The sequence below is a fragment of the Clostridium sp. MCC353 genome, assembly GCF_018785315.1.
In the GTDB taxonomy this organism is placed as follows: Bacteria; Bacillota; Clostridia; order Lachnospirales; family Lachnospiraceae; genus CHH4-2.
The window spans coordinates 1-47,316 of record NZ_WQPN01000156.1 but is presented as its reverse complement, the minus strand read 5'-3'; the positions used below and the strand labels follow the sequence as shown (position 1 = coordinate 47,316).

Here is a 47,316-nt window from a genome sequence, read left to right as displayed (position 1 = left end):
TTTCTCTGGCTAAAGTAATTAAAAGCAAATTTAACATAAAGGGTGACATAAAGGGTGAAGGCATTTTCGAAAATGGCTTCGCCCTTTAATGTAAATCCCCACACCATTTAACATCAACCCTCAAGGCATTTTCGAAAATGCCTTGACCTTTTACTGTTATTCCCCACGTCAGTTACTTGAAATGTCTATACCATAATCTGCTCTAAATACCAAACACCGTCTCAATCAAACGCTTCTCTGCCTTTTCTCCTTCCCTTCTCCAAATCTTTATTTAACCGTTATCAGACCAGTACACAGCCGTGAATCCAGGGAATGGGGATGGACGGGGGCGGAGGCCTGCTTGGAGGTGTGACGCCGGGCAAAGCGGAATCCGTTGGCGATGAAAGCCGTCTGGAAACCGTTAGTAAAACTTAGGCTCCAGGGACGGAAAAAGACGGGCAGAAACTGAAACCCAAATCAGTTTCTGAGATGCCCACTGAACGGTAAAGTCCCATAAAGAGTTTACCGTGAATGGGCATCGCACCGTCTTTTTCCGTCCCTGGAGCCTTAGTTTCACTTACGGTTGGAAGCAGGTTTTCATCGCCAACGGATTCCGCTTTGCCCGGCGCCACACCTCCAAGCAGGCCTCCGCCCCCGTCCGTCCCCATTCCCTGGATTCATGGCGTAACCTTCACCAATCAACTAAATAAAGATCTCACCCATCTTTCTTCCGAAACGCCATCGGCGTTTCCCCGTAATACTTCTTAAAATACCGTATAAAACTCTGCACATTATTATATCCCAACTGTTCCGCAATTTCCTTAACTTTAAGCGCAGGCGTCTGAAGAACCAGATCCTTTGCCTTCTGCATCCTGATATATGTAATATATTCCAGAACCGTATACCCGGTCTCCTCTTTAAAGATGATGCTCAGATAGCCGGATGAGAGAAATACCGCGCCGGCTACATCGTCCAGAGACAAGTCCTTCCAGTAGTTGGCTATAATAAAGGATACTGCTTTTTCCACATTAGGTGAAAACGGCTTCTCCCGGCGCTCAAAATTGGCGATACAGGCCTGCAGCATTTTTTCCGACATCCGCTCCAGATCCAATATGCTTTCTGCACTGAACACCGACTGGAAAATGTCTTTTTCATTGTATTCCTTTGGCAGTTTCCCTCCCAGTTCCAGCACATTTTTAATCAGATTATTGCAGATTTGAAAATATACGAACCTGGTGTACTGAATATCCGTGGCATTATTGCTCAAATCTTTGGTCAGCGCATGAAGGGTTTCCACAGCCTCTTCCATACTGCCTTCCGTCACATATTTGGTCAGCCGGTTCTCAATTTCCCTGTTGTAATACTCGTTCTTATACTCAGCTACGGGGGCGGCTTCGTAAATCAGCGTATTTTTACCTTTAAAGAAGGTTTTATCAAGCGTCCGCAAAGTCTCCGAATAAACCAGATTCATATTTTCCCGGTTTTTAAAACTACGGCTGACACAGCAGGTGATCCTGATCTGGTCTTCATTTTCCAGCGTCATTTTCACTTCATCAATTTTATGCAGAAATTCATCGTAATCAAATGATGTGTTAAAAATCCCCACACAGCGGTCTGCGGTCAGTCCCGCAAAAAATCCGTCAATTTCCGCTTCATTCTGAATCAGTTCCCGGAAACGGTTGATAATCGTGCCTCTGGCCTCTTTATTCTCGCACTCCGTAATAACCAGTTCATTCCACTCAAAGTTCATATTCTGGTGGAGAATCAGTTTCAGATGTTCAAATCTCTCCTCATCGAAAATCTCCATCACCAGTTTGGCTATGGAATCACGGACCACAGAAGGAAGGGCATATTCCTTTTCCGTCTGAAGTTCATTGACCACATTTTCGATCAGGCTGTATTCATTTGTAACCTTTTCCGGCTGCCCTTTCGCCGCAATTCCCTGAAGCTTATGACCCAGCTGCTTTAACGGCTTATAGACGTACAGTGAGAACAGGTAAATGATGACTGTGGCGGCGGCAATCATCAGCACACTGGCTATGATGATGATCTTTTTAACCGCTCCCGCCTCCTTTACAAGATAGGTGTAATCCTGAACGGCTGCCAGGGAAATGTCCGATACCTCCGAACGGTTTTTATAGAGCACCAGGTTCTGACCGTCCATATTGATCTTCTCCGCGCTCTGAACCTGATCCTGTAACCGTGTTTTAATCTCCGGGTCAATGTCAGCGACCCCATCCACCGAAAGCACGTCCCCGTCTCTGGTCATAAGATAGCTCTTGACCATCTCCGTCTCGCTTCCGATCAGCAGGTTATTGGTAAAAGTGTCTTCATTGATGGTCAATATGATATAAACGTCCTTTTCCCCTCTTACCGGTTCAAAAACCTTGACAAACTCCAACTGCCTCTCATTGCCGTCTTCATTTATGATAAATGAATTCTGCTTCCGGTAATCCGGCAGCGGCCCCAAATCATCCAGCCCCATTTTCGTCTTTTCCGTAACAGCAATCCCTCTTTTGGCATCGATCAGGCAGATCCCTTCAATCAGGCTGTTATTGGAACAAATATTCTGAAAATGACGTATGATCCTCAACAGCGCCGTCGGCCGTTCATAGTAGTATTCATTTGTCATCAGAAATTTAAATACATTTTCATCTCCGATCATCACATTAACCGCTTCGTCAAGCTGCCTGACCCGCTCGTCCAGAGCGCTGCTCTTTTCCTCAATCATGTCCTCGTTAAATACGATCATATTTTTCAGGATCAGCCTGGAGCTGAACGCACTGCAGATTATGGCGATCATACAGATAAATACCACGGTAATGACTATATTCACCAGGTAAAGTTTATAAAAAATAATACTTTTCGGCGGCATTTTCTTTTTATTCATTCGCTTTCCCCCAATACAGAATAACTATATCAAAATGAAAAGCAAAATGCAATCTTACCGCCTTCCGGCTCAATTTCCACTTTCAGAGCTTCCACTCCGGGAACCAGATTATAGATTCTCTCCGTTTCATAGGGCAGCGCCAAAGTCCCTTTGATAACCTCCACTTTAACGTCGGCCTTCTCTTTCCGTATCAGAATGCATTTTTCTTCTTTTATAACCGTTTCACGGCGCTCAGACACCAGCGGAAGTACCCACTTGGCCCCTGATCCCACTGTGGCGCTGACCCGGATATAATCTTTCCCGAACAAGTATTCCACCTCATAGGCCCCGTCGTCTCCCGGGAGCCGGTTTTGTCCAATATCGGTAAACCGCCCTTTTGCGCGCACAATTGTCTCCTGATCCGCTTCCTGGTCCGTCCCCCGGTTCACTCCCCACTCCGCAGCCTCACACTCCAGCCTGCACCCATAATCATACATACTGCTGTATACCTTATCTCCAACCGCCAATTCCAGCCGGGGCGTCAGGCATTCATGATGCAAAAACCGGGGAAGCTGCATGTTATTGGCTTCCTTCATATTGTAATCACACATGCTCCCGCATAAAACCGGCCCGGCCTTTTCCTGCCACAGCAGGGATAACGTCCCTCCGCTGGCATGGCCTCCCGGCAGTTTTAAGTACTCCCAGTCATAACCCGTCACCGTTGCCGTATAACCATCTTTTGTCACCAGATAAGTGTCCGTCTCTTCCACATAAATGGTCTCTTTTAATTCCATTCTGGGCAGTTTCCCATCCACCAGCCGGTCTTCCAGCTCCCGGTCCAGAATCCCCGCCAGCACCTTGGCATGGCTGAATGCGTGATGGACGCAGGGCGGTTCTCCTGTTTCCCATACATGAGGGCCGCCGTATAAAAATCCGTTATGAGTGCATTTTTCAAGCTGCTTCAAGCTCTTATAGGCGGCAATTCCAAATTCCGGCTCCTCATCCGCCCCTAATAGATATCCCAGGGCGCAGCCGTCGGAAGTCCTGCTGCCCCAATAGGTCCATTTGAAGTTACGTGTGCCGAAACTGTTATCAATTCCGCCGTCTTCCAGGAAGAAAAGCAGGTGGCTCTTCAGCGCCTTTCTCACCGTCTTTTTCAGTTCCTCATCGCCAACCAGGTATGCGTACTGAATAAAGGAAGGCAGAGATTCTTCCACATTATACCCGATATCCACAGGCCGGCATCCTTTGGCGCTGTAACCGTCCACCGGCCGCCCTTCCCCTATCAGAATGCCATTTTCCGTAATCTGTCCGACTGCCAGAGCGGCAAGCTCCCTGGCCCTCTTTATATATCTGTCTTCCCCCAAAAATGTCCCGCACAAATACATTGCCAGGCTGTTGGTAATCCGGTAATTCACATTGCAGACTTCAAATGTCTTGAATCCGCACAGGAATTCCGCCGCCTTCCCAATTCTCGCCTTCCATTTTTGGTAAGTTTCCTGATCCAGAATATGCCCGTGGTATTCCAGCGCTTCAATCAATTGGATCACGCTGAAAACCGTCGTCCCTTTCCACTCTGAATTGGTATCATTGACATAAGAGCCGTCTTCTCTGGATACCGTCTGCTCCGCCCAGTCAAAAAGCAGCTTGGCCCCTTCCAAATATCTGTCGTCCTGATCCACATCAGCCAAATACAGAAATGGGTAAACCGCATCAAAACACCTTCCATGGATTCCCGCGCAGGCCGGGCAGAGTATCCCGCCTTTTAAAGCGGGGTTATCCACAGACCTGACCTGTAATTCCAGCAGTTTTCCACACCATTGCCTCAACAAATCCCCACATATGCTCATAAGTGTCCCTTATTCCTCCGCTTCTGAATACTCCCGCACACAGTTCCCATAGCTGATCCGGAAAATGGACCCGGCCCGCTCATATTCCGGCCTCCTGTTCCACTCCATTTCCCCTTCTTCCCGGGTTTTTGTGCCCAAAACGGCACAGGCCAGCCATGTTTCACCAACCCCGATCTTTCCCTTTAATGTGGGAATCACGGTTCTGGAATACATGATGTTGGTATTTGGATGAGCCGCTGTCATAATCCCGGCCCTGTCCCCTTCCAGGTTGACAATTCCAGTACAGCCCCAAGGGAAAAATGCCTCCGCACAGTCAGCGTCGGCCTCCATCCCCATTTTGGTCTCCCAAACCGTGTTATTTTCCACAAGAATTCCACAGCCTTCCCCATGAGTGCCGCAGTCTTCCCCATAAAAACTACAGTCTTTCTCATAAAAATCACAGTTTACCGCATAAGCCCCTTCGCCTCCGGTCAGCTCTCTCCCGCTCTCAATCCGGTGCACCCTTACATGCCAGGAACCGCAGGGAATCAGCCATGTGTGGATGGTCACATCCCCCCACGGTTTCCACACGCTGTAAATTCCCGATTCATCCACCCGGACTTCCTCACAACTTCGCCGCATCCGGTACATATTATCGTCATTTTCACACAGAGCCAGCATGGAATCAAACGCCCCCTGGTCAAGCCCATACTCCGCTCCCGGAACGCTGAACCCGAATACGTTGGAATAGGCGAACTTCTCATATTTCGCAGCCATAAAGCTGGGCTCGAACCTGGCGTACTGGCCGGAAGCCAATGCCTGGATATGGCGTCCTCCTTCCCCTCTCATCAGAACCATAAACGGATGTTTCTGGACTGAAACGGAATCTAACTCCGGAAGTTTTTCTTCCTCTGCCGTCCAGAAGGGATGCTCCTCCGGAAGGGCCAGCACTAAAAATGCCTTCATCGCCCATGCAGGCGATCCCGGCGCATTGTAAAATTCCGCCATTTTCAGGTTGGGGTAACGGTATCCGATGGTCAAAAGCCCGTCCTGGTCAAATATAGGCTGCTTCATCCACCATCTCAAATTCCTCAATATAATTCCCTTTACAACGCCCCAGGGATAAACCTCCACCTCAGCGTACGCAAGAGCGCTCCAGAATGCAGACATGGCAAACCGGTAGGTCAGGCTCCGCCCGTAAGGAAGGGCGTCCCCTTCCGCGGAAAACCAGCAGATGAAGTCCTTCGCAAACTCCGAAGCCCGCTTTTTATACCGCTCCGCCCGGACCGGGTCTTCATGCCCCATCAGCTTCGCGTAAATCAATCCATAAAAATGCATGGCAAAAGCGATATAATAATCCCTCTGAAGGGTGGGGCCGTCCGAATACCATCCGTCCCCAAGATAGCTCTTCTCGATTTCATCCAAAGCCGTTTCCATGATGTCCCGGCTGTATGATGCCCCGGCTTTTTTCAGCCCCAGGTTAACGATCACATGGAAAAACAGCCAGTTATTCGTCGCCAGAGGCGCGTCGTTAATTTTCAAAAGCCAGGTTTCCAGATTCTTTTTCTCCCGGCTGTCCAGAGGTTCCCAAACCAATTGGGAAACCATAGCCAAAGCCAGGCCCAGAGTGGTCATCTCCACGATTTTCTGATCTTTGCCGTCCAAATCTCCCCAGTATTCCGGCGAATCCGGGTCCGTACCGTTTTTAATCCCCTCCAAATAGTCCTTCCAAAGCCCCGTTTCATAACCTCCGGCACTTAATGGGACAAGCCCGAACAGAGGTCTTAAAAATCCCTCTATCCAGGCTGTCTTATGAGGATATTTGGCCGCGCTCTCCCCGGCGTTCAGCCAGGCCTTCTGCGGGCTTAATTTTTTAACGGCACAGGATATCATATTCTCCGCCAAATCCTGCAGGTCCTGCCTGGATTTTAACGGGTTTTCTCTCATCTCCTGCATATCCTTCTCCATTCTGATTCAAGTTTACGTTAACCGTTCAGACGGCTTTCAGACCATTTTTCCGGCCAGGAAAATGAGCCGTCCCGTAACAGTTCAGACAGGTCTGAACTGTTACGCATCCAGCCCATTAAAGTCGCCTGCGGCGAGGGGCTGGATGCCTGCAACCGCTATGTTTTCGTACGGTCCGCGCAGTAAATGCGCAGACCTATCTGAACTGTTACGCCGTCCCAACAGACGCACAGTTTCTATTTATTTCTCCCTGTTTACATATACAGGTGACACAAACGCCCACTGGCGGTTCTTCTGAGCCACTTCCAGATGATAGTAATCACAGTCATTTTCCGGCGTATTGTCCTCTAATTCCAGATCAAAGGTATATTTTGTCTCCGGCAGGGCTTTGAAGATCTTAAATGCCTGGGAGTGATAATATTCCATATGAGCGGTATAACCGTAATTCATCAGTTCCCCGATTGTGGCGGTATATGTTTTGTCATTGAGTTTGAAGGTCACTTTCGTGTCCAAGCTGCCCTGAACCTTAATAACAATGGATGAAGTGGACGGATGAAGGGTGGATTTATTTCCCACCGTATCGCATCTCCAAACCAGCTCATTTTCACTCTTTAATTCTGAATAGGTCTCGATGTCGTTGATGTCGTTTTCATCATATGTTTCATCTTTTGAAGGCGCCAGAACGCTTCTGCCCCTGAAATAAGTATTATAATCTTTGATGGTTCCGTTCTCCACCTGAACGTTTCCGTTCCAGCGGTACAGGCTGGTATTGCCCCATCCCATTTCCACGCGGATCTTATAACATCCTTCCTGGTTCACTTCCTGGAAGGTCTCGCCGTTGATGATCTGAACCGGTTTATAATTCTTATAGAGGATGATCTTATCCAGAGTACCCTCTGTTTCCACATGGGCGCGGATCTTCCTGTTGTTGGCTGTGATCTCACTTCCCATCCAGGAATCATTTACCTTGAAGTCACAGAGGATTCTGTCGCCTGTAACCGCATATGTCCGTCTGGCTTTCAGCGCCGCCCAGATGCTCTCTCTCGTCTTCTCTTCTGCAACTACGGCAGCCAGTCCGTCCCCGTAAGATCCCGGGAATCCCGCATGATGGTCCGTGGAACCCACGAATCCGAATTTATGTCCCTGGCGCAGGCCCTCGTCCACCATATCCCTGGTATCTCTCGGCCCCATGTTGTGATAATATGGATAATCCGCATCCTCATTCATGGAACAGCCGTGTTTGGAATAAACTTCCACAACCGGTGAAATGGTATTGTCGAACTTCTTCCAGTCAATTCCGCGGTAATCCGGCGTATATCCGATATGATGGGGAATCGCAATGGCGTCCTTGCCGCAGTCCTCCACCAATTCCCTCGGTGAATTCCTGTAGATCAGCGGGAGTTCATCGTCGATGGAAAGCAGATGATGGTCGCCGTACTCTCTGGAATGAAGCTCATACCCCTGGATTGCCACAAAATCAGCCCCGTTGGCTTTTGCCACTTCTTTTCTGATCTCTTCCCAATGATCCTGTAATTTCTTAAATCCCTCTAAATGGAAATTAACCACAAATTCCGTTCCCGGCGCTTTTTCATACATATCCGGCCACATGGCGTGGCCTGTAAATGCGGCAAAATCCAGTTGGCTTTTCGCCCTCTTTATAGCGTTGGACAAACTTCCAAAACCATATGTAATTCCACAGTGATTGTGCAGATCTCCCCAATAAGTATTCATAATGTTGTCTCTCCTTCTGCTGCCCTGCAGCCTGTTATTATTATTGTTAACCGCCGTTTTGGCGCTGCTACCGATTTAGAAAATGTCTGTCTTATGGTTTAGTTTGATCAGAGCTTCCGTAAAGAAATAATCCCCGTAAATGATCGGCACATTCACATGTTTATTCTTCGCATAATTCACTGTGCCCTTCTGGATGATCCCCTGGGTTTCCTCTGAAAAATCAGCGTAATTCTCATAAAGCCCCTTTAAAATTGCCACAGCCTGGTCATGATAGAATTCCTTCTCCGCCCCGTCTTCCATCAGACTGCTCAGTTCCAGCAGCCCGCTGGCCGTACAGGCGGAAGCCGATGAATCCAGCACGAAACGGTCTTTGGCGTCCGTCCTGAAATCCCAGTAGGGAACCTTATCCGCCGGGAGGTGGGAAAGGAAATAACCGGCTACATTTTTAGATGCTGTCATGTATTCCTCTTTTCCGGTTTCCCGGTAAGCCAGTGCCATTCCATAAATTGCCCAGGCCTGGCCTCTGGCCCAAGCGGAATCCGGGTCTTTTCCCTGTCCGCCCAGATTTTCAATCTTTTCCCCTGTATATGGATCAAAACTCACGATGTGGGCGGTTGTGTTGTCCGGCCTGATAAAGCTCTTTAACACCGTGTCCGCATGGGCTCTGGCGATGTGGTAAAATCTGGGGTCCTTCATCTCCTTGGAAGCCCAAAACAACAAGGGGATATTCATCATGCAGTCGATGATGGCCCATCCCTGGGAATCCGGGTTCACCTCATCGGTCCATGCCCTGATAAAATGTCCCGCCAGGTTAAAACGTCCCGCCAGATGGCTGGCCGCCTTCAGTCCCCTCGCCCTGGATGCAGGGTTTCCGGTCAGTTTATAATCGATGACCGCCGACGGCAGCCACATAAATCCCACGTCATGATGGAGGGTCACAAAGCCGTCCAGCACCTCGTCCAGCCGGTCTTCCAGCTTTCTTGCCAGCTCCAGCGCCCTTTCATCTTTTTTCTCCTGATACAAGAGCCATAACAGCCCCGGCCAGAATCCGGAAGTCCAGAACGCCGCGCCCTGGTCATTGTAAACTCCGTCATAGGCCACGTGGGGAAAATGCTCTCCGATCCCGTCTATATTCCTTCCAATCTTTAAAAGGCATTTCTCAAGTGCTTCCTCAGTCCAGCTCATCCCTTATTTTCCTCCCATACAAAGTAGTCTTTGTGCTCTTCATTAAAGTTCCTGCATGCCTCATACATCTCATTCAGCGCGTCCTGGTATTCTGCCTTTCCGGCCACATTTTCCATCTCATGCGGATCATTTTCCAGATCGTACAATTCATGCTCATGCTGGCTGTCATATACGTATTTATACCGTTTTGAAACAGCCGCTCTTCTTATTGTACCATAGCCCGGATTGCCTGAATACTGGGAAAAAACAATTCTGTTTTCATCCGCTTTTTCTCCACGGATCACGGGAATCAAAGAAATGCCGTCGCCTGTTTTATCTTCAATTCCGGCCAATTGGCAGAGCGTAGGTTTAATATCCAGATGAGAGATCACCCCACCCCAGCTTCCCGTTTTTTCACCCGGAACCTTTATTACAAATGGAACCTTCACCGCCTCTTCGTACATTTCCATCTTCTGGTACATGCTGTGCTGCCCCAGGTTGTCTCCGTGGTCTGAAGTGAAGATGATGCAGGTATTATCATACCTTCCCCGGGCCTTTAATTCTTTAATTACAGCTCCGAATATCTCATCCGCCATGGTGGTGAGCCCCAGATGGGCCGCCCACACCTTTCTCCATTCTTCCATGGACACGCCCTCTGCAAGCTGGGCCGGAACCCCTTTTCTTCTCAGCTCCGGCTCTCCCTGGGCGGCAATGCCGATGTTGTCCGGCAGCACGATCTGATCCGGGTCATACATGGACGCATAAGGTTCGGGAACCCTGAGGGGCGGATGGGGAGCCCAAAGATAGGTGAACAGGGCAAACGGCCCTTCCGGCAGTTCTCTTATGAACTGAAGAGCCTGATCCTTGAAATAGAAGTCCTTAAACTGTTCAATTGGCTTATCCCACAGGCTGGCTTTATGGCCGCTGTAACGTTTTGACACATATTCGCCTTCAATCTCTTCTTCCACCTGGGTCAGCTCGCTTTTATCCCTGGCCGTCACGATTCCCTGATCCTTCGCCCATGCCTCATAATCTTCCTGATTCACAAAAAAGTCCAGTCCCTGTTCCCTCATGGGCGGCTGCACCTTAATATGGTCAACTCCCACATGTCCAATGCGGTATCCGGCCTCTTTCAACAGCCTGTGAATGGGTTTTAAATCCCCTGCCGTCTCTCCCTTCCAGTCGTTATATACCACGCCGTTTGCCGTAGGATAGACCCCGGTAGCCAAAGCGGTCCTGGCAGGCACACACAGAGGGCAGGCGTCATAAGCCCGTTCAAACCGGAACCCCTCTTTTACAAGCCGGTTCAAATTAGGCGTTACCTCCCGGCCGCACTGGATCATATTGATCATATCCGCCCGCTGGTGGTCTGTCATAAAAAGCAGTATGTCTGGTCTGTTTTCCATTTCGGTAATCTCCTCTCAATCATATCTCTGTATACTCAAAAATTCCGTATGCCAAAATGACATACAGAATTTTTAAATTCACATGTTATCCCTTGACAGATCCCATCATTACACCCTGTGTAAAATGTTTCTGAAGGAACGGGTAAACACATATAATCGGTAAAACCGTAATTACAATGGTAGCCATCTTAAAGTTTTCAGGGTTCATGAACACCTCGCCGCCGCTGTTTAAATCATTTGCTACCATATCGATGATATTTCTCAGCACAACCTGAAGAGGCCATTTGGAATCCGTATTGATGTAAATCGTCGCATGAAGGAATTCATTCCAATGCTGCACGGCATAGAACAGTGAAATGGTTGCCAGCGAAGCCTTGGAAAGAGGCAGCACGATTTTTACAAGGGTTGTCGCATCCCCGCATCCATCGATTTTGGCCGCTTCAATCAAGCTGTCCGGAATGCTTTTGAAAAACTTGCTCAGGATCAAAAGGTTGTATACATTAACCGCCATGGATGTGATCAGAGACCATAAGCTGTTCAAAAGTCCGAATTGTTTGATTACAAGGTAAGTAGGTATCATACCGCCGTTAAACAGCATAGGGAAGATTACGAACGCGGACAAATACTTTCTGCCCGGAAGTTTTTCCCTGGAAAGCGGATATGCCAGCATGATGGTGAGCAGCATATTCACGCAGGTTCCTACCACGGTTAAAAATACGGAGTTAAAAAATCCGGAAAACAATATTTTCTTGGAAAATGCATATATGTAAGATCCAACGGTGAATCCGGCCGGCCAGAGATAAAGGCTGTTTAAGCTGGATTTTGACGGGTCGCTGAAGGAATACATTACAACATACCAGAACGGATACAGCATGATAATTCCTATTATAACGAATAACAGGTAATTCAGCACGGTAGCCACATGTACCTTTTTGCGTCTGCGCATCATACGATTCCCTCCTCCCCGAACATTTTACTGATCTTATTGGCACTGGTGACCAGAATCAGAGCGATTACCGATTTAAACGTATCCACCGTGGCCGCAAAACTGTAAGACCCTCGTCCCAGACCTTCCCGGTAAACATAGGTATCAAAGATATCAATGCTTTCCATGGTGATCGGGTTCTGCAATACTAAAATCTGCTCAAATCCGGCGCTCATGACTTTACCGATTCTGAGAATCAGCATTACGATGATGATGGACGAAATTGCCGGAATGGTGATGTGCAGCATCTGCTGGAACTTGTTGGCTCCGTCCATTCTGGCCGCTTCATACAGGTTTAAATCCACCTGGGTCAGGGCCGCCAGGAATACGATGGTGCTCCATCCCGCTTCTTTCCACACATCGGAAAAGATAACTACCCAGAAGATGGTGCTTTTCTTAGCCATGATGTTGACCGGTTCCATTCCCAGCACACGGAACACCTGTCCCGCCAGTCCGAAGACCGGCGAGAAAAGGTTCAGCATGATTCCTCCAATTACTACCCAGGATAAAAAGTGGGGCAGATAGAGAAGGGTCTGGGTTACTTTTTTAAACTTTACCGCTTTAATTTCATTTAAAAGGATTGCCAGTAAAATTGGAATAGGGAATCCAATCACGATCTTAGTCAAACTGATGACCAGTGTATTTTTCATAACATTCCAGAAATCGGAGGAATGTATCAGCGCTTTAAAATTCGCTAGTCCCACCCAGTCACTGGCCCAAATACCTTTAAAAATGTTGTAATCTTTAAAAGCAATTACCAGGCCAAACATGGGCAGATACCGGAATAAGATGAAATATAACAACCCGGGGATCATTAACAAATAAAGTACTTTATGTTCTTTTACGGCCTTCCATGTTTTACTTCGGGATGTTTTTGTAGCTGATGTTTTTACCGCCGCATTTGATCCTGCTGCCATGTCAACCTCTCCTTAACTTTTATTTATTTTGCCTGATAAACTTCATCCAGGGCTTTTGTCAGTTCCACTCCGCCTCTGGAGTTCCACTCTTCCACGAAATCTTCAAATCCGCCGTCAATCGGTGTTTCACCTACGATCATTTCGATATATCTGGTGTTTGTGATTTCTCTCAGTTTTGGATAAATTTCATTTAATTCATCGATGAAAATTCCGTCAACCGGGTTTGCATAGCAGATGGTATGGGAATAATCAAACGCGTCAAACAGTTCCGGTGAAGAATGATCGAATAATACAGTGTTGCCGATGAAGAATTTATTTAAATCCAGGTCATTTGTCTCTTTGTCATCGATCAGTCTGACTAACTTGTCGCCTTCCCATTTGTAGTGCTCGCCTTCCACGCCATACTGTGCGAAGCGGTTTCCTTCTTCTGACATCAGGTAATCAATCAGTCTTAAACATGCGTCAATGTTCTTGGAATCCTTAGATACAAATGTTCTTAACCAGCCTCTTTCACTTGCCATACGGATGCCTACAGGGTTGTCGCTTCCGCCTTTCAGCACAGGACCGTATACATGTTCTCCGTTAGGATTGCTCTGGATAAACGGCTCATAGTAGTTTGACCAGTTGTTCTTATCAAAAATATGTATTTTAGTAACGCCTGCTCCGTAGATACCGGATTTCACTTTCTGCTGCCATCTCTTAGGATCATCTGTTACGAACTCAGGATCGATTAATCCGTCTTTGTACATTTTGTTTAAGAACACCAATGCGTCTTTCATAGCCGGATCAACAGAACCATTTACAATATGTCCGTCTTTTACCATCCAGTAGTTAGGAAGAGCTCCGTAAGCGCCGAAAATGTGGTCAAACCATGTGGTATCCACGTTCTGGTATCCGCCGAATGCGAAGGTATCGTCTACGCCGTTTCCGTCCGGATCCTGTTTTGCAACCGCTTTTGCCACTTCATAGTACTCGTCTAATGTGGTAGGAACTTCTAAACCGAATTTATCCAGCCAGTCTTTTCTGTAAGCGATGATGGATAATGGATTCGGGTTCTTGATACCGATGGAATAGATGTTTCCATCTGTATATCTCATGGTATCCCATGTAGCTTCGTCACGGCCGTTCTTAATATTAGGATAGTTGTCCCAGTACTCATTTAAAGGAAGAAGAATGCCGGAAGACAATAACTGGCTCTCCATGGTCTCTGTTTCACACTGAATGATGTCAGGGCGGTCACCGGAAGCCAGAAGGATATTTAATTTGTTATCCAGATCTTTGGTAGGAACCTGGATGAGCTCTAATTCTGTGTTGGTCGCTTCTTCAATCATCTTCTTTGCGTAAGAACCGTCCACAATGTTCTTATTCGTTAAGAAGAGTTTCAAATGAACAGGCGCTTCTTTCTCGCCGGAAGCCTGAGCCTCTGTGGAAGCAGCATCACCTCCTGCTGCCGCTGTTGTAGCTGCCGCACTGCTGCCTGCTGCCGATGAAGCAGTCCCCTCTGCTTTCTTGCTGCCGCAGCCTGCTAATGAACCGGCTAACAGACATACCGACATAACCCCTGCAGCCATTCTCAAAAGTTTTTGCTTTCTCATAAAATGAATCCTCCTTTGTGCACATTTTAAATTTTCCTGTGCTTTTTCTATGTATCTATGATATAATTTCATTATGAAAAATTCAACCCAAGATTTTTAATATTATTATCTTTTATTCATATGTTACAATTTCAATATGGGTTTTTTAATATAATATGGCTTTTTTAATATGTTTAAATTGGGATTTTATTGTATAATATGTATACTATTTTTATTCAAAACCAGAAAAGGAGCACAACAATGAACAAATTATTTGGAACTGTGGACATCGGCGGCACAAAAATCATGGCAGGCATTACAGACGAAACCGGATGCATTAAAAGCTATGAAAAGTTCCCTACATTAGAATTACAGGTATCCGATACCATGGATAAAATCATAGAATGCCTGAAAAGACAATGCGGGGACCTCTCCATCCCCCTCTCTCAGCTTTCCGGCATCGGCGTCGTATGCGCCGGGCCGGTGGACGCCGCAGGGGGCACGGTAGAAAATCCCTATACCCTGCCCGGCTGGGATCATTACCCTCTGGTTCAGGTTTTACAAGAGCGCTCCGGCCTTCCCGTGAAGCTGGAAAATGACGTAAACGGTGCTTTGCTTGGAGAAGTGGTTATAAAAGGGCTTACAGAAAAACGGGTGCTGATGATCGCGTTCGGCACAGGCATCGGCGCCGCATTCCAGGCCCAGGGCCGTCTTTACAGGGCCGGTCTGGGATTCCACCCGGAATTAGGCCACATAATCATCTCCGGGGAAGGAGAAACCTGCTACTGCGGCCATAAGGGCTGTTTTGAAAGCCTGTGGTCCGGCACCGCCCTTCACAAACGGGCTAAACAGCGGGGATTCGGCGACTTCAACGACCTGTTTGCCCAGTGGAAATCCGGGAATCTGAAGGCGGCCGCCTTTATTGAGAAGATCCAGACAGAACTTCAAACCGCCGTATGGAACCTGGGAATCATCTTCAAACCCGAAGCGGTGATTCTGGGCGGAGGGATCATGTCGACTTATTTTCCTTTTGCAAGTAATACCTTACAGGAAGATATGAGAGATAATGGTGACTTCGTTCCTCCCTATGAAATCCTGCAGGCTGACCCGGAACGCAACCCGGCTTTGATTGGGGCTATGAGGCTGTTTTTTTAAAGTAAATGGGCTGTCTAAAGTAAAGGGTGAAGGCATTTTCAAAAATGCCTTCACCCTTTACTTTAATCTAAGCTTTTCATAACCCATCTGCATTCGTCCTTAAAAAACACCAGTTTCACATCCCGCCTGATCCCCCTGTAACAAACCGTACAATCATACTCCACAGATGCAATTCCGTTATACCGCTTCTCTTCTATATAGTTCACGTGAATCTCATCAATCTTTTCAATCCTTCCCTCATCCTCAAACTTGATCATCATCGGCATAGACCGTCCCGTACTGGTAAACCAGCACTTACAGGCAATGTCTATCTGACGTCCTTTCATGGGGCCGTCGTCCGCTTCTTTGGTATTCACACCTATTCCAAATGCCATAATCCACGCCTCCCCTAAGCCGTTCCGCGGAAAGACCTGGGTATCCCGCCTTCCATGTGATCGATTCCTCCAGTTAGAAAAACCGACCTCTTTACCGAATCCATGCCAAATCTTCCCCGTATCCTGTCTATGGTCTCATCCAGTTTTTCTAATTTCTCGTACTCCACATCGTCAAATATGGAAATCTGGCGGAATCCATCCGCACTCTGGAGACGTCCCGTATGAATACCCAGATGCCTTATGGTCCGCCCGTCCCATAATTCATCAAACAGCCGGCAGGCCGCCCCGTGGATTTCCTGGGTGATATTTGTTGCTGTTTTAAGTATCATCTGATGGGATTCATAGTGAAAATCACAGTCCTTAATTCCCACCGCAATCACTTCCGCTTTCACTCCGGCTTCCCGCAAACGGCTCCCCACGGTTTCCGCCAAAGCCAGCAGCACCAATTTGGCGATCCCTCCATCGGAAACATCAAATGCAATGGTCGTTGAATTCCCATACCCTTTATTGGGCGGCGGTTCCGTCTCCACCACGGACAAATCAATCCCATTGGCAAATGCCCAAATCACTTCCCCATGCTTTTTCAAATGCTGCCGCAGCAAATGGGGATCTGTTTTAGCCAGATCCCCGATTGTCTTGATCCCCATAGAAAGCAGCTTTTTGGTTGTAGCTCTTCCAACAAAAAATAACTCCGACACCGCGAGAGGCCACATCTTCTGTTCTATCTCACCCGAAAATAATGTATGAACCCGGTCCGGTTTTTTAAAATCCGAGGCCATTTTGGCTAAAATCTTATTATCCGACACTCCGATATTGACCGTAAATCCCAATTCTCTTTTAATCTCTTCCCGCAGCATCTTTGCAGCGTTCACCGCATCCCCCCATAAACCTTCCATCCCCGTCATATCCACAAATGCTTCATCAATGCTGTACTGTTCCACATCCGGTGAATATCTGGACAGGATCTCCACAAACGCTTTCGACGATTTTTCATACAAACAGTAATTGGGCGGGACTAAAACAAGATCCCTGCACTTCTGTTTTGCTTCCCAGATTGCTTCTCCCGTTTTAATTCCGTACTTCTTGGCGGGTATGGATTTCGCCAGGATGATTCCCCGGCGCAGTGCCAGGTCACCGCCTACAGCCGAAGGAATCTCCCTGAGATCCAGACCGCTCCCTTCATGCCACAGCCGGTAAACCGCTTCCCATGATAAATAGGCGGAATTAACATCAATATGAAATATTCTGCGCTCCATCCGTTACCAACTCCTTTCCACTTAACTTTAACAGAACATACGTTCTGATTCAAGTGGATGTTATTGGTAAATTCTGATGCCGCGCCGCCAGCCGGCCATCCATCCTTTATATCTTCTTTACCTATTCCTTGTATTCCCCTGTCTCCGTCTCATAGGTCCAGTCATTAATGCCGCCGAAATCATAGACATTTTCATACCCCATAGCCACCAGTTTATCCGATGCATCCTTACTTCTGACACCCGACCTGCAATGAATCAATAAAACTGCTTCTTTGTCGGGAAGGGCTTCCGGCTGTTCATCCTTTATGGATTCATTAGGAATTAAAATGGCTCCCGGAATATGTTTAACGGAATATTCATCCGCCCTGCGCACATCCACCACAATTACGTCCTCCTCATCCATCATCTTTTTCGCTTCCTCTGCGGTAATCTTATGATATGCCCCTTTTTCAGCGCCTTCTTGGGATAAACTGCTTTCATTTGAAGTTTCATTTTTCTTATATCCCAATCCGCACCCGGCCAGAGAAATTACAGTGGCAATTCCTATGCATAACAACAATATTCCTTTACTCATAAATGTACACTCCTTAACTGAATTTATTTTTGTTACAGTTTATACTGTAACTTTACAATATACAGTTCTATTTGTCAACAATTATTTCTGTCTGCATTAAATTTTTTTCTGTCTGCATCAAAAAAACTGCAGTGTCTGCTGTTCATATTCCGCACGTTTTTCTAACAGCGTTGGTTTCTGCCTGAGAATCTCCTCAGTCTTTTCATCTTCCAGTACCCAGTCTTCCAGCTCATCCGGCTCCAGAATCAAGGGCATTCTGTCATGAACTTCCTTCATGGATTCGTTGGCCTCTGTCGTGATAATCACGAACCGGTCCCCATCGTCTGTCCGGTTATAGAATCCCGCCAGAAAAAGAACAGGACTGTCATTCCTGTAGAATGTGATCTTCTCTTTATTCTTATTCCATTCATAAAACCAGGTACAGGGCACTATGATCCGGCGGCGGCGCACACCTTCCTTAAACATTCTCTTTTCCAATACGGTTTCGCTTCTGGCGTTAAATATCACGCCTTTATTCTGAATACCCGGCAGGCCCCATTTCTGCCATTCCATTTCGAAATCGGTTCCGTTTCCTTTCAGTACAGGAGCCAGGTCCGTGGGATGAATATCCCTCCCCATTTTCTCCCTCTGGAGGCGGTCATCGATCTGGCGGACTAACTTTTTTATCTCCCGCGCTGTCTCATCATCAATATAATATCTTCCGCACATAAAACAACCTCTTTTCTTCCCTTTGACTGATATAGTATTATCTTTTCCAAGCCGTTGATTCTCATACCGGTAAAAAGACACTTGGGCGTTCAAGTGTCTTTTTACATTCTGATCTCTAGTCCGGAGCTCCCACACATCCCCTGTCTGTCAACTTATTTGGATCACAGATAACGCTGATATCAGGCTCAACATAATTTTTATAATCACTGTCTTCATTCTCTGATTTTAAAAATACTGCAAATGGAGCCGGGTAAACTCTGCAACTCCCTTCACTATTATCTATATAGACACCAATCTCTTTCGTGAAAAAGGCCACTAGGTCCTGATGTTTTCGGTAACGGCATAGGCTTCCCTCCTGTGTTGTAATGATGGAAATTTCTTGTAATAATTTGATTATATCATGCGTTAACCCTGGTATGCAAAGAGAATACTTTCATTCTATTTAGATATATTATTGAAATTCGTGTTATAACAAGCCCCATTGCGGTCCATAAAGTACCAGTTTCCTTCCCAAACCGTCCCGTATCTCTCCATTTTTCCATCCGGATTCATATAATACCAAAGACCGTCAACCTCATTCCATTGGCCCCTCAGCTTCTTTCCATTAGTTCCAACATAATACCAGTCCTCACCTTCCTGTATCCACTGATTCGTCAGAACCGTATTATCCCCATTAATATAATACTCTTCATACCAATTACTAACCAGAGATTCCTGAGGCCCTGTATAAACTAAGTCTCCGCCTTCTGCCTTAAAATTACTCGATATCTCATCCTTATCATCGGAAATATGCCCTTTTTCATCAAAATAATACCATAAACCGTCTTTTTTAGACCATTCGCTTTGAGCCATCGCGCCGTTATCAGTTAAAAGATAACGGTTTCCATCCTGTTCAAACCAGGTATTGCTGAGCATAATCCCATCAGCCCTGAGCCAGTACAAGCGGTTCCGGTATGGAACCCATTGGCTGGTGGCCATATGGCCTTTGGGATCATAATAATACCAGTGCTTGTCATTGAGAACCCAAAACGTAATATAATGACCGGCTGAATCGGTACGGCTGGACATGGATGGCCGGGAAGAACCTTGATCACTTTCCGGCTGTTTTGTTTCCTGCCCGACAGGAGGTTCCGAAGGCGCCGGCGCCGGAAGTCCCGGTTCCGGACAGCCTGGTTCCGGATACTCCGGATCTGGATCAACCGGCTTTTCTTCTCCATCCGGATCAGCTATATCCGGTTCTTTTCGAACCGCTTTATAATATGCATATAAAACACAATCGTCTGCAATCCGATACCCCGTCTTCTCCGTTACCCTGTAATCCTCCGAAATAACGGCATCTCCATAAAGGCTGTCAGAATCTTGCGCCACAGTATACCATCCGCAGAAAACGAAATCTTCCGGAATAACGGATGGTTCGGGCAGCGTACCAAACAAAGTTCCATATACCACCTTCTTATCCGCCGTATCCCCTTTTCCAATTCCGTAATCATACGTAATTGTATAAGTGTTTGGAATCCAGTCAGCGTAATAAGCGGCATCCCGATCCCCAAACCTTGCATCCGGGTCGGCCGGCTGGCCTTTGCCTTCTTTTTCCGTATACCATCCCTCCAAGGTATAGCCGGGACGGTCAATCTGCGGCAGTTCTCCAACCGGATCATAGTAATGGAATACTTTAACAACGTTCTTTTCCGGATCAAAACAGGAATCATAGGTTACAGTGTAATCCGTTTGAGTGTAATTCGCATAAAGAGTTAAATCCTGCGGCAGCATAAGGCTGTCTTTCCCCATCTCACTTCCCTGTCCCTCAGGCCCGGTATAAAAACCTTCAAAAACCAATCCGGGTAAGTTACCGAAACTATCAAAACTTTTGGAAAGCCGGCCGTTTTCCCCATAGGAAAGCGCAGTTCCGGCACAGTTATCCTGAAATTCAACCAGAATTTCTTCGGTGCGGTCCTTATACTCCGGCGCTCCGTTAGAACTATACCCGCCGGCCCGGCTTATTAATGTCACTTTATATTCATTTGGCGACCATGATGCATAAAGGTCTGTCTGGCCGGTTTCACTGTAGGGCATTAAGCTGTCTTTGGTATAGGTATCACCGTCATGATCTGCGGTAGTATTCCATCCACGGAAGGCATACCCCGGCCTGTCTGGTTCTGGAAGGTCTCCGATTGGTTCGTTATAGTATCCGTTTACACTGCTGCTTTCATTTACCGATCCGTTAGGGTCTAAATGAAGCTTCATAGGTTTTCCCTTCCAATTGGCATATAGTTTAACTGCTGCATTATCATCGGCGGCTAATTTACTGATCTGTGTGCCTGGAGCAAAGGCTTGGCCGGTCCCGTCCGTGTTGGTGGACCAGGTGGTTAAGTTATACTTATAAGCATCCGGTTCAACGGTTTGATACACTTCCTGGGCCTTTCCTTCCGATTCGGTATAGGTAATCTCACTATATTTGTGCTGGGATTGACTGACCGGCGTTTCATCCTTTAGGGAATAGGTCACAGAGTATTCATTCTCTTCCCAATACGCATAACACCAGGTTGTTTTTGCCGGCATTTTGCTTTCAGCAGTAATTTGACTACCTTTACCGCCCTTTTCCGTATACCAGCCTTTAAAAGTATATCCTTCCCGGGTCGGAGCCGGCAACGGGCCCATAGAATCGTAATAGTGCTTCATTTGGGTGGATCCGCCGCCTCCCCTATAATCTTCATCAAAAACCAGGCTATATTCGTTTGCTCTAAAATAGGGATAGAGAGTTCTATTTTCTGCCCATATCTTACTGGCGCTGCTTACTTTTGTCCCCTTCCCCTCTGGTTGTGTATACACCCCCAAAAAGGTCAGGCCAGGCAAATTTTTATAGCTTTCAAAATGTGCGGTAATATCATCATAATGGAGGTATATGGTTACCGGATTACCGAAATTATCATCATGATACTCATAGTAGTAGGTTTTCGTTGGTTTTATATGTTCCGGCACGCCATTGTTTAAAATACCGCTTATAGGCTCATCCACAAATGTGAGCGTATACTGGTTGGGTTCCCAAACCTCATATAATGTTTTATCATTATAGAAATCGATTTGATCACCATTTTGATATGTATTCCCAATTTCCGGCCAACTGTCCGACCAATATAAAAGTGTATATCCGGTGCGTTTTCGTTCAGGCAGAACCATAGGTTCATAATAGCGGCCATAGCAGGTCATATCAGGATTTAAGGAATAAATATAGTACAAATGCATAGCAACTCTTTTTCCTGTCATTATTGGGATCATTTCAACAACTTCGTCCGGTTCTTTCGTTAAATTTCTCACCTCATCATAAGGATCGTAACTCGTATTTGTCTTGGGACAGTTCCAGGTAAGACTCCATCCATCGTTTTTTTCTTCATACCATTTTACAATATCCTTTTTTTGAAGATAATAGGATGCGCCATAAGTGTGTTCCTCTTCTACATATTCCGTTAACTCCGGATTGATATAAAAACGCACTTTATAGGTAATAGGGACTGCCTGAACCACTTCACCGCAGACATCACAATAAGTCTGCCAGTATCCGTTCACACTGGCGGTTTTGCTGGATTCAGACCAGGTGTGTTCTGTCTTGGGAAGTGTTCTCGTCTCATATCCAAGGCAGTCGTATGGAGATGTTCCATAGTACTTACAATATCGTTCTTCATATCCTGTTTTGGCACAGGTAGGCGCTGATCCCAATGTCCACTCATTAAACTCATGGCCAATCGGGTCAAATATCGTCTCACCAGTTTCAATTGCACCACAGATCTGACAGTTCCTTCGTTTATATGCCATAAACTCCTGGCCAAAGGTGTGGGACGTAGTGCTGCAAGGGGCCGAGGCCCAATACCATTCTGTCCATGTATGATCTGCCGTTTTTTCATCCCATATGGTTTGAAGGCACCGTGTACATGTTCCCTGCAGGGTTATACCAGCTGGACAGGATCCACGCTTATATTCCCAAGATTCCACACTATGCCCCAGGGCCGGAATATCAGCGATATCGTCATACGCACCGCATACAGTACAGGTGCGAACGTTTTGGCCTACCGTGGTACAGGTCGGTTCCTCTTTTATCGTCCATTCACCATAATTATGAACAATGTGATTGGGCTCTAAGGAATTTGATTGATTGTCTTCATATCTGATAGTAACAGGCACAGCATTCTTCTTTACGATGCCATAGGCGCTGCACGGATACCAGAAATAATCCTCATCCCCCCAACTCCCGTAAGTACGCCATTGAACCGTTCCGTCCCGGTCCGTATAGGTATAGCAGATCCTATCCTCATCACCGCTTGAAACCAGGGTATACCAGCCCGGAACTTCCCCCGGAATGGCATAGTGGAAGAAGCCGGTTTCCTCCAATGCGTTGGAACCGGAAGCAATTATGCTCTTTTCCTCTTTTTCCAATGCATCGGAAGGGACTGCTTTGGAACATTCTTTTCCCGGCGGCGGCAGTGACGCATTGGACGGACTTGCATGTTCCATACCGGCAGATGGAACCGTTTGGGCCAGAATTGATAATGCATTGCTTTGGCTGGAGATAAATACTGCCAATAATAGTGCTTTAGACATGGTTCTGAACATTTTCATAATGAGCCTCTTTTCGTTCTGACTTGTTTTTAGGTAAAGATAAACACGCCTCCCGGCAGATCAATGATTAAAGTACGAATTAGTAATGGTTCAGACGGCTGAAAAATAAGATTAATTTGATAAAAACAGATCAATAAAGAAAATCCCCATAGGAAATGGATATGCGCAAAATGTGCATAGAAAATAAACATAGAATGCGATATTAAAATAAAACTTTGGAATGTGATTCTGAACGTACCTGAAATACCCTGAACTGCAAGAAAACCTGATATCTTTGATAAGCATGATAGATGCAGATATTCTGCATACTGCTTTAGTAAATAGATTATACCACTAATTTTATTCGTTGTCACCCGTAAAATTACGAAAAGTAAAAAATCTTTTATCTATTTTCCGCATATTCCTGTCCGCTTCCTACTATATATTAATTTAAGTTAATCCATTAAAGGAGTTTCTCATGTTATCTATTAACAGCTTTTCAGATTCCACCCCCTATCCTCCTGTAAAAGTAGAATGCCCTAATTTACGCTATGCCAACGAAATGCTGAGCAATACCGGCTCCTGCAATTCGGAAATGTCCGCGGTGAGCCTGTATTTTTACAACAGCGTAATACTAATGGAAAACAGGAAAGATTTTGCTGATATTTTTCACGAGATCAGCATTGTGGAGATGCACCATCTCGACATTTTTTCCCAGTTGGCCTTTATGCTGGGCGCAGACCCCCGACTCTGGACCTATCAAGGCAGGGGAGCCAGGTATTGGTCTCCGGCATGCAATCACTATCCCCGCCCATTGGCTGCTCTTCTGCAAAATGCCCTGCTGGGAGAACAGAATACTATTGCAAAATACCGGTGGCAGGCCAGCCTGATTCAGGATCGCTGTATTACGAATTTGTTAAACCGCATTATCCTGGACGAACAAGTTCATGTCAGCATCTTTCAGGCCATGCTGGCGGAAATAAGCTGCGGCTGATTAACTGCCGGATTGTTTTTTAAAAATATGGTTAATTCCCCTCCCAATATGATAAAATAACTATAAATCATCTTATCAAAAGGAGGCCGCCGCCCGTGTCAAATGAAACCCACGCTTATATCGCCATCGATTTAAAATCATTTTACGCCTCCGTAGAATGCAGGGAACGGTATCTCAATCCCCTGACCACAAACCTGGTGGTTGCAGACCCGGACCGCACGGAAAAGACCATCTGCCTCGCTGTATCCCCGGCCCTTAAAGCCTATGGGATTCCCGGCCGCCCCAGACTGTTTGAGGTGGTACAGAAGATCAATGAAGTCAATGCCAATCGGAAACGGATGGCGCCAGGACACACATTCACCGGTTCCTCCTGCGATGCGGATGAGCTGAAATCGTCTCCTGAGCTGTCTGTTTCCTATATCACAGCCCCGCCCCGGATGGCCTTTTATATGGAATACAGCACCAGGATTTATAATATCTATCTGAAATACATTTCCCCGGAAGACATTCACGTCTACTCCATAGACGAAGTGATGATCGACGCATCCGCTTATCTGAGCGCCTGCCGGCTCACGGCCCGTCAGCTGGCCACAAAGATGATACAGGATATTTTTCAGGCTACCGGAATAACGGCCACAGCCGGAATCGGCACCAACCTGTATCTGTGCAAGATCGCCATGGACATCATGGCAAAGCGGATTGAGCCGGATGAACAGGGAATGCTGATCGCCGAACTGAACGAGATGTCCTACCGGAGGCTACTCTGGAACCACCGCCCTTTGACTGATTTTTGGCGAATCGGTAAAGGATATGCCCGGAAACTGGAAGCAAACGGTTTATACACCATGGGTGATATAGCCCGGTGCTCCATCGGAAAACCCAATGATTATCACAATGAAGAACTGCTTTATAAACTGTTCGGCGTCAATGCCGAGCTGTTGATTGACCATGCCTGGGGATGGGAGCCATGTACCATGGCAGACATCAAATCATACAAGCCTGCGGCAAACTGCATTGGCTCCGGCCAGGTGCTTCAATGTCCTTATGACTATAAAAAGGCGAGGCTGATTGTCCAGGAAATGACGGATGTTCTGGTTCTCGATCTGGTGGAAAAAGGGCTTTTGACAGACCAGATGGTTCTCACCGTGGGATACGACATAGACAATCTCACAGATCCCGCCATCAGAAAATTATATAAGGGCGAAATCACCACAGACCACTACGGGCGCAAAATCCCCAAGCACGCCCACGGCACCGCCAACATCGGACGGCGGACCTCTTCCACCATGCTGATCATGGACGCAGTGATGAATTTATATGACAGCATTGTGGACAAGAATCTGCTGGTCAGAAGAGTTTATATCACAGCCAATCACGTTTCCGGCGAACCTGTCTCCTCCAAGACCCAGTCTTTTGAACAGCTCGATCTTTTTACAGACTACGAGGCTTTAGAAAAGAAGAAAAAAGAAGAGGAAGAGAAACTGAAACGGGAAAAACAGATGCAGGAGGCAATGCTGGCCATCAAAAAAAAGTTCGGCAAAAATGCCATCCTAAAAGGAATGAACCTGGAAGAAGGGGCCATGGCCAAAGAGCGCAACCAGCAGATCGGCGGACACAAGTCCTAAAGTGCGGTTAAAAATCACTTTCCCCAAAAAGGAGCAAATGATGAACGATAAAAACAACGATATCCACCATTATGATGATATCATCCATCTCCCCCACCATGTTTCCTCTGTCCATCCCCCCATGCCCGTTTCCGACCGGGCCGCCCAATTCGCTCCTTTCGCCGCTTTAACCGGCCATGGAGAGGCCATTAAGGAAACCGCCCGGCTGACGGACAAACGGGTGGAGCTGGACGAAAACGCCAAGGCCATATTGGATGAAAAACTGAGAATGGTACAGGAAATGCTGTCTCAGCAGCCGGAGATAACCGTCACCTATTTCCAGCCCGATGAAAAAAAGGCCGGAGGCAGATATGTGTCCGCCTCCGGCAATGTGAAAAAAATAGATCTGTACCATCATCTGATCGTCATGACAGACGGTTTGAGAATTCCTCTCGACGAGGTTTATGAAATAGAGGGAGACATATTCGGATCTGCGGATTATGTCTGATGCAGCCGTTCAGGCAGGTCTGAACGGTTCCTGTCTGATGCCATTTACTCTGAGGTAATGGTCAGGTCCGATTCATCCTCTTCCTCTTTTTCCTCTCCCTCAAACGTTATCTGAGAGGTTTTCTCCATAAACGATTCATCCAGATTCATAGGCGTGGTCCGGTCCATGGTATCCAGCGCAATTTCCGGCTCCCTTCTCAGCCAGTCCAGGTACAGGAATGCCTGCACCATATTCATGTTTAATTTAGTAACTAATTCCTGATAGGTGATATTGGAAATGGTGATATCCGGTTCCACGCCTTCGTTGAAGCATTCATAAAAGGCCTTTTTTAAGTCCGGATCGATTTTCCTTAATTTTCCGATGGAATGCATGGCCTCCCATTCGTTTAATCCCTTTCCAAGCAGATACTCCCTTAAATCAGAATATTTGATGGGTTCTCTTTGTCTCATTCCTCTCCTCCTAACTTCCTGAGCGCTGCGTTTGCCATTGCGAATGCATACCACTCTAACGGCTGCTTCCGGTAGCCTTCCGGATCTACTTCAAATTTGATATAATTGCCTGGCTTCTGGTTTATAATCCAGATACAGGTTCTCTTATCCTCCTCGGAGTACGTAATATCATTCTCATCTTCCGCATCATATATCCGTTCCAACAGTTCGGACATCTTTTTATGCTGATACGCATGTGATAATTCATGGACCACCGTATCCAGAGCGTCGAATAAAATCTCGTCGTCCGTTATTTTAAGATAATCCTCATTAATACTCAGCTTATTATTTGCAAAACAATAGCTCCCCTGATATTTACATCCCGTGTCCTGGGTATTATAAAATTCAATCTCTATATCCCCGATCCCAATGTCCCGCGCGATCTGCCGGGCGATGGCCTCCATCTTATCTTTTCTCTCTTCAAATGTCATATTTCTCAATTCCGTGCCTATATCTCCGGTAAAATTCTGCCGGATTGTTTCCGCCATCCGGTCAATCAATGCGGAGTCATTTGGAAGGAGCACATTGCCCTCAGGATCGAGACGGCTTCTTACCCGCCTTTTTTCTTTGACAAAATCTATCAGCATATCAAGTCCCGAAGCAATGATGCTGACCGCTAAAATACCTCCTAAAACCACTAAATCCATGCTCCACCTCCAAAATTAAGTTTACTGCTTCCGCATAACAGCAGATATTTGATTAATTTTATCCCCAATTACCTGATACATCCGGCTGTCATACCTGCTGCCCCCATGAAGCCTCTGCACCGCTGCCTCGCTGGTATCTACCGGCTGTTCCCGCTCCATATCAAAAGCTTCAAATGGAATCAGCACATTCTTTTTATTAGAAACAGGCGCAAAATTATTAGCGTGAAGCCCTATATAACACTCGGCAATGTCCTTTAAATTTGTTTCTCCATAGGTCCTGGCCTCATCGATGGCCTGTCTCAGCATCCGTCCATATTCTTCTTTGTTATATATCTTTTGTATGATCTTTTTACGCTTAAAGTTCTGTTCCAGAACCTCATAGCATCCGGCCGCATCATTCTCCTCATAGTCCGCCAAGTCCGCACCGTATTCTGACAATAACAGCTTCCGCAAAGTCTCCTGGTTAATTCCGTGAATGTCCGAACCGGTTAAAAATTTCCCTCTTCCGTCTTCTACACAGTAGTCCATCACAGACTTCCAAAACCGGCTGTCCAGCGACGCCGTATCGAAAAGCTTTACAAAATTTCCATGTTCATCCACAACGGAATTGATGTTTTCCAAGTCCGCTTTAAAAATATCAATGCATTCCTTTTCCGTAGGCATGAATACATAATATTTCCGGTCAAACCGGCCGCTTCTTAAAAATTCCGGCGGAAGGCTCTGTATGTTATTGGCTGTCGCAAAGATAAAACATGGGGCGGGGGGATCTTCATTCTTTCTCTTTCTCTCCCCCTGCTCCTGCATCCAGGTCAGAAACATGGCAAAACAACGCATAACCTCGGACGAAGCGCTGTCCCCGGAACTCTTATTTCCGATTCCCGAAAATGCCTTTTCAATCTCATCGATCCACAGCACGCAGGGAGCCATGGCTTCTGCCATCCTGAACGCTTTTCGCATCTGCTCCGCCGACTGTCCCAGATAGGATTTGGTGATATTTCCCATATCCAGGCGGACTAACGGAATATTCATGGTTCTGGATATCTTTTTAGCCATCATGCTCTTTCCCGATCCGGGAACTCCGCATACCAGAATCCCTTTAGGGAAATCCACATTTTTCCGGGTTTTAAATTCAATACGGTGGCGCAGCACAAAATGGCATTTTTCCTCCAAATACTTCATCAGCTGGTCCATGCCGCCAATATTTAAATCCTGCTCCACCCGTTCATATTCCAGCACCCCTTCTTTGCTTAACATCTGGCGCTTTTCATTGTTAATGATGGAAAAGGCCACATTTTCAGGAAGTTCTTCCTCCATTCGTCCCATCGTATACCGGTTATTGGTCAGATATCCCGCTTCATATATGGTCTTGTTCAGGATTTCTTCGATCTGCCGGGCGTCAAATCCTTTTAAACGGTCTACCAGCTCATCCCTGTAGTTCGGTTCCAGAACCTCGCCCTTTTCTTTGGCAAACTGCTCCACAATCTCTTTGATTTCCCATACATAAAGGGGATCTGGATTAATGACGGCAACAAAGTCTTCCAGCCCTTTCGGAATCAGAAGGGAAGAAGCGGCCAGAATCAGCACGGAACGGCGGATCGGACTGCCTTTTGGCGCATTTATGTATTGGTTGACGTATCTTTGCAGATTCGCTTCCGTCTTTACGATGCTGCCTTCTGAACCTGCCGCAACAGCTGCCAGATTATAATTCTTTACAGCCATAATTACAGGGATTTTTTTTCCGTAATTATCCAGATACCCCATTGGATTAATCACTTCTCCGGCATTGAATATCTTCACATTCTTCTTGAAGGTGATTGACTTTTTCTTTAACCTTCCGTCCTCATCCATTTCGATCTCTTTTGATACCGTGTCATTGGCCACTCTCAGATACATGGGGATTTCTTCATCCGGTATGGGTTCGATTTCAGAATTCCCCTCCCCCCTCCAGGTTCTAAGTTCCACCATGGACTGGTCTGTTATGATCTGGTTTACCAGATCCATATCATCGGTCTGCAGATACAGGATCGGCTTATTGGACAGGTAAGCCGACACACACTGCCGGATTACCTTGTCTATTTGTCTTGGATTTTTCTTCAAACTCTATCCCTCCTTTATTCGGCGAAGTATGCGCCTAAATCGTCCAGCATGGTCTGTACCGCCGGTTCCATCAGCTTTCTCAATTGGTCTTTAACACTGCTTTTTTGGAGAAGTTTTTCAATCATGGACTCTAAATATTTGGTACAGTATTTTTTTGTTACAGGATGGCGGTTCTCAGATACAATGCGGTCAACGCGATGGGCCCGTTCCTTTGAATCCATCATTTTATCGATTGTTTTGATAACCCCGTAGGTGCCCCCAAGGAAAGACAGAGCGCCTTCTATAAATTTCTCAAATGCATCATTAAAAGTAAAATAGATCACTCCGTCACAGATATTCTTTAATTGTTCATAATCGATGGTAAATTTATAGTCTTCAGGGATGGTGCGCCGGTAAATTTGTTCAAAAGCTTCGTTGACAATCTGTATAATATCTTCTTTTTTTGAGTAAACCCCTTCTGCAATGGCAATTTTCACCTTTTCTTTGTAATCATCTTTGGCCTGCAGAGCAGTCAGCTTCTGGCGGCTTGTATCCGCTATTTCCCTTGGTTTATGTTTTCCGTCCAGCTCTTTCCATTGTACAAATGCCGGCCAGATTGCCTCTTCATAAATGGTATCATTCAGCAGTTCCACAGCCCTTTTTGAATATATCTGTATAAATTCCGGGCTCTGGATTTTTTCCATAATCTTATCCATCACTTCCGGAAAAGCCAGAGTTGCCCTCACATCCATCTCCCCTGCATAAGCCATCCCCCGCGCCACACAGGTTGAAGGATTCATATCCAGCAAAATCCGGACACCAGGAAACACTTCCTTGCACAGCTTTGATACAAACCCCATTTTAGAAGCCCCGCCCGTCAATATGATGGTTTTATAAGGACGGCTGCCAATGGTATTCTTAACGTCCCTGAAAAGCTGTCTGCAGTCTTCGTACCAGCTCCCGGTCCACAATCCGTCTTTTGTGTTCAGATTCATCTTCCGGTGGATCACACCGCTTTTTTCATCCTCCATAAATGATCTGTCTACGGTTATATTTCTGGCTTTTCCGCTTTTTGTGACATACCGCACTGATTTTTTCAGCTTGCCTTCCGAATCAAAATATTCTTCTTTTACAGCCCGCAGTTCCAGACGCAGTTTTTGCAGATCTTTCGGCGCATTGTCCTCCGCATGGACTGACCTGTCCTTTTTTCCTGCCTCATAGGCTTTGAGAGCGTCCTTTCGGATCTCAATATCCGTTTTTCCTATATAGGCAGGCAGCATTCTCATCATTTTACACAGATTTTCTATCTCTTCTTCATTAGAAGATGTGTCTTCAAAGCAGCCTTTTTCACACATCAGATCTTCAATCAGGCCCCCGCCCAGATTGACGCTGTCTTCTTCTGATTCCACCTGCCTGGTTCTTAAATCCTTCAGCAGATAAGTCCAGTCTAACGTGCTGGAACCCAGATCGATAACGATAAGACCGTTATCCAGCAGGTTAAAGTTCTCCTTTTTATCCAGAATCGCCTTAAAGAGCGCAGCCCGGCTTTCCGGCATGATGACCACCTTATAGGGGCTCACTTCCTTTATAATGTCCGCGTACGCCAGATCCTGGTTTTTCCACTGGATACTGGAAGGGATTCCAATGAATAAAAGCACGGAATCCGGGTCCATATTCAATCCTTCATTATAGATCCTCACATTTTTCAAAACTTCTTTTACAAATGCCTGCAGCAAAGCCTTCTTGGTATAACCGGAACCTTCTTCCATTTCCCCCATATTCAGCGCCCGGGGAATGGATTTAAACTTCGTATGTACTTCTTCATAAAAAGATAAATCTCTGCCTAATTTAAGTGTAATCCACTGTTCATCCTGACTATTCTTTTTCAGCAGGGCAGTGACCAATTTTTGATTGCTGTCCCCGTCCAGATTTACCGGGCTGGGCACCATCCTTCCATCTACTCTGGTATAACAGCAGGTGGATTCCCCATGTCCCAAGTCAAACGCTATAATCGTTTTAACTGCTTTCAGCTGTTCCAATGTAATACCAAATTTTAACAGGTCAATCCCTCTCATACGCCACTATTCCTCCGTTTTAAACCAGCTTCCGTAAAAGTATATATATTCGTCAATTTCGCATTTTGTACGAACCACTGCCGGTATATTTTGAATTTCTTCCTTAACCCCAAACCATCTCTTCCGTTCTTCATCAGATGCGTTCTCATAGAAAATAACTTCTATTTTGCACCGGTGCAGAAGGGCGCACATCCGTTCAAACCACCCTTTTACCTGTTCACGGAGGTCCTCATCACCGACCGTGAGAAGTTCTTTCAAATCAGCCAGGTGCATCCCGGTAATATTCCACAGCCTCTCATAAAACTGGGCCGACGCGTCCGGCCTGCTTAATAACTCCTCTTTCAGCAGGCTGACGCCTTCATGGATGCCATTTAAATAGTTCATTAAAACAGTTTTATTGGTTCCTTTTTTTTCAAGAGCTGCAAATCCCTCCGCACCCTGCGGCCTTTCCTGGCTTCCGGCATTTATCCTGTCCGCCTGTTCCAGAATATTGCCGGCAAAATAACGGATCATCTCACAGCGGTCTTCTTCCCCGCGGAACAGATTGCCCTCAAAACAGCACCCGCCCAACTGCTGAACGGAATACAGAATTCCATTTCCTTCCGCCGTAAAGCATTTTCTAATCAGCGCTGTATAATCTCTCTTAGATTCCGCAAACTGACGGCAGGCTCTGTAAAGCTCCTCCAGATCCACATAAATCTCATTGGATTTCACCCTTGCCTGTGTAAAAAACTTCTCCATATTGAGATCCTGATCGTCGGGTCTGTTCTCAGACGTTTCTGCCAGGGAAGGCATTGTTCCAGCAGGAAACAGATTATTTATTAAATCAATTTTCTTCTTCTTCATCCGGTCCCTCCCCCATCTGAATATCTGTTTTTCCAAGATAATAAATATAATGATCCGACACCCTTACCACAGCCGTTTCCTTTTCATCTCTTTCCCCAGTCTGAAAATATTCCTTCAACTGGTTTTTATCAGCTTCATCATCGTAAATAAAGGCAATGCCCAGTTCTTTCATATTTTTTCGTATCCCGTCCATCATCCGGCAGAATTCCTGTTCCATTTTTTTGCCGTCATCCGTATTATACGCCAGCCGTTTTCCAAATTCTAAAAGTTCTTTCAAATCGGGCTGGAACCTGCGCCACAGGTTCCTGTAGAATACCGTATTCTTATCTTTCAGGTGATGTTTTATCTCCTCTTCCAGCCTCTCATATTCTGCCTGGAACGCCTGGGAATTTCCTTTTGGATCACGATCCATTCCCCTCTGGTAATAATAGGTTTCTTCATCCACATCCGGTTTAAAATTCTGTGGAGACGGGCCTCCGTAACCGCCTTTTTCATCTTTCATCCGGTAACGCAGCGCGCCGTCAAGCCCATCATTAATATAATAAGAAATCATCTCCTTCTCTTTTTCCCATCCTGAGTTCACTAATCCATAATGGGCGGCAGTCATAAGTTTTTCCAGGTAAAACAGTATGGAAGTTTCAGTAAATACGTTCTTACAGCATTGTGTGAATTTTTTTTCATAGGCAGCCTGCTTATATTTTTTCCAGCAGTCCTCCCGTGTGAAAACAGTTTTGCGAACCGGAGAGGGCACAGTTACGTTTGAAGTTGTCTCCTCTTCTTTTTTCTTACCACTGTTCTTGTTCAAAAAATACATTACAACAGCGCCTGCTGTTCCAACAACTGCCAGCGCGGCAAACAGCCTGATCACAACACTAAAATTATCCATCCGCCCACCTTCCCTTTTCCTGATACTATCTTTCCTGATATTATCTTTTTTCATTATACACAAGCACCTCTATTCTGCTTTTATTCCATTTCCGCCTTTTGGTTTCTTACAGAACGTCTATTCTCGTCTCTTCATTATACTCATTTTTCAGGATCAGCGTCCTGCCGGAGCCGTCAAACCCTATCCATGAAATATTTTCACAGGAAACAATAGAAGCATTTTTAGGATAATTGGTAAATACTCTTCCATTTCTCCCCAACGCATACAGATATCCGTAATTATCCATGCAGATCATGCAGATTCTGCTGCCGTTAAAGGAAAAATTACTCACTACATTTCCCCGGTCCGTCAAAATGGCATAGAGGCCGTTTTTACTGCATATGCTCACCGGAGTCTCCTCTGTCATGGACGGAAGATTCACCATGCTCGTGTAGCTCAATAGTCTTCCATCTGAAATTCCAACAAATCCGCCGTCTTCCGCTGCCGCAAAACTGCTCATCCGCCCCAGTTCTCCGGTAATATCCTGATATGTATTCTGTTTTTTATCATTCTTATCCCGCTCCAGCAAAGCCTTTCCGTTCTTATCCCAGGTCTTATAAATCCTGTATGCGCCGCACCGGCTCTCCGAAGGAAGAAATTCCACCACCCTGTCGCCGATAAAATTAGCGTATATCTCATGTTCCAGGGATATGGCTGATCCGGGCACTCCCCTTCCTTCCTCATCCACCAGATTTAACTCCGTACAGCCTGAGTAACTGCTGTAGGATTCACGGATCAGCCTCTTCGTCCTGATGGTCAGTCCCCTTTCATCTTCTGAAGGTTTCCACCGGCGCAGTGAAAAATGCTCCATAGCCGGGCTGATAATAATTCCCTGATCTGTTTCAAACACGTCTTCATTGGTCTGGGGAGGTATTGGTTTCTGCGCCTGTCCGTCCGTCTCATGTATCCCTTCATACACAGATTTTACCGAAGGAGAACATTCTTCTAATTCTTCCGCCCGGCAGGGACAATGGGCCAGCTCACATAGAGCAACCAGAACAATGGGCATCACCGGCTTTTTACCGCCCCTTTTAAGCGGTTCCATCTTTTCCAGCTCTTCCGCCTTCTGGAAATTCAATTTGATTGTATGCTCCGGCGCGCTGTCCGCGCCGTTTTCTCCTATGGCCTGTGCCTTCCATGAGATCACAGGCATTTCATCCAAATGATCCAGTGAGAAAAATCCGCCTTCCTCACCAGCAATTTTTCTCCACTGCTCACAATAACTGATCAATTGATAGAGTTCCTTATCTTTTTCATCTTCATAAAAGATATAATCCGGTGAAAAGTCACGTAAAAACTGCCGCAGATTCATAACGGTTTCCTGCAAAGTAAAATACTGACGGAATTTCGTCATATTCGATATCTTTATCCCCTGTAAATCCATAGATTAATTTCCCCCTTATCACTTATCCGCAGTATAGTATTCTCCGGCAGATATCTCTTTTTCGAATAAATCCAGCTCCATCCGGCATTCATCCAGCTCGATCTGCAGATTTTGAATCTCCGCCCTCAGTCTGCCTTCCTTAGACGCCCATCTGCTTCTCTCTTCCATCAGCCGTATCTTATATTCCGTAAAATCCAAAGTCCTGTTTTCCTGAACCTCTTTTACCATCTCAACAAAGCGTTTGGGGGACTCTCCTGTTTCCAGTTGAGTCCCTCCTGCCTTCGCCGCCGCAAAATCCGTATTGGAAATCTGCAGCCTTAATGCGTAACTTCGTCCATATGTTAAAAGATCTTCCTCATCAATTAAACTTCCCTCTTTGCCTCTCCGGATTTCTGCTTTCAATTTCCCGCTTCGGATGGCGCGCCGTAATGTTTCCTCATTTTTAGGCGCGTATCCTGAAAATCTGTTGTTTAAAAAATCGATTGCCTGTGTTACCGTATACTTTTTATTCATAACCTTTTCCTTCCATCTGCAATAAACTCATCGTTTTTATCCCATCACCTTATACGGTAACATGAGATCTATTGGAAATGGAGTTGTTAACAGCATTTTTCACATAGAGATATCCGGCGGTTACTCTGCTTTTAATAAACTCGTATGCCTTCTGAATTCCTTCCAGTACAACACCGTAATTATTTTCGACAAATGCCTTAACATGGTCAAAACCTTTCCAGTAAAGGCCAATCGTATCTACTACAGCATCACAGAAGAAGCAGAGGATATATAAGCCGATGGTTCCTACCAGCAGCGTGCCGATTAAACTGCTTGTGGTAAACAGGATTGCCAGATACAGAAGCAGGGAATAAATTGTAAGCGCACAAACTCCGATTGTAAGCGCCACGCATCCGATTGCCTTTAATGTAAATGCTGCTGCCTCCCATGCGATATTTCCTTTCAGCGCATCGTGAATGGTTTTTTCAGTTTCCACACTGGCCGCAACTGCTACCGCCCACAGGTAAGGATCTGCTTCCTCTTCTTCCTCCGGCAAAAGTTTTCCATCCTGATATGCAAGATAAGCCGCCAGGGACAAATATGCTTTTCTCTCTTCCAAAGACCAGCCTTCCACAGCAAATTCACGGATATACTCTTCTGCGCTGTCTTCCGGCAGGTTCTTCAGCCGTTCGATGTCATTTAAGGAAATAACGGAGCTTTCCAGGGCGGAAATCATCTGCTCTCTCGCTTCCTCAACCATCTCGACTGTAACTATAGTCTCGCAGTCTACACCTGTACCAAACAGTTCCTCTAATGCATTATCAGCCTGGAATTTATCCGGTCCCAGAAGAGAACTCAATACCCTCTGATCCATAGTCTTTATGGCTAAGGTCATATTACAGTAAGCCGCATAACGCTCCGCCGGACTTTTTTCTTCCTGATCCTGCTCAATTTTTTCGAGAACAGCCTCTAATCCGTTCTGTGTATAAGCGCTGAGGCCCTGGTCAAAGTCTGAAATTCCCTTTAAAATATTGTCAATAATTTCCTCTGCTTCATTCTCCGTAACATCCGGGTAACGGTCCATATACATATTTAATAAATTCTCCCGTACACCGGAATCCGGGTTCACCATGGTTTTCAGTTTGTCTGAATACTCTTTTAAAATGCCGCGTTCTTTTCTGTTGATTGTCATAACTAATCCCTCCATTTTTAATAGTTGGCCGGCCGTTTTATTTCGTACCAGCCTGTGGTTTCATTGAAATACTGCTGCTAGTTCTTCCAGTTACGATCAGATAACCGGCCATTACTTTATTTTTTATAAATTGGCATACATTCTGAATGCCGTCCTGAATTTTCTCATAATTATCTTCAACGTATTTTTTAACAAATTCACAACTGGCTGTATAACCGTCCTCTAATAAGAGTTCTAAATAAATGAAGCCAAACATCAGCCCATATCCCAGCAACCCTATGGCAAAGAAAGAAAATACACTGGCCGTTGTAAACATAAGTCCTAAAGTCAGCAGCAACAGACCGGTATCTACAATGCACAAAGCGAGCGATAAGGCTATGCAGCCCACTGCCTTGATAACCTTCATGGCGTTTTCCCAGGTAGTATTGCCTTTCAACGCGTTATGAACGGCTTTCTCAGCCTCCAAATCTGCGGCAATTGATACTGCCCAGTAATAAGGACTTACCGCCGCCTGGGCTTCATCCACATCTGCAAAAATCTTTCCATCCCGATAAGCCAGATAAGCCGCCAGTGACAAATAAGCTTTTCTCTCTTCCAGAGACCATTCTTCCACAGCGAACTCCCGTATGTATTCCTCTGCCATATCTTCAGGAATATTTTTCAGTCCTTCAATATCATTTAAGGAAATTACGGAACTCTCCAATGCGGATATCATCATCTGCTTTGCTTCCTCAACCATCTCTTCCGTAACATTCCCCCCGCATTCCATATGGGAGTAAAAAAGGTTTTCCAGAGCTTCTTCCATATGAAATTTTTCTGATCCCATCAATTCACTGAAGACTTTCTGGTCCATAGTCTTAATTGCTACAGTAATATTACAATAGGTAGTATATCTTTCCTCATTGCTTTTTTCCCCGGTCTGCCTTTCAATCACATCCAGCACAGCCTCCGTTCCATTCTGTACAAATGCGCTGACACCCTCATTAAAATCAAGAATTCCGCATAAAATATGATCTACAGCCTCTCCGGCCTCCTCTTCTGAAGCATCTGGACAACTGTTTTTATACAGATTCAACAAATTCTCCCGCATTCCCAAATCAGGATTTGACAGAACCTTTATCCTGTCTGAATATTCCTTTATGATACTGCGCTCTTTTCTATTTACCTTCATAATTAAAATTCCCCCTGGCTATATGAGATGAAGCAGTTGTTTTTGTTGTTATAATTAATATACTACAGTAGTAATTAAAATGCAATAGTTTTTTATGATTTTTTCAAAAAAATGTAACCGGATAGAAAATGGCGCATATAAAGAAATGTGGTCTTTCAAAGTAACATGGCTTTGATAAAACATAGCTTTTCATAAAACATAACTTTTCATAAAACATAACTTTTCATAAAACATGGTCATTTAAAAACCGGCGGCAAAAAACCTGCCGCCGGTCCAGTTAATCAACTCAGCCCCTCATTTTCATTTCCTCGCTGAAAGTTTCCTGCTGTAAACTTCCAGCTCATAAGTTTCCCCACTCCGCATATCTGTTTTCTGTTCCGAATACCGGTAAGAAAAGCCGCAAGAGACTGCCAGGGCTTTCGAAGCGGTATTCTCAGCCCGCGTGGAGTAATAGAATTCATTTGCCCACAATGAATCGGCGCAGTACTCTAACAACCGTTCCAGCACCTGTTTTCCATATCCTTTGCCCACATATTCCGGCCCCAATGCGATACTGGCGTCCTGATAAATCTGCGGCCCCATTTCCTCCACTCCGGCAAATCCAATGGCCTGTCCCGTCTTTTTATCATAGACCAGATATGTATCATGGTTTTTCTGATAGCTGATGGTTTTATGCATCCGCTCTCTGGCCTCTTCTTCGCTCTTTGTCACCCGCCACTGCATATACCGGGCCGTCTCCGGCCTGGACCAGACATTGCGGTACAGGGTTTCCCAATCCTCGAATTTCGCTTTTCCAAGTATAAGATCCTTCGTCTCCATCATTTAATTCAGCCCCAGAATTTCCAACAGCTCCTTATGGGGCCATTTTTCATCCTTCTGAAATACATTAATATGGTTCAAATCCCCGCTCCTGTCTGTAAATGCAGGGAACAAAAATCCGCATTCCGGTTCCCCCGGCTCATACTCCCCGGCCAGCGGACAGATGGCGCAGATCATATATTCATACACCTCTTCCGATTCCCACAACCGTTCCTTATCAGAGGCCTTCGCAGGAATATCATAACGGCCGTGGTATACCAGAATCCCATACTCCCGCCCCGCAGGGTATTTCTCCATCACAATGTCGTAAAATGTATCCAGCAGAGCGTCATTTTTCAATCCGCATTCATTCATGGCCATGAGAAGCTGCCACATACTGCCCGGTTTTCTCATCTCCGGGGTCAATTCGTACTTCTTTAACTTCACATTGGTATCCGAAAAAAGAATCGTTTTAGCTGTCTTTAACTGCTTTGTCCTCTCTGACGACGATAATTTAAGAAAATTCGTATTAAAACTCCCGTCAAAATCTCCGTCTTTATCTACATAACAGCCTGCAATCCGCCCAATGGAAGACCGGGCAGGCGTCATCCGCCTGGTCAGCTCCAGCATATCCTCTCTATTTATCATGATATTATCAATTCCTTTCTTCTATTTATAAGGTTTTATACCCTTTTCCGTAAAAGCGGCCATTCCATTCATTTCCTTATGAACGTATTATAACCGCATCCCGCCTCTAATGGAATCCTAATTTAAAAAATACCGCCCAGCCGGATAAAAAAGCAGGATTGGAATAGAAAAAAGCTCACATAAAGGTTATGATAAATCTACCACGTGGAATTAAGAAAAGAGGTGAAACAGCATGGAAGCCATCCTGATACAGTGTATGAAATATATTGAGGAAAATTTGGACCAGGAATCCCTGAATCTGGCGGCAATTGCAGCGGAATTCGGGTATTCCCAGTATCATTTCTCACGTCTCTTCCGTGAATCATCAGGAATGCCGGTCATGGAGTACGTAAAGCACCGAAGAATGATCCGGGCATCCAGACAAATTCTTAATGGGAGCAGTATTCTGGACGCAGCCTTGAATTGCGGCTATCAAACCCATAATGGATTTTCCAAAGCATTTTTGAAACAATTTGGCTTTCCGCCGGTTCTCCTTAAAGCATGGAGTATACAAATAGGAGGTAATTGGATGAAACATATATTTCTCAAAGAAACAGAAGTTCATGAGACAAAAGAAGAATTATACCAGACCATACTGAACATCATGAATGATAACCATCTTCCATTCCAGAAAAAAGAAATGGACCGTGCATATCATCTGGCCTGCCGCACCTACGAAGGTCTGAAGCGTTACTCCGGAGACGATTATGTAACCCACCCGCTAAATACGGCAATTCTTCTGGCGCAGATGGAAGCGGAAACAAGTACAATCATAGCCGGAATGTTCTGCGATGCGCTGGCCAAAACCAACGTAAGCAAAGAAAGTTTATATAATGCCCTTGGAGAAAAAGCCGGAGATCTGATTTCAAAAGCCGTTTCTTTTGACGCGAAAAAACCGGTTGAGTCCCATCAGGTTCTTCTTATCAAATTGGCAGAACGTCTCCACAATATGAGGACAGTAGAATTTATGAGTTCAGAGGAACAAAAGGAGAAGGCAGATGAAACGCTTGCCTGGTTCTTACCCCTGGCCTTTGAATGCGGGGATAAACGAATGATTGAAGAACTGAATGATTTATCATTAAAATGGATTAAAAACGGCAAATCCTGCATAACGGATTCAGGACAATTCTCTCCTGATAGGAAAGCCACTTAACTTTTAACCTATAACCGGATTCCATGTACAGGACTGGTGAACGCCAATATGAGCTTAAAACCTTATTAGCAAAAATATCTTGCTGCTGGAAAGTCAAACATATTAGCAGAAAATGAAAAAATGCTGGAAACCTTTAAAAAAATTAAGGATTCCAGCATTTCTAATAGCGTTCCTGAGCGGATTCGAACCGCTGGCCTTCCGCTTAGGAGGCGGACGCTCTATCCTGCTGAGCTACAGAAACGTAAACCTATCTATTAAGTTATATGTCCTCAGGTTTCTTAAAATTAACAGTCCCCTGCATCCATATCTGGCCCTTAAAACGGCGGCCCACCATAGGTTCCCCTTTTAAATCATCCTTGCGGATTCCCACATGAAATACCAGATCATTGCAGTCCAGAGTGAGGTCATAGACTTCCTCCTCCGTAAAGCGGTTCTTCTTCGTTTCAATGTGTGTGATCTCTCCGATCACGGAATACTGGTCGCACTCAATTCCGCATGGCATAAAACATGAATCAATGATAGAATAAATATCTTCTTTCATGATTCTTCTGGAAATCTGAGAATACAAATCGATATCTTCGATTGTCAGAGTTTCCATGGCATCTTCATCGCCATTCTTAGCAGCTTCCAACAGGCTGTTCCGGTTCTTGGACGCCACTTTTGCCTTCTCAATCTGATTCGCAGTTTTTTGAACCGGCAAGAGAATTTTACCACTAACTGACAGTCCCGTCAAGCATGCAGACGAAACCTCTTCAATTTCTTTTCTAATTTTCCTCTCCTGATACTCCATCGCGTTGTCAATATAGAAAATCAAGGAGATTCCAACCTTATATTCATCCAATAAACCTGCATAAGTTTCCTTTTCCGCGTGCCTCTGAATGGAGCAGTCGGACACAGACGAAACATCCGTACTGGACAGATAAGGATAATAATACTCCGCTTTGAACTTTCCGTCCTCTTCTACTCCGCAGATCGCCACTCCCATACCTGGAGCTGCTTCCGCCCGGATTCTGACCAGTTCCGTATCCTTTTCTATCCGGAGCCGTTTAACATCCTCTCCGTTCTCTGCCAGTTCCTGAAGTAAATTTTCAATTTCTTTTCTCTTCTGGTACATGCTGAAACCAACAGACCGCAAAAACTTATGCATTGTTTCACCTTCTTACTTATAAAATGGGATAAATATGAGACGAAGAAGAAACTTCCCCGTCTCATTTCTCTTGCCATTATATACTATAATCAGGAATTATACAATACCCTGCGCCATCATAGCATTGACAACTTTTTCAAATCCGGCAATATTGGCGCCTGCCACATAATTTCCTTCAACTCCGTAACGTTTTGCCGCATCCGCTGACTTATCAAAAATATCAACCATAATGCTCTTTAACTTGGAATCAACTTCTTCAAACGACCAGCTCAGTCTCTGGCTGTTCTGTGTCTGCTCCAGAGCTGATGTAGCAACACCGCCTGCATTGGCAGCTTTACCAGGCATGAACAGGATTCCATTTTCAACAAAATAATTTGTTGCTTCAATGGTAGAAGGCATATTGGCGCCTTCTGCAACTGCGAAGCATCCGTTTGCCTTTAATGCTTTGGCATCGTCCAAATTCAGCTCATTCTGGGTTGCACATGGAAGAGCGATGTCGCAAGGAATGGTCCAGATGCCTTTTCCTTCTGTATAAACGGCTGTTGGAACTTCCTCCGCATACTCTTTAATACGTCCGCGGCGGACTTCTTTAATTTCTTTTACCACATCCAGTTTAATGCCGTCTTTATCATAAACATATCCGTTGGAATCGTTCATAGCCACAACCTTTGCGCCTAATTCCTGAGCTTTTTCCACTGCATAAATGGCTACATTTCCTGAACCGGATACAACAACTGTTTTACCTGCCAGCTCTTTTCCGTTATTCTTCAGCATCTCATCCAGAATATAGATCAAACCATAACCTGTCGCCTGAGTACGCACCAGAGAACCGCCAAATGTCAATCCCTTACCGGTCAATACGCCTTCATAATGGCCTGTAATCCTCTTATACTGTCCGTACATATATCCGACCTCTCTTCCGCCGACACCGATATCTCCGGCCGGGCAGTCCACATCAGGTCCGATATGTCTATACAGTTCTGTCATAAAACTCTGGCAGAATGCCATAACTTCTCTGTCTGATTTTCCCTTAGGATCAAAATTTGATCCGCCTTTACCGCCTCCGATCGGAAGCCCTGTCAAAGAATTTTTCAATGTCTGCTCAAAACCGAGAAATTTTAAAATACTCTGATTTACAGATGGATGGAAACGAAGGCCGCCCTTGTAAGGTCCGATTGCGCTGTTAAACTGTACACGGTATCCTTTGTTGATCTGCACTTTTCCGCTGTCATCAACCCACGGAACTCTGAAAGAAATGATTCTTTCCGGCTCTACAAATCTTTCCAATACACCTAAACTGCGGTATTTTTCTTCATTTGCATCAATAACTAATCTTAATGAATCCAAAACTTCTTTTACAGCCTGGTGGAACTCGTTCTCTCCAGGATTCTGCGCAACTACTCTCTCATAGATTTCATCAACATATGACATGATTTTTCTTCCTCCTTGTAAATCAACTTATTCTACATACCTTTGCTAGCCAAAGTATAGTTACCACCTGTGAGGCTATTGGAAAAATTATAGCAATTCAGCGTATTAAAGTCAAGAAGCATATAATACTTTTTAAACCTTCTTTTTCACTTTTTTTCGTGCTTTTTTTATGATTTCATCAGGTTCTTTTCTATTGTTAACTATTATATAATTATAAGTTGACATTATTATTTCCTCATGATATTATATTAACAAATAAATGAAAGGACTTATTTCCCATGAATACAACTAAATCCGCTCCTGTTTCTTCTAATAAAATAGCCACAAAGGACATTGTCCTTGTCGGCATGTTCGCCGCCATTCTCACGGTAATTTCACAGATATCCATTCCTATGCCATCGGGCATGCCCATCACAATTCAGGTCTTTGGTGTAGCTCTTGTGGGTGTAGTTCTGGGTTGGAAACTAGGTGTTTTAGCAACTTTAGTCTATATATTTATAGGAGCAATCGGCCTTCCCGTTTTTTCCAGTTTCAGAGGTGGTTTAGATGTACTAACCGGAATCACCGGCGGCTATATTATAGCATGGCCGATTTTATCCGGTTTATGTGGAATTCGTTTAAATCACCTGTCAAAACTCAATCATTTAATTCTTACTATTATATTATCCATGATTGGACTGGCTGCTGTTGAGATCATAGGCGGTCTGCAGTGGAGTTTTTTATCCGGTAATATGTCAATCTCAGCAGTATTTACATATTCCATGGTCGCCTTTATACCAAAAGACATTTTAATTACTATTGCTGCAGTTTTTTTGGGTAACAGGATCAGAAAGCCTTTAGTTTTGTCCGGGTATATAAAATAAGGCAGCAATATAATTAAGGATAATTTGGTAAAAACTATAATTTGGAAACAATAAAAGTAAAACGCGGTGGGTGCATCAGAAAATATTTTGATTTTCTGATGCACCCACCGCGTTTTTACTGGCGGCTTACTGGCGGCATTTCACTATCTTCTCTTCTATTTTTCAACTACTCATAAATTCCTCTAATACCCCAAAGCCTGTTCCAAAGCCTCCTTCTCTTCATTTCCCAGCAATACTTCCGTCTCGCCTTTTACCACTGTTTTTATATATAGATAACAGCCTTCCCTGCTATGAACCGTATTCAATATAAATCCTGTATTGTTGGAATCCAGCATTGCGTAAGCAAAACTTAAATTTCCTCCCATCCCTTTAAATGCATTATACCTCACTACGCCAAACTTTTGATATGCTCCTTTTACGCTCTTATTAATTGTACGGATCGCATCCTTATTAGCCCGGTCCTCTGCCCTTAACCGTTTGATTTCCTCTACCTGGTCGTATATAATATCTTCTAAAGATTCTGCGTCTTTACCTCTCATAAACATATCATATCTTCTATATAGACGTTTCATCCGCACAAGGCAGCTTATTGCAATAATCAGTGATATCAATGATACCGCTGCTAATCCGATAAAAATATAAGCTGGATCTATGGGCCAACTGTTTAGCATACTGTTTTCCATCTTATGTCCTCACTTCCACACCATTATCTGATAGATTCAATTAACTCTACTATTCTTTCCAGTTCGGCTTCTGAATAATATTCTATCTCTATTCTTCCCTTATTTTTGTCTTTTTTATTAATAATTACTTTTGTTCCCATAATTTGCTTCATTCTGTCTTCCAAATCATTATAGATGAAGCTCAAATCCTTTTCCGGCTCCTGAACTTTTTCCTTTTTGGGTTTCGTCAGTAATTTTACCAATTTTTCCACTTCCCGGACGCTCAACCTGCCCACCACTATCTTCTCAGCAATTACGTACTGCTGCTCCTTATCCTCTAAAGAAAGTAGTGCTCTGGCATGTCCGCTGCTGATAACACCTTCAGTCAGCATTTTCTGTACTCTTTGATCTAATTTCAAAAGCCTCATGCTGTTTGTTACCGCCGTCCTGCTTTTGGCAACCCGGGCTGCTATTTCTTCCTGTTTTAACCCAAATTCTTCCATTAACTGCTGATAGGCCTGTGCTTCCTCAATCGGGTTCAGATCTTCACGCTGTACATTTTCTATTAACGCGATTTCCATACTTTGCTGTTTTGTATATTCACGGATAACCACAGGCACTTCTTTTAATCCTGCCAGCTTTGCGGCTCTCCATCGCCTTTCACCAGCAATTAATTCATATAAATTACCCTTTTTCTGTACTAATAAAGGCTGTAACACTCCATATTGTTTAATGGAATCCGCCAATTCCTGCAAAAGTTCCTGATTGAAGTCTTTTCTTGGCTGCTGGCTGTTTGGTTCAATTGCTGTTATTTTTACAGTCAGTTCTCTTCCAACTGCTTCCTCTTCCTTTTTTTGAACAGTTTTTGTGTCAGTTTTTCTTTCTCTTGTGGTTGTTTGCTGGGAAACCGGCTGCTGCTCCATCAGATCTTCTCCAAATAAAGCGCCTAATCCCTTCCCCAATCCGCTTCTCTTCGACATCACAAATCTTCTCCTCTGCTTATTACTTCCGCAGCCAACAGGCGGTAGCTCTCCGCTCCTGTGGACCTGGTATCATACAAATTAATCGGCATTCCATGGCTGGGTGCTTCCGCCAGCCTTACATTTCTAGGAATTATCGTTTTATAGATATTTTGATTTAAATTACTCTTAACATTTTCGACTACTTCTAAAGAAAGGTTTGTCCGGGCATCATACATGGTAAATACAACGCCTTCCATCTCTAATTTCGGATTTAATTTTTTTTGTACCAGATTTACGGTTTTTAGTACCTGGCTTAATCCTTCCAATGCATAATATTCACATTGAATGGGCACTAATACAGTATTGGCAGCCGTTAAAGCATTTATTGTCAATAGACTTAATGATGGCGGACAGTCTATAATAATGAAGTCATAGTTTTTTGATATTTTTGTCAGGTATTTTTTTAACAATTTTTCTTTGTCATCCATTTCAAGCAGTTCAATCTCTGCACCAGCAAGATTTACATTAGATGGCAAAACATCCAGATTTTCCTGTACATCCTTAATCAGGCATTGGTCCATTTTACAATCGCCGATTAATAACTCATAGACAGTTTTATCTATCTGTTCCTTCTCCAATCCAAGACCACTGGTAGCATTCCCCTGTGGATCAAAATCTACTGTCAGTACTTTCTGTCCTGCTTCTGCTAGACAAGAAGAAAGATTTATTGCAGTTGTTGTTTTTCCAACACCGCCCTTTTGGTTTGCGATCGCTATAATACGTCCCATAATATTTCCTTTCTTAACAGATGCTAGTCAGATTTCAATAAGCCAGTATATGCTCATTTTACATAAAATCACAAATAGAAGTATATCACATTTCACTTTTTTTTCCTATGCCTATCAATGAAAAAGATCGTTTATTTTATAAGAAATGTTTCACGTGAAACATTTTTATCCATTATCAAAGGGTTTATTATAAAAAACTACTACATAGCGGCCTATGAATTTTATGTCCGCAAGTCTAAGTTTAAGAATAATTTAATATGTTTTGCGTTGTATATACTTTGATATTATACTATAATAACAGTTAGAATTCCTTATAGGAGGTTGCCAATTGAGAGCCAGAAATAAACTTTTAACATTATTAATTGTATCTTCAGGAGCGGCCGCAGGCACTGCTCTTTTAAATAAATGTATTACACTCTCCGCTGCTTCAAAGAATGTTTTATCCGAAGCAGAATCTCGTTGTTACAAATGGCGTTTAGGAAATATTCACTACACAAAAGTAGGTTCAGGAAAACCGCTTTTACTGGTTCATGACTTAACTTCTGCCTCCAGTGGTTTTGAATGGAATCTTTTAGTCAATAAATTATCAGATAGTTTCACTGTCTATACTATAGATTTGCTGGGCTGTGGAAGGTCAGAAAAACCATATTTAACTTACACCAATTATTTATTTGTACAGCTCTTATCCGAGTTTATCAAATCGGAAATTGGCCATAGAACCGATATTATAGCTACTGGGGCGTCCTCTTCCATAGTCGTGATGGCATGCAACAACAGTCCTGAATTATTTAATCAATTGCTTTTAATTAATCCTGAAGATTTATCCACATGCAGCCATATACCCGGAAGATATTCTAAGTTTTACAAAGCATTTTTGGATCTTCCTATATTAGGAAGCCTGATCTACAATATCGCCAATAGCAAGGAGGCATTAAAGAAAGAATTTGCAGTAAACTATTTTTTTAATCCATACTCTGTTAAGAATTCCTATATCGATGCATATTATGAAGCGGCTCATTTAGGGGATTCACCAAAATCAATATTTGCCAGCGTCATATGTTATTACACAAAATGTAATATCATCAATGCATTAAAAAAGATTGATAATAGCATCTATATATTAGGCGGATCTGAAACAGATCATATGAATGATATTATCAGAGAGTATAAAGATTATAATCCTGCTATAGAATCGTCAGTGATTTCTAATACAAAGTTACTTCCCCATTTGGAAAATCCTTCAGAGGTTTTAAAAGTAATTAATATGTATTTTGCTTAGAGATCATAAAAGTTTTATATATAGAACTTTTATATATAGAACTTTTATAATTAATAAAACGGGCATTA

Annotated in this window: 39 protein-coding genes and 1 tRNA gene; 7 read left to right on the top strand and 33 right to left on the bottom strand. The window is 44.6% G+C overall.

Annotated features, from left to right (window positions below; genetic code table 11):
• Positions 1-410: 410 nt before the first annotated feature.
• The 10 genes from GPL15_RS23495 to GPL15_RS23450 all read right to left on the bottom strand — a co-directional run bounded on the left by GPL15_RS23495 (position 411) and on the right by GPL15_RS23450 (position 14,440).
• Positions 411-647, bottom strand: a complete 237-nt coding sequence (locus GPL15_RS23495) for a hypothetical protein (protein ID WP_215701113.1) — start codon at positions 645-647, stop codon at positions 411-413.
• A gap of 47 nt (positions 648-694) precedes the next feature.
• Positions 695-2,869: a response regulator transcription factor gene (locus GPL15_RS23490; RefSeq protein ID WP_215701112.1), complete on the bottom strand. Its 2,175-nt coding sequence runs from the start codon at positions 2,867-2,869 to the stop codon at positions 695-697.
• A 29-nt stretch (positions 2,870-2,898) separates the two neighbouring features.
• Positions 2,899-4,698 carry a hypothetical protein gene (locus GPL15_RS23485; RefSeq protein WP_215701111.1) on the bottom strand — a complete coding sequence of 600 codons (1,800 nt, stop codon included), beginning with the start codon at positions 4,696-4,698 and terminating at the stop codon, positions 2,899-2,901.
• Positions 4,699-4,707: 9 nt separating this feature from the next.
• Positions 4,708-6,633 carry a DUF2264 domain-containing protein gene (locus GPL15_RS23480; protein ID WP_215701110.1) on the bottom strand — a complete coding sequence of 642 codons (1,926 nt, stop codon included), beginning with the start codon at positions 6,631-6,633 and terminating at the stop codon, positions 4,708-4,710.
• A gap of 249 nt (positions 6,634-6,882) precedes the next feature.
• A complete protein-coding gene (locus GPL15_RS23475; RefSeq protein WP_215701109.1) occupies positions 6,883-8,373 on the bottom strand; it encodes a DUF3604 domain-containing protein in 1,491 nt (496 codons plus the stop codon).
• 75 nt (positions 8,374-8,448) lie between these two features.
• Entirely contained in the window at positions 8,449-9,558 is a 1,110-nt protein-coding gene (locus GPL15_RS23470) for a glycoside hydrolase family 88 protein (RefSeq protein ID WP_215701108.1), read from the bottom strand.
• Complete coding sequence (locus GPL15_RS23465; RefSeq protein ID WP_215701107.1) at positions 9,555-10,943, bottom strand: sulfatase-like hydrolase/transferase; 1,389 nt, start codon at positions 10,941-10,943, stop codon at positions 9,555-9,557. Before GPL15_RS23465 ends, GPL15_RS23470 begins: the two co-directional genes overlap by 4 nt.
• Before the next feature lie 85 nt (positions 10,944-11,028).
• Positions 11,029-11,892, bottom strand: coding sequence for a carbohydrate ABC transporter permease (locus GPL15_RS23460; RefSeq protein ID WP_215701106.1), 864 nt, complete (start codon positions 11,890-11,892; stop codon positions 11,029-11,031).
• A complete protein-coding gene (locus GPL15_RS23455; RefSeq protein ID WP_252198591.1) occupies positions 11,889-12,845 on the bottom strand; it encodes an ABC transporter permease subunit in 957 nt (318 codons plus the stop codon). Before GPL15_RS23455 ends, GPL15_RS23460 begins: the two co-directional genes overlap by 4 nt.
• 23 nt (positions 12,846-12,868) lie before the next feature.
• Positions 12,869-14,440 (bottom strand): extracellular solute-binding protein, encoded by a 1,572-nt coding sequence (locus tag GPL15_RS23450; RefSeq protein WP_215701105.1) that lies wholly within the window; start codon positions 14,438-14,440, stop codon positions 12,869-12,871.
• Between the two features lie 240 nt (positions 14,441-14,680).
• Between GPL15_RS23450 and GPL15_RS23445 the strand changes: the two genes are divergently transcribed.
• Positions 14,681-15,574, top strand: coding sequence for an ROK family protein (locus GPL15_RS23445; protein WP_215701104.1), 894 nt, complete (start codon positions 14,681-14,683; stop codon positions 15,572-15,574).
• A 62-nt stretch (positions 15,575-15,636) separates the two neighbouring features.
• Here the strand turns inward: GPL15_RS23445 and GPL15_RS23440 are convergent, their stop codons facing one another.
• The 5 genes from GPL15_RS23440 to GPL15_RS23420 all read right to left on the bottom strand — a co-directional run bounded on the left by GPL15_RS23440 (position 15,637) and on the right by GPL15_RS23420 (position 23,097).
• Positions 15,637-15,948: a hypothetical protein gene (locus tag GPL15_RS23440; protein WP_215701103.1), complete on the bottom strand. Its 312-nt coding sequence runs from the start codon at positions 15,946-15,948 to the stop codon at positions 15,637-15,639.
• Between the two features lie 14 nt (positions 15,949-15,962).
• Positions 15,963-17,204 carry a DNA polymerase IV gene (locus tag GPL15_RS23435; RefSeq protein ID WP_215701102.1) on the bottom strand — a complete coding sequence of 414 codons (1,242 nt, stop codon included), beginning with the start codon at positions 17,202-17,204 and terminating at the stop codon, positions 15,963-15,965.
• 121 nt (positions 17,205-17,325) lie between these two features.
• Complete coding sequence (locus GPL15_RS23430; protein ID WP_215701101.1) at positions 17,326-17,778, bottom strand: rhodanese-like domain-containing protein; 453 nt, start codon at positions 17,776-17,778, stop codon at positions 17,326-17,328.
• 117 nt (positions 17,779-17,895) lie between these two features.
• A complete protein-coding gene (locus GPL15_RS23425; protein WP_215701100.1) occupies positions 17,896-18,486 on the bottom strand; it encodes an SOS response-associated peptidase in 591 nt (196 codons plus the stop codon).
• 438 nt (positions 18,487-18,924) lie between these two features.
• Positions 18,925-23,097, bottom strand: a complete 4,173-nt coding sequence (locus GPL15_RS23420) for an InlB B-repeat-containing protein (protein ID WP_215701099.1) — start codon at positions 23,095-23,097, stop codon at positions 18,925-18,927.
• 457 nt (positions 23,098-23,554) lie between these two features.
• Between GPL15_RS23420 and GPL15_RS23415 the strand changes: the two genes are divergently transcribed.
• The 3 genes from GPL15_RS23415 to GPL15_RS23405 all read left to right on the top strand — a co-directional run bounded on the left by GPL15_RS23415 (position 23,555) and on the right by GPL15_RS23405 (position 26,182).
• The gene (locus GPL15_RS23415) at positions 23,555-24,070 is read left to right on the top strand and encodes a ferritin family protein (RefSeq protein WP_215701098.1); all 516 of its coding nucleotides are present in this window, start codon (positions 23,555-23,557) and stop codon (positions 24,068-24,070) included.
• A gap of 95 nt (positions 24,071-24,165) precedes the next feature.
• On the top strand, positions 24,166-25,695 hold the full coding sequence (locus GPL15_RS23410) for a DNA methylase (protein ID WP_215701097.1): 1,530 nt from the start codon (positions 24,166-24,168) through the stop codon (positions 25,693-25,695).
• Between the two features lie 40 nt (positions 25,696-25,735).
• Complete coding sequence (locus GPL15_RS23405; protein ID WP_215701096.1) at positions 25,736-26,182, top strand: YolD-like family protein; 447 nt, start codon at positions 25,736-25,738, stop codon at positions 26,180-26,182.
• Between the two features lie 44 nt (positions 26,183-26,226).
• Here the strand turns inward: GPL15_RS23405 and GPL15_RS23400 are convergent, their stop codons facing one another.
• From GPL15_RS23400 to GPL15_RS23345, 12 genes are all read right to left on the bottom strand, one after another.
• Complete coding sequence (locus tag GPL15_RS23400; RefSeq protein ID WP_215701095.1) at positions 26,227-26,631, bottom strand: hypothetical protein; 405 nt, start codon at positions 26,629-26,631, stop codon at positions 26,227-26,229.
• On the bottom strand, positions 26,628-27,317 hold the full coding sequence (locus tag GPL15_RS23395) for a hypothetical protein (protein ID WP_215701094.1): 690 nt from the start codon (positions 27,315-27,317) through the stop codon (positions 26,628-26,630). Before GPL15_RS23395 ends, GPL15_RS23400 begins: the two co-directional genes overlap by 4 nt.
• Positions 27,318-27,338: 21 nt before the next feature.
• Entirely contained in the window at positions 27,339-29,414 is a 2,076-nt protein-coding gene (locus GPL15_RS23390; protein ID WP_215701093.1) for an AAA family ATPase, read from the bottom strand.
• 14 nt (positions 29,415-29,428) lie between these two features.
• Positions 29,429-31,468 (bottom strand): hypothetical protein, encoded by a 2,040-nt coding sequence (locus tag GPL15_RS23385; RefSeq protein ID WP_215701092.1) that lies wholly within the window; start codon positions 31,466-31,468, stop codon positions 29,429-29,431.
• Positions 31,469-31,474: 6 nt separating this feature from the next.
• Positions 31,475-32,314, bottom strand: coding sequence for a hypothetical protein (locus GPL15_RS23380; RefSeq protein ID WP_215701091.1), 840 nt, complete (start codon positions 32,312-32,314; stop codon positions 31,475-31,477).
• Positions 32,295-33,200, bottom strand: a complete 906-nt coding sequence (locus GPL15_RS23375) for a hypothetical protein (protein WP_215701090.1) — start codon at positions 33,198-33,200, stop codon at positions 32,295-32,297. Before GPL15_RS23375 ends, GPL15_RS23380 begins: the two co-directional genes overlap by 20 nt.
• A gap of 106 nt (positions 33,201-33,306) precedes the next feature.
• On the bottom strand, positions 33,307-34,623 hold the full coding sequence (locus tag GPL15_RS23370; protein ID WP_215701089.1) for a hypothetical protein: 1,317 nt from the start codon (positions 34,621-34,623) through the stop codon (positions 33,307-33,309).
• 18 nt (positions 34,624-34,641) lie between these two features.
• Positions 34,642-35,136, bottom strand: coding sequence for a hypothetical protein (locus GPL15_RS23365; RefSeq protein WP_215701088.1), 495 nt, complete (start codon positions 35,134-35,136; stop codon positions 34,642-34,644).
• Between the two features lie 49 nt (positions 35,137-35,185).
• Positions 35,186-36,307 carry a hypothetical protein gene (locus GPL15_RS23360; RefSeq protein ID WP_215701087.1) on the bottom strand — a complete coding sequence of 374 codons (1,122 nt, stop codon included), beginning with the start codon at positions 36,305-36,307 and terminating at the stop codon, positions 35,186-35,188.
• A 37-nt stretch (positions 36,308-36,344) separates the two neighbouring features.
• Positions 36,345-37,478, bottom strand: a complete 1,134-nt coding sequence (locus tag GPL15_RS23355; protein ID WP_215701086.1) for a hypothetical protein — start codon at positions 37,476-37,478, stop codon at positions 36,345-36,347.
• Positions 37,479-37,778: 300 nt separating this feature from the next.
• Positions 37,779-38,300 carry a GNAT family N-acetyltransferase gene (locus GPL15_RS23350; RefSeq protein ID WP_215701085.1) on the bottom strand — a complete coding sequence of 174 codons (522 nt, stop codon included), beginning with the start codon at positions 38,298-38,300 and terminating at the stop codon, positions 37,779-37,781.
• Entirely contained in the window at positions 38,301-38,924 is a 624-nt protein-coding gene (locus tag GPL15_RS23345; RefSeq protein ID WP_215701084.1) for a DUF4317 family protein, read from the bottom strand.
• A 568-nt stretch (positions 38,925-39,492) separates the two neighbouring features.
• On the opposite strand from GPL15_RS23345, the gene GPL15_RS23340 reads away from it, so the two are divergent.
• Entirely contained in the window at positions 39,493-40,116 is a 624-nt protein-coding gene (locus GPL15_RS23340; RefSeq protein WP_252198590.1) for an HD domain-containing protein, read from the top strand.
• A 167-nt stretch (positions 40,117-40,283) separates the two neighbouring features.
• Here the strand turns inward: GPL15_RS23340 and GPL15_RS23335 are convergent.
• The 3 genes from GPL15_RS23335 to gdhA form a co-directional block, all read right to left on the bottom strand.
• Positions 40,284-40,357 (bottom strand) — tRNA-Arg (locus GPL15_RS23335).
• 18 nt (positions 40,358-40,375) lie between these two features.
• Positions 40,376-41,263: a DUF3881 family protein gene (locus GPL15_RS23330; RefSeq protein ID WP_215701082.1), complete on the bottom strand. Its 888-nt coding sequence runs from the start codon at positions 41,261-41,263 to the stop codon at positions 40,376-40,378.
• A gap of 96 nt (positions 41,264-41,359) precedes the next feature.
• The gene (gene gdhA, locus GPL15_RS23325) at positions 41,360-42,694 is read right to left on the bottom strand and encodes an NADP-specific glutamate dehydrogenase (RefSeq protein WP_215701081.1); all 1,335 of its coding nucleotides are present in this window, start codon (positions 42,692-42,694) and stop codon (positions 41,360-41,362) included.
• Between the two features lie 278 nt (positions 42,695-42,972).
• Between gdhA and GPL15_RS23320 the strand changes: the two genes are divergently transcribed.
• Positions 42,973-43,557: a biotin transporter BioY gene (locus GPL15_RS23320; RefSeq protein ID WP_215701080.1), complete on the top strand. Its 585-nt coding sequence runs from the start codon at positions 42,973-42,975 to the stop codon at positions 43,555-43,557.
• 182 nt (positions 43,558-43,739) lie between these two features.
• Here GPL15_RS23320 and GPL15_RS23315 read toward each other — a convergent pair whose 3' ends face one another.
• Genes GPL15_RS23315 through GPL15_RS23305 form a run of 3 tightly spaced genes read right to left on the bottom strand, consistent with a single transcriptional unit; the run spans position 43,740 to position 45,969 of the window.
• Positions 43,740-44,228: a DUF4446 family protein gene (locus tag GPL15_RS23315; protein ID WP_346345031.1), complete on the bottom strand. Its 489-nt coding sequence runs from the start codon at positions 44,226-44,228 to the stop codon at positions 43,740-43,742.
• A gap of 35 nt (positions 44,229-44,263) precedes the next feature.
• Positions 44,264-45,199, bottom strand: coding sequence for a ParB/RepB/Spo0J family partition protein (locus tag GPL15_RS23310; RefSeq protein WP_215701114.1), 936 nt, complete (start codon positions 45,197-45,199; stop codon positions 44,264-44,266).
• Complete coding sequence (locus GPL15_RS23305) at positions 45,199-45,969, bottom strand: AAA family ATPase (protein ID WP_215701078.1); 771 nt, start codon at positions 45,967-45,969, stop codon at positions 45,199-45,201. The genes GPL15_RS23310 and GPL15_RS23305 overlap by 1 nt, the downstream gene beginning before the upstream one ends.
• A 328-nt stretch (positions 45,970-46,297) precedes the next feature.
• On the opposite strand from GPL15_RS23305, the gene GPL15_RS23300 reads away from it, so the two are divergent.
• A complete protein-coding gene (locus GPL15_RS23300; RefSeq protein ID WP_215701077.1) occupies positions 46,298-47,248 on the top strand; it encodes an alpha/beta fold hydrolase in 951 nt (316 codons plus the stop codon).
• Positions 47,249-47,316: the final 68 nt, after the last annotated feature.

What these genes read in the sequence shown, in the direction of transcription:
- GPL15_RS23365 (WP_215701088.1), bottom strand. Translation starts at nt 35,136, where the DNA reads ATGAATAAAAAGTATACGGTAACACAGGCAATCGATTTTTTAAACAAC.
- GPL15_RS23380 (WP_215701091.1), bottom strand. Translation starts at nt 32,314, where the DNA reads ATGAAGAAGAAGAAAATTGATTTAATAAATAATCTGTTTCCTGCTGGA.
- GPL15_RS23385 (WP_215701092.1), bottom strand. Translation starts at nt 31,468, where the DNA reads ATGAGAGGGATTGACCTGTTAAAATTTGGTATTACATTGGAACAGCTG.
- GPL15_RS23420 (WP_215701099.1), bottom strand. Translation starts at nt 23,097, where the DNA reads ATGAAAATGTTCAGAACCATGTCTAAAGCACTATTATTGGCAGTATTT.
- GPL15_RS23460 (WP_215701106.1), bottom strand. Translation starts at nt 11,892, where the DNA reads ATGATGCGCAGACGCAAAAAGGTACATGTGGCTACCGTGCTGAATTAC.
- GPL15_RS23310 (WP_215701114.1), bottom strand. Translation starts at nt 45,199, where the DNA reads ATGTCGAAGAGAAGCGGATTGGGGAAGGGATTAGGCGCTTTATTTGGA.
- GPL15_RS23375 (WP_215701090.1), bottom strand. Translation starts at nt 33,200, where the DNA reads ATGGATAATTTTAGTGTTGTGATCAGGCTGTTTGCCGCGCTGGCAGTT.
- GPL15_RS23340 (WP_252198590.1), top strand. Translation starts at nt 39,493, where the DNA reads ATGAAACATATATTTCTCAAAGAAACAGAAGTTCATGAGACAAAAGAA.
- GPL15_RS23455 (WP_252198591.1), bottom strand. Translation starts at nt 12,845, where the DNA reads ATGGCAGCAGGATCAAATGCGGCGGTAAAAACATCAGCTACAAAAACA.
- gdhA (WP_215701081.1), bottom strand. Translation starts at nt 42,694, where the DNA reads ATGTCATATGTTGATGAAATCTATGAGAGAGTAGTTGCGCAGAATCCT.
- GPL15_RS23415 (WP_215701098.1), top strand. Translation starts at nt 23,555, where the DNA reads ATGTTATCTATTAACAGCTTTTCAGATTCCACCCCCTATCCTCCTGTA.
- GPL15_RS23345 (WP_215701084.1), bottom strand. Translation starts at nt 38,924, where the DNA reads ATGATAAATAGAGAGGATATGCTGGAGCTGACCAGGCGGATGACGCCT.
- GPL15_RS23330 (WP_215701082.1), bottom strand. Translation starts at nt 41,263, where the DNA reads ATGCATAAGTTTTTGCGGTCTGTTGGTTTCAGCATGTACCAGAAGAGA.
- GPL15_RS23350 (WP_215701085.1), bottom strand. Translation starts at nt 38,300, where the DNA reads ATGATGGAGACGAAGGATCTTATACTTGGAAAAGCGAAATTCGAGGAT.
- GPL15_RS23440 (WP_215701103.1), bottom strand. Translation starts at nt 15,948, where the DNA reads ATGGCATTTGGAATAGGTGTGAATACCAAAGAAGCGGACGACGGCCCC.
- GPL15_RS23315 (WP_346345031.1), bottom strand. Translation starts at nt 44,228, where the DNA reads ATGCTAAACAGTTGGCCCATAGATCCAGCTTATATTTTTATCGGATTA.
- GPL15_RS23370 (WP_215701089.1), bottom strand. Translation starts at nt 34,623, where the DNA reads ATGGATTTACAGGGGATAAAGATATCGAATATGACGAAATTCCGTCAG.
- GPL15_RS23430 (WP_215701101.1), bottom strand. Translation starts at nt 17,778, where the DNA reads ATGAGTAAAGGAATATTGTTGTTATGCATAGGAATTGCCACTGTAATT.
- GPL15_RS23450 (WP_215701105.1), bottom strand. Translation starts at nt 14,440, where the DNA reads ATGAGAAAGCAAAAACTTTTGAGAATGGCTGCAGGGGTTATGTCGGTA.
- GPL15_RS23405 (WP_215701096.1), top strand. Translation starts at nt 25,736, where the DNA reads ATGAACGATAAAAACAACGATATCCACCATTATGATGATATCATCCAT.
- GPL15_RS23355 (WP_215701086.1), bottom strand. Translation starts at nt 37,478, where the DNA reads ATGAAGGTAAATAGAAAAGAGCGCAGTATCATAAAGGAATATTCAGAC.
- GPL15_RS23360 (WP_215701087.1), bottom strand. Translation starts at nt 36,307, where the DNA reads ATGACAATCAACAGAAAAGAACGCGGCATTTTAAAAGAGTATTCAGAC.
- GPL15_RS23435 (WP_215701102.1), bottom strand. Translation starts at nt 17,204, where the DNA reads ATGGAGCGCAGAATATTTCATATTGATGTTAATTCCGCCTATTTATCA.
- GPL15_RS23495 (WP_215701113.1), bottom strand. Translation starts at nt 647, where the DNA reads ATGGGGACGGACGGGGGCGGAGGCCTGCTTGGAGGTGTGGCGCCGGGC.
- GPL15_RS23400 (WP_215701095.1), bottom strand. Translation starts at nt 26,631, where the DNA reads ATGAGACAAAGAGAACCCATCAAATATTCTGATTTAAGGGAGTATCTG.
- GPL15_RS23485 (WP_215701111.1), bottom strand. Translation starts at nt 4,698, where the DNA reads ATGAGCATATGTGGGGATTTGTTGAGGCAATGGTGTGGAAAACTGCTG.
- GPL15_RS23490 (WP_215701112.1), bottom strand. Translation starts at nt 2,869, where the DNA reads ATGAATAAAAAGAAAATGCCGCCGAAAAGTATTATTTTTTATAAACTT.
- GPL15_RS23395 (WP_215701094.1), bottom strand. Translation starts at nt 27,317, where the DNA reads ATGGATTTAGTGGTTTTAGGAGGTATTTTAGCGGTCAGCATCATTGCT.
- GPL15_RS23470 (WP_215701108.1), bottom strand. Translation starts at nt 9,558, where the DNA reads ATGAGCTGGACTGAGGAAGCACTTGAGAAATGCCTTTTAAAGATTGGA.
- GPL15_RS23475 (WP_215701109.1), bottom strand. Translation starts at nt 8,373, where the DNA reads ATGAATACTTATTGGGGAGATCTGCACAATCACTGTGGAATTACATAT.
- GPL15_RS23445 (WP_215701104.1), top strand. Translation starts at nt 14,681, where the DNA reads ATGAACAAATTATTTGGAACTGTGGACATCGGCGGCACAAAAATCATG.
- GPL15_RS23305 (WP_215701078.1), bottom strand. Translation starts at nt 45,969, where the DNA reads ATGGGACGTATTATAGCGATCGCAAACCAAAAGGGCGGTGTTGGAAAA.
- GPL15_RS23320 (WP_215701080.1), top strand. Translation starts at nt 42,973, where the DNA reads ATGAATACAACTAAATCCGCTCCTGTTTCTTCTAATAAAATAGCCACA.
- GPL15_RS23465 (WP_215701107.1), bottom strand. Translation starts at nt 10,943, where the DNA reads ATGGAAAACAGACCAGACATACTGCTTTTTATGACAGACCACCAGCGG.
- GPL15_RS23480 (WP_215701110.1), bottom strand. Translation starts at nt 6,633, where the DNA reads ATGCAGGAGATGAGAGAAAACCCGTTAAAATCCAGGCAGGACCTGCAG.
- GPL15_RS23425 (WP_215701100.1), bottom strand. Translation starts at nt 18,486, where the DNA reads ATGTGCGGAAGATATTATATTGATGATGAGACAGCGCGGGAGATAAAA.